The sequence below is a fragment of the Acinetobacter pragensis genome (genome assembly GCF_001605895.1).
Classification (GTDB): Bacteria; Pseudomonadota; Gammaproteobacteria; order Pseudomonadales; family Moraxellaceae; genus Acinetobacter; species Acinetobacter pragensis.
In genome coordinates this window covers 57,672-114,906 of the sequence record NZ_LUAW01000020.1, presented here as the reverse complement: position 1 = coordinate 114,906, position 57,235 = coordinate 57,672, and the positions used below count along the sequence as shown (strand labels likewise).

Annotated in this window: 58 protein-coding genes and 3 tRNA genes (2 of these 61 only partly in view); 31 read left to right on the top strand and 30 right to left on the bottom strand. The window is 44.2% G+C overall.

What is annotated here, in order from left to right:
- Window positions 1-1,904, bottom strand: partial view of an excinuclease ABC subunit UvrB gene (gene uvrB, locus AZH43_RS09030; RefSeq protein ID WP_067668877.1) — the 5' portion only. It extends 118 nt beyond the left edge of the window; only the first 1,904 of its 2,022 coding nucleotides appear in the window; it begins with the start codon at window positions 1,902-1,904; the stop codon falls past the left edge of the window.
- Window positions 1,905-2,328: 424 nt separating this feature from the next.
- Here uvrB and AZH43_RS09025 point away from each other — a divergent pair, with 424 nt between their 5' ends.
- Window positions 2,329-3,108 carry an A1S_2505 family phage non-structural protein gene (locus tag AZH43_RS09025; protein ID WP_067668875.1) on the top strand — a complete coding sequence of 260 codons (780 nt, stop codon included), beginning with the start codon at window positions 2,329-2,331 and terminating at the stop codon, window positions 3,106-3,108.
- A gap of 169 nt (window positions 3,109-3,277) precedes the next feature.
- Window positions 3,278-4,702 carry a sensor domain-containing diguanylate cyclase gene (locus AZH43_RS09020; protein WP_067668873.1) on the top strand — a complete coding sequence of 475 codons (1,425 nt, stop codon included), beginning with the start codon at window positions 3,278-3,280 and terminating at the stop codon, window positions 4,700-4,702.
- 92 nt (window positions 4,703-4,794) lie between these two features.
- On the opposite strand, the gene AZH43_RS09015 is transcribed toward AZH43_RS09020, so the two are convergent.
- On the bottom strand, window positions 4,795-4,974 hold the full coding sequence (locus AZH43_RS09015; RefSeq protein WP_067668871.1) for a hypothetical protein: 180 nt from the start codon (window positions 4,972-4,974) through the stop codon (window positions 4,795-4,797).
- A 314-nt stretch (window positions 4,975-5,288) separates the two neighbouring features.
- Between AZH43_RS09015 and AZH43_RS09010 the strand changes: the two genes are divergently transcribed.
- The 5 genes from AZH43_RS09010 (at window position 5,289) to AZH43_RS08995 (ending at window position 10,397) form a co-directional block, all read left to right on the top strand.
- A complete protein-coding gene (locus AZH43_RS09010; protein ID WP_067668869.1) occupies window positions 5,289-6,377 on the top strand; it encodes an OmpW/AlkL family protein in 1,089 nt (362 codons plus the stop codon).
- A gap of 238 nt (window positions 6,378-6,615) precedes the next feature.
- Entirely contained in the window at window positions 6,616-7,692 is a 1,077-nt protein-coding gene (locus tag AZH43_RS09005) for an OmpW/AlkL family protein (RefSeq protein WP_067668867.1), read from the top strand.
- 155 nt (window positions 7,693-7,847) lie between these two features.
- Window positions 7,848-9,062, top strand: coding sequence for an MFS transporter (locus tag AZH43_RS09000; RefSeq protein WP_067668865.1), 1,215 nt, complete (start codon window positions 7,848-7,850; stop codon window positions 9,060-9,062).
- Window positions 9,055-9,189 carry a hypothetical protein gene (locus tag AZH43_RS19070; RefSeq protein WP_264753350.1) on the top strand — a complete coding sequence of 45 codons (135 nt, stop codon included), beginning with the start codon at window positions 9,055-9,057 and terminating at the stop codon, window positions 9,187-9,189. Before AZH43_RS09000 ends, AZH43_RS19070 begins: the two co-directional genes overlap by 8 nt.
- Window positions 9,190-9,431: 242 nt before the next feature.
- Window positions 9,432-10,397, top strand: coding sequence for a TauD/TfdA dioxygenase family protein (locus AZH43_RS08995; RefSeq protein WP_067668863.1), 966 nt, complete (start codon window positions 9,432-9,434; stop codon window positions 10,395-10,397).
- Between the two features lie 238 nt (window positions 10,398-10,635).
- Here the strand turns inward: AZH43_RS08995 and sthA are convergent, their stop codons facing one another.
- Entirely contained in the window at window positions 10,636-12,051 is a 1,416-nt protein-coding gene (gene sthA / locus AZH43_RS08990) for a Si-specific NAD(P)(+) transhydrogenase (RefSeq protein ID WP_067668861.1), read from the bottom strand.
- Between the two features lie 208 nt (window positions 12,052-12,259).
- Between sthA and lipA the strand changes: the two genes are divergently transcribed.
- The 3 genes from lipA (at window position 12,260) to AZH43_RS08975 (ending at window position 16,946) form a co-directional block, all read left to right on the top strand.
- Window positions 12,260-13,273, top strand: coding sequence for a lipoyl synthase (gene lipA, locus AZH43_RS08985; RefSeq protein WP_067668859.1), 1,014 nt, complete (start codon window positions 12,260-12,262; stop codon window positions 13,271-13,273).
- A 641-nt stretch (window positions 13,274-13,914) separates the two neighbouring features.
- Window positions 13,915-16,428: an acyl-CoA dehydrogenase gene (locus AZH43_RS08980; RefSeq protein WP_067668857.1), complete on the top strand. Its 2,514-nt coding sequence runs from the start codon at window positions 13,915-13,917 to the stop codon at window positions 16,426-16,428.
- A gap of 131 nt (window positions 16,429-16,559) precedes the next feature.
- Complete coding sequence (locus AZH43_RS08975; RefSeq protein ID WP_067668855.1) at window positions 16,560-16,946, top strand: carboxymuconolactone decarboxylase family protein; 387 nt, start codon at window positions 16,560-16,562, stop codon at window positions 16,944-16,946.
- Between the two features lie 61 nt (window positions 16,947-17,007).
- On the opposite strand, the gene AZH43_RS08970 is transcribed toward AZH43_RS08975, so the two are convergent.
- The 9 genes from AZH43_RS08970 to AZH43_RS08930 all read right to left on the bottom strand — a co-directional run bounded on the left by AZH43_RS08970 (window position 17,008) and on the right by AZH43_RS08930 (window position 25,018).
- Window positions 17,008-17,880 (bottom strand): NAD(P)-dependent oxidoreductase, encoded by an 873-nt coding sequence (locus AZH43_RS08970; RefSeq protein ID WP_081406795.1) that lies wholly within the window; start codon window positions 17,878-17,880, stop codon window positions 17,008-17,010.
- Between the two features lie 9 nt (window positions 17,881-17,889).
- Window positions 17,890-19,242, bottom strand: a complete 1,353-nt coding sequence (gene rutG / locus AZH43_RS08965; RefSeq protein WP_067668853.1) for a pyrimidine utilization transport protein G — start codon at window positions 19,240-19,242, stop codon at window positions 17,890-17,892.
- 32 nt (window positions 19,243-19,274) lie between these two features.
- Window positions 19,275-19,811, bottom strand: a complete 537-nt coding sequence (gene rutF, locus AZH43_RS08960) for an NADH-dependent FMN reductase RutF (RefSeq protein WP_227509806.1) — start codon at window positions 19,809-19,811, stop codon at window positions 19,275-19,277.
- Window positions 19,812-19,904: 93 nt separating this feature from the next.
- Window positions 19,905-20,285, bottom strand: coding sequence for a pyrimidine utilization protein C (gene rutC, locus AZH43_RS08955; RefSeq protein ID WP_067668849.1), 381 nt, complete (start codon window positions 20,283-20,285; stop codon window positions 19,905-19,907).
- Window positions 20,286-20,333: 48 nt separating this feature from the next.
- Window positions 20,334-21,089, bottom strand: coding sequence for a pyrimidine utilization protein B (rutB, locus tag AZH43_RS08950; protein ID WP_067668847.1), 756 nt, complete (start codon window positions 21,087-21,089; stop codon window positions 20,334-20,336).
- The gene (gene rutA, locus AZH43_RS08945; protein ID WP_067668845.1) at window positions 21,086-22,201 is read right to left on the bottom strand and encodes a pyrimidine utilization protein A; all 1,116 of its coding nucleotides are present in this window, start codon (window positions 22,199-22,201) and stop codon (window positions 21,086-21,088) included. The genes rutB and rutA overlap by 4 nt, the downstream gene beginning before the upstream one ends.
- A 329-nt stretch (window positions 22,202-22,530) precedes the next feature.
- Window positions 22,531-23,328: a pyrimidine utilization protein D gene (gene rutD, locus AZH43_RS08940; RefSeq protein ID WP_067668843.1), complete on the bottom strand. Its 798-nt coding sequence runs from the start codon at window positions 23,326-23,328 to the stop codon at window positions 22,531-22,533.
- 107 nt (window positions 23,329-23,435) lie between these two features.
- On the bottom strand, window positions 23,436-23,696 hold the full coding sequence (locus AZH43_RS08935; protein ID WP_067668841.1) for a hypothetical protein: 261 nt from the start codon (window positions 23,694-23,696) through the stop codon (window positions 23,436-23,438).
- 137 nt (window positions 23,697-23,833) lie between these two features.
- On the bottom strand, window positions 23,834-25,018 hold the full coding sequence (locus AZH43_RS08930) for a S1C family serine protease (protein ID WP_067668839.1): 1,185 nt from the start codon (window positions 25,016-25,018) through the stop codon (window positions 23,834-23,836).
- A gap of 169 nt (window positions 25,019-25,187) precedes the next feature.
- Between AZH43_RS08930 and AZH43_RS08925 the strand changes: the two genes are divergently transcribed.
- The 5 genes from AZH43_RS08925 (at window position 25,188) to AZH43_RS08905 (ending at window position 27,300) form a co-directional block, all read left to right on the top strand.
- Entirely contained in the window at window positions 25,188-25,946 is a 759-nt protein-coding gene (locus AZH43_RS08925; RefSeq protein ID WP_067668837.1) for a Nif3-like dinuclear metal center hexameric protein, read from the top strand.
- 157 nt (window positions 25,947-26,103) lie between these two features.
- Entirely contained in the window at window positions 26,104-26,730 is a 627-nt protein-coding gene (locus tag AZH43_RS08920) for a superoxide dismutase (protein WP_067669133.1), read from the top strand.
- A gap of 157 nt (window positions 26,731-26,887) precedes the next feature.
- Window positions 26,888-26,963: transfer RNA gene (locus AZH43_RS08915), tRNA-Asn, on the top strand.
- Window positions 26,964-26,968: 5 nt separating this feature from the next.
- A tRNA-Asn gene (locus tag AZH43_RS08910) sits at window positions 26,969-27,044 on the top strand.
- A gap of 180 nt (window positions 27,045-27,224) precedes the next feature.
- Window positions 27,225-27,300: transfer RNA gene (locus AZH43_RS08905), tRNA-Asn, on the top strand.
- A gap of 517 nt (window positions 27,301-27,817) precedes the next feature.
- Here AZH43_RS08905 and AZH43_RS08895 read toward each other — a convergent pair.
- From AZH43_RS08895 to AZH43_RS08840, 12 genes are all read right to left on the bottom strand, one after another.
- Window positions 27,818-28,654, bottom strand: coding sequence for a DUF4198 domain-containing protein (locus tag AZH43_RS08895; protein ID WP_227509799.1), 837 nt, complete (start codon window positions 28,652-28,654; stop codon window positions 27,818-27,820).
- A gap of 138 nt (window positions 28,655-28,792) precedes the next feature.
- The gene (gene miaE, locus AZH43_RS08890) at window positions 28,793-29,446 is read right to left on the bottom strand and encodes a tRNA-(ms[2]io[6]A)-hydroxylase (RefSeq protein WP_067668831.1); all 654 of its coding nucleotides are present in this window, start codon (window positions 29,444-29,446) and stop codon (window positions 28,793-28,795) included.
- An 18-nt stretch (window positions 29,447-29,464) separates the two neighbouring features.
- Window positions 29,465-30,190, bottom strand: a complete 726-nt coding sequence (gene pdxJ / locus AZH43_RS08885; protein ID WP_067668829.1) for a pyridoxine 5'-phosphate synthase — start codon at window positions 30,188-30,190, stop codon at window positions 29,465-29,467.
- 17 nt (window positions 30,191-30,207) lie between these two features.
- Window positions 30,208-30,918, bottom strand: coding sequence for a DNA repair protein RecO (gene recO / locus AZH43_RS08880; protein WP_193786451.1), 711 nt, complete (start codon window positions 30,916-30,918; stop codon window positions 30,208-30,210).
- Between the two features lie 8 nt (window positions 30,919-30,926).
- Window positions 30,927-31,118 (bottom strand): NF038104 family lipoprotein, encoded by a 192-nt coding sequence (locus AZH43_RS08875; protein ID WP_067669131.1) that lies wholly within the window; start codon window positions 31,116-31,118, stop codon window positions 30,927-30,929.
- Between the two features lie 36 nt (window positions 31,119-31,154).
- On the bottom strand, window positions 31,155-32,183 hold the full coding sequence (gene era, locus AZH43_RS08870; protein ID WP_067668826.1) for a GTPase Era: 1,029 nt from the start codon (window positions 32,181-32,183) through the stop codon (window positions 31,155-31,157).
- Window positions 32,183-32,881, bottom strand: a complete 699-nt coding sequence (gene rnc, locus AZH43_RS08865) for a ribonuclease III (RefSeq protein ID WP_067668824.1) — start codon at window positions 32,879-32,881, stop codon at window positions 32,183-32,185. The genes era and rnc overlap by 1 nt, the downstream gene beginning before the upstream one ends.
- Complete coding sequence (locus tag AZH43_RS08860; RefSeq protein WP_067668822.1) at window positions 32,853-33,224, bottom strand: DUF4845 domain-containing protein; 372 nt, start codon at window positions 33,222-33,224, stop codon at window positions 32,853-32,855. The genes rnc and AZH43_RS08860 overlap by 29 nt, the downstream gene beginning before the upstream one ends.
- Before the next feature lie 22 nt (window positions 33,225-33,246).
- Window positions 33,247-34,074, bottom strand: a complete 828-nt coding sequence (lepB, locus tag AZH43_RS08855; protein WP_067668820.1) for a signal peptidase I — start codon at window positions 34,072-34,074, stop codon at window positions 33,247-33,249.
- A gap of 21 nt (window positions 34,075-34,095) precedes the next feature.
- A complete protein-coding gene (gene lepA, locus AZH43_RS08850) occupies window positions 34,096-35,913 on the bottom strand; it encodes a translation elongation factor 4 (protein WP_067668818.1) in 1,818 nt (605 codons plus the stop codon).
- Window positions 35,914-36,083: 170 nt separating this feature from the next.
- Window positions 36,084-36,545: an acyl-CoA thioesterase gene (locus tag AZH43_RS08845; protein ID WP_067668816.1), complete on the bottom strand. Its 462-nt coding sequence runs from the start codon at window positions 36,543-36,545 to the stop codon at window positions 36,084-36,086.
- 121 nt (window positions 36,546-36,666) lie between these two features.
- Window positions 36,667-38,052 (bottom strand): Do family serine endopeptidase, encoded by a 1,386-nt coding sequence (locus tag AZH43_RS08840; RefSeq protein WP_067668815.1) that lies wholly within the window; start codon window positions 38,050-38,052, stop codon window positions 36,667-36,669.
- Between the two features lie 228 nt (window positions 38,053-38,280).
- Between AZH43_RS08840 and nadB the strand changes: the two genes are divergently transcribed.
- Complete coding sequence (gene nadB, locus AZH43_RS08835; RefSeq protein WP_067668813.1) at window positions 38,281-39,915, top strand: L-aspartate oxidase; 1,635 nt, start codon at window positions 38,281-38,283, stop codon at window positions 39,913-39,915.
- A 169-nt stretch (window positions 39,916-40,084) separates the two neighbouring features.
- On the opposite strand, the gene AZH43_RS08830 is transcribed toward nadB, so the two are convergent.
- The 4 genes from AZH43_RS08830 to pabC all read right to left on the bottom strand — a co-directional run bounded on the left by AZH43_RS08830 (window position 40,085) and on the right by pabC (window position 43,064).
- On the bottom strand, window positions 40,085-40,510 hold the full coding sequence (locus AZH43_RS08830; protein ID WP_067668811.1) for a PaaI family thioesterase: 426 nt from the start codon (window positions 40,508-40,510) through the stop codon (window positions 40,085-40,087).
- A gap of 72 nt (window positions 40,511-40,582) precedes the next feature.
- A complete protein-coding gene (gene tmk, locus AZH43_RS08825) occupies window positions 40,583-41,188 on the bottom strand; it encodes a dTMP kinase (protein ID WP_067668809.1) in 606 nt (201 codons plus the stop codon).
- 9 nt (window positions 41,189-41,197) lie between these two features.
- The gene (gene mltG, locus AZH43_RS08820) at window positions 41,198-42,247 is read right to left on the bottom strand and encodes an endolytic transglycosylase MltG (RefSeq protein WP_067668807.1); all 1,050 of its coding nucleotides are present in this window, start codon (window positions 42,245-42,247) and stop codon (window positions 41,198-41,200) included.
- Between the two features lie 4 nt (window positions 42,248-42,251).
- Complete coding sequence (gene pabC / locus AZH43_RS08815) at window positions 42,252-43,064, bottom strand: aminodeoxychorismate lyase (protein WP_067668805.1); 813 nt, start codon at window positions 43,062-43,064, stop codon at window positions 42,252-42,254.
- 181 nt (window positions 43,065-43,245) lie between these two features.
- On the opposite strand from pabC, the gene AZH43_RS08810 reads away from it, so the two are divergent.
- From AZH43_RS08810 to AZH43_RS08775, 8 genes are all read left to right on the top strand, one after another.
- The gene (locus AZH43_RS08810; protein WP_067668803.1) at window positions 43,246-44,247 is read left to right on the top strand and encodes a sulfate ABC transporter substrate-binding protein; all 1,002 of its coding nucleotides are present in this window, start codon (window positions 43,246-43,248) and stop codon (window positions 44,245-44,247) included.
- Between the two features lie 186 nt (window positions 44,248-44,433).
- Entirely contained in the window at window positions 44,434-45,447 is a 1,014-nt protein-coding gene (locus tag AZH43_RS08805; protein ID WP_067668801.1) for a sulfate ABC transporter substrate-binding protein, read from the top strand.
- Window positions 45,448-45,477: 30 nt separating this feature from the next.
- Window positions 45,478-46,083: an RBBP9/YdeN family alpha/beta hydrolase gene (locus AZH43_RS08800; protein WP_067668799.1), complete on the top strand. Its 606-nt coding sequence runs from the start codon at window positions 45,478-45,480 to the stop codon at window positions 46,081-46,083.
- A gap of 86 nt (window positions 46,084-46,169) precedes the next feature.
- Window positions 46,170-47,003, top strand: a complete 834-nt coding sequence (gene cysT, locus AZH43_RS08795; RefSeq protein ID WP_067668797.1) for a sulfate ABC transporter permease subunit CysT — start codon at window positions 46,170-46,172, stop codon at window positions 47,001-47,003.
- Window positions 47,000-47,887: a sulfate ABC transporter permease subunit CysW gene (gene cysW, locus AZH43_RS08790; RefSeq protein ID WP_067668795.1), complete on the top strand. Its 888-nt coding sequence runs from the start codon at window positions 47,000-47,002 to the stop codon at window positions 47,885-47,887. Before cysT ends, cysW begins: the two co-directional genes overlap by 4 nt.
- Before the next feature lie 11 nt (window positions 47,888-47,898).
- Window positions 47,899-48,960 carry a sulfate/molybdate ABC transporter ATP-binding protein gene (locus AZH43_RS08785; protein WP_067668793.1) on the top strand — a complete coding sequence of 354 codons (1,062 nt, stop codon included), beginning with the start codon at window positions 47,899-47,901 and terminating at the stop codon, window positions 48,958-48,960.
- Window positions 48,961-49,010: 50 nt separating this feature from the next.
- Window positions 49,011-49,934: a CysB family HTH-type transcriptional regulator gene (locus AZH43_RS08780; protein ID WP_067668791.1), complete on the top strand. Its 924-nt coding sequence runs from the start codon at window positions 49,011-49,013 to the stop codon at window positions 49,932-49,934.
- A 112-nt stretch (window positions 49,935-50,046) separates the two neighbouring features.
- On the top strand, window positions 50,047-51,240 hold the full coding sequence (locus tag AZH43_RS08775) for an OmpP1/FadL family transporter (protein WP_067668789.1): 1,194 nt from the start codon (window positions 50,047-50,049) through the stop codon (window positions 51,238-51,240).
- 67 nt (window positions 51,241-51,307) lie between these two features.
- Here the strand turns inward: AZH43_RS08775 and carO are convergent, their stop codons facing one another.
- A complete protein-coding gene (gene carO, locus AZH43_RS08770) occupies window positions 51,308-52,033 on the bottom strand; it encodes an ornithine uptake porin CarO (RefSeq protein WP_067668788.1) in 726 nt (241 codons plus the stop codon).
- A 314-nt stretch (window positions 52,034-52,347) separates the two neighbouring features.
- Here carO and dapD point away from each other — a divergent pair, with 314 nt between their 5' ends.
- The 6 genes from dapD (at window position 52,348) to AZH43_RS08740 (ending at window position 56,342) form a co-directional block, all read left to right on the top strand.
- Window positions 52,348-53,169: a 2,3,4,5-tetrahydropyridine-2,6-dicarboxylate N-succinyltransferase gene (dapD, locus tag AZH43_RS08765; RefSeq protein ID WP_067668785.1), complete on the top strand. Its 822-nt coding sequence runs from the start codon at window positions 52,348-52,350 to the stop codon at window positions 53,167-53,169.
- A gap of 100 nt (window positions 53,170-53,269) precedes the next feature.
- Window positions 53,270-53,980, top strand: a complete 711-nt coding sequence (gene queE / locus AZH43_RS08760) for a 7-carboxy-7-deazaguanine synthase QueE (protein ID WP_067668783.1) — start codon at window positions 53,270-53,272, stop codon at window positions 53,978-53,980.
- Window positions 53,981-54,021: 41 nt separating this feature from the next.
- A complete protein-coding gene (gene queC, locus AZH43_RS08755; protein ID WP_067668781.1) occupies window positions 54,022-54,693 on the top strand; it encodes a 7-cyano-7-deazaguanine synthase QueC in 672 nt (223 codons plus the stop codon).
- Window positions 54,694-54,706: 13 nt separating this feature from the next.
- Window positions 54,707-55,117, top strand: coding sequence for a hypothetical protein (locus AZH43_RS08750; RefSeq protein ID WP_067668779.1), 411 nt, complete (start codon window positions 54,707-54,709; stop codon window positions 55,115-55,117).
- A 63-nt stretch (window positions 55,118-55,180) separates the two neighbouring features.
- On the top strand, window positions 55,181-55,876 hold the full coding sequence (locus AZH43_RS08745) for a Dph6-related ATP pyrophosphatase (protein ID WP_067668777.1): 696 nt from the start codon (window positions 55,181-55,183) through the stop codon (window positions 55,874-55,876).
- A 10-nt stretch (window positions 55,877-55,886) separates the two neighbouring features.
- Window positions 55,887-56,342: a peroxiredoxin gene (locus AZH43_RS08740; RefSeq protein ID WP_067668775.1), complete on the top strand. Its 456-nt coding sequence runs from the start codon at window positions 55,887-55,889 to the stop codon at window positions 56,340-56,342.
- Window positions 56,343-56,476: 134 nt separating this feature from the next.
- Here the strand turns inward: AZH43_RS08740 and AZH43_RS08735 are convergent, their stop codons facing one another.
- On the bottom strand, window positions 56,477-57,079 hold the full coding sequence (locus tag AZH43_RS08735; RefSeq protein WP_067669129.1) for a LysE/ArgO family amino acid transporter: 603 nt from the start codon (window positions 57,077-57,079) through the stop codon (window positions 56,477-56,479).
- A 116-nt stretch (window positions 57,080-57,195) separates the two neighbouring features.
- On the opposite strand from AZH43_RS08735, the gene AZH43_RS08730 reads away from it, so the two are divergent.
- Window positions 57,196-57,235, top strand: partial view of a LysR family transcriptional regulator ArgP gene (locus AZH43_RS08730; RefSeq protein ID WP_067668773.1) — the start only. It continues 857 nt past the right edge of the window; the window shows 40 of its 897 coding nt (coding positions 1-40); its start codon is at window positions 57,196-57,198; its stop codon lies off the right edge, out of view.

Genomic DNA, 57,235 nt, shown 5'->3' with positions numbered 1-57,235 from the left:
GCAAAGAGTTTCGGATCAGATATTAAATGCTGCTCATCGGCACTCAGCGCCTTTGCCTGATTTGAAATGCTGATATCAATTTCATCATCATTCAATACTTCACCATCGTCTAAGTCTTTCGCAACTTGGCGTACGGCGCTGCGCGGCACAATGCCATGCTCTTCATTAAAGGCTATCTGCAGCGCACGTCGGCGGTCTGTCTCATCTATCGCCTTTTGCATGGAATCGGTAATACGGTCTGCATATAAAATGGCTTTACCGTTTAAATTACGCGCCGCACGGCCAATGGTTTGAATCAATGAACGTTCAGAACGCAAAAAGCCTTCCTTATCTGCATCGAGAATTGCGACCAGCGAGACTTCTGGCATGTCCAAGCCTTCACGCAGCAGGTTAATCCCGATTAAGGCATCATGGATGCCTGAGCGCAGCTCATGAATAATCTTTGTCCGCTCAACGGTATCAATGTCGGAATGCAAATAGGCGACTTTGATGCCATATTCTTTTAAATAGGATGTTAAATCTTCCGCCATTCGCTTCGTTAGCGTCGTCACCAGCACCCGTTCATTCAATTCTTTACGATTGTTGATTTCTGACAGCACATCATCGACCTGAGTCAAGACTGGGCGAATTTCAATTTGAGGGTCGACCAGACCCGTTGGCCGTACCACCTGCTCCACAATCTGTTCAGATTTTTCCAGCTCATAGCGCGCCGGCGTCGCACTGACATAGATGGTGGACGGTACAATACGCTCCCATTCTTCAAACTTCATTGGACGGTTATCCAAGGCACTTGGCAGGCGGAAACCATAATTGACCAAGTTTTCTTTACGCGAACGGTCACCTTTATACATGGCGCCAATTTGCGGTACGGTCACATGCGACTCATCAATAATGAGCAAGGCATCATCCGGCACATAATCAAACAAGGTGGGCGGCGCTTCGCCTGCAGGCCGTCCAGATAAATGCCGTGAGTAGTTTTCAATCCCGTTGGTATAGCCCAGCTGCTGCATCATTTCTAAATCATAGCGGGTCCGCTGTTCTATGCGCTGCGCTTCCAGCAGCTTATCTTCCGCTCTAAAAAAGCCCAGACGTTCCGTTAATTCTTCCCGAATCGTATCAATGGCGCGGCGTAAATTATCTTTGGGCGTTACATAATGGCTTTTCGGATAGATCGTCACCCGAGGAACTTTACGGATCATTTTTCCAGTCAGCGGGTCAAACCAGCGGATGGAATCCACTTCATCATCAAACAGCTCTATGCGGATGGCATACTGATCGGATTCAGCAGGGAAAATATCAAAAATTTCACCGCGGATTCGGTACGTGCCGCGCAAGAACTCAAGCTCATTGCGGGTATATTGCATCTCAACCAAACGGCGGATAATTTCATCCCGGTTCACCCGGTCGCCCTGCACAATATGCAGGAGCATACTCATATAGGCATTCGGGTCACCCAAACCATAAATTGCGGAAACAGAGGCAACAATAATCGCGTCACGGCGCTCTAAAAGCGAACGGGTGGCAGACAGGCGCATCTGATCAATATGATCATTAATGGATGAGTCTTTTTCAATAAAAGTATCTGAAGACGGCACATAGGCTTCGGGCTGATAATAGTCATAATAGCTGACGAAGTATTCCACTGCATTGTTCGGGAAAAAGGCTTTAAATTCGCCATACAGCTGTGCCGCCAAGGTTTTATTATGCGCCATAATAATGGTCGGGCGCTGCGTCTGTGCAATGACATTGGCCATTGTATAGGTCTTGCCTGAGCCAGTAACCCCGAGCAGCAGCTGATCGTGATAGCCGTTCTCGATGCCGCGCACCAATTTTTCAATGGCTTGCGGCTGGTCACCTGCTGGCTCAAAGTTGGTCACTAACTCAAATGGCTGACTATCACTCATAATTTTCGGCTGCTTCACGCTATAAATTCAACTTTCAATTATGAGGGCAAATTTAACCGATACAATGCCTAATCTATATTTGTTTCAAGGATTTTATGGCGCATGTCCTTTTACTTATGCAAGCTGCCTGCTCAGTGCTTTTACATATTTTTGCGCAGCAGCTTTTTAATAGCAATGTGCCACGTTTCCTGCACTATTAAAAAGCTGCTATCTAAAAAATTTAATAGCGGCTTCACGTAAATGTTCAGATTTGGCTGAATATAAGCAGCGTTATAGGCATCCTCACATATTCAAAACAGTTATCATTTTTTTTTGCAGGCGCTTTTCAATATTTTTTAAATAATCAAAATAACTGTGTTCTTGACTTGACCAAATGCTAAAGCAATTGCACCATGAAATAATACCTTAGCTCAAGTGAGTTGCCATGACCTACCATTATCATGACGAAAGCATCGTTAAAAGCTTACCTGAAGATACAATTTTTGTATTTGGCAGCAACATGGCGGGCACGCATGCCGGCGGCGCGGCAAAAACAGCTCTTCTGCACTTCGGCGCCCTGAAAGGCGTTGGCCGCGGCTGGTCAGGTCAAAGTTTTGCCATTCCCACCATGAATGAACATTTGCAGCAAATGCCTCTGTCGCAAATTCAGCACTATATTGATGACTTTAAAATTTATACAAAAAATCATCCTAAATCTAAATATTTTATTACCTCTGTGGGCTGCGGTGTTGCCGGCTATAAAATTGAAGAAATTGCTCCAATGTTTAAGGGTATTTCACATAATGTTATTTTTCCAGCGTCCTTCCGCCCTTTTGTAGAAAAAGCTCTGCCGAAGCTGACGCAGCATTTTTTACAGACCATTTTCTCGGACAGTGTAATTTTCGCCTCTGATTCTGAAGAAACAATTGATGCATTGGAATTAACCGAGAATGAAAAAAGCGCTGCAAAAATTATTCTGAATACACAAATCTACCCGACTGACAGCAATGGCCGCGACCGTACTTTTGAAATACAGGATATTATGCATGTCCTGCAAGGCAAAGTATTTGAGTTCCAGCATTCAGCAGAAGATGCCCTGATGTTTGGCGGCGCCATTCTTGCGCTGCTGGAACTTTACAGCATCAATGAAAAAGACTTTGCAGATGTTTGGCTGGGCAAACGGGAAATCAGCCCGCCCAAAGCGGCAAGCAAATCCAAAAAGTAAAAATTGCATAACCGTCATTCATCCTATAAAAAACCCACCTAAAAGGTGGGTTTTTTATACATATTTATTCGCTTTTTAAAAAAAATTCAGCTATTTTTGAGATATATATCACATTAAATAAACAATATCTTGATTTTACCATTAAGAAAAAAATAGACCGAGCTTAGACATGTTATTGAATGATAGCCCTATATTTCATATATCCCCTATACCGTTATGGCTCGAAGACTTTAGCGAAATAAAAAAACAGCTAGATCAATGGCGCGAGCAAGGCGTTCAAGACTTACGCCAATATCTTATAAATGATGCTCAAAAAGTAGAAGAAAGCGCCAGTAAAATTAAAATTCTGCAAGTCAATGCCCGCGCGCTGGAGCTTTACGAAGCGGAACATTTAGCGCATTTGTGTGAAAATTTAGCTCAAATTTTCCAGCAGGATATGCTGCAGACCCATATTGAAGAATTGGTGCAATTGTGGGAGGGTAAAACCCATTTCATCAATACCTCAGTCAATTACACCATTTCCGGCAAGCGTTTAGATATTCAGCTGCGCTGTACCATTTTGCCTGAACATGAACATGACTGGTCCAAAGTCCTCATCAGCACCGAAAATATCACTCCCTATCAAAATGCCCGCCGGCAGGAAGAAAAAAACCGCCAAATTGCCGAAGCACGCTTCAACTATTCACCAACCTCACTGTGGGTCGAAGACTTCAGTATAGTCAAAGCCAAACTGGACCATTTACGCTCCATCGGCATTGAAGATTTTACAACCTTTTTAGATGTACACCCCGATTTCGTGCAGCAATGCATCAAAGAAATTATTGTCGTCGATGTCAATCAAGCCACTTTAGATTTATTCGGCGCCTCCGATAAAGACACTTTGCTGAAAAATATTCATAAGATATTCAGCCATGAGATGAACCAAACTTTCCGCAATCAGCTGCAGGACTTATGGGACGGTAAAATTCAGCATCAGCACGAAGCGGTCAACTATGCGCTGGACGGCAGCATCCGCCATGTTATTTTACAATTTACAGTATTCCCCGGTTATGAAAATACATGGAGTACGGTACAGGTTGCCCTCGTCGATATCACGGCGCGTAAAAAAGCCGAAAACTATTTAGAATATTTAGGCAAGCACGATGTCTTGACCAAACTGTACAACCGCACCTTCTATACCGAAGAAATCAACCGCTTAGAACGCAGCCTGCAGCGCCCTATCTCCTGTATTTTTATTGACTTAAATGGCTTAAAAGAAATTAATGATAATTATGGCCACGATGCGGGAGATGAACAGCTGCGACGGATCGGCAATGTATTGAGCCAGCTGATTCAAAATACCCAATATTCCGCTTCGCGCATTGGCGGTGACGAATTTGTTGTACTGCTTCCGAATGCAGATGAAGCTTCGTTGCAAAACAGCCTCAAAAGCTTGCATGAGCTGATGCATATCAACAACCAGTATCATTCACTGCATCCCATCAGCCTGTCTATTGGCTATGCCAGCACCTTGCCGAATGAACGCATAGAAGACTTATTGAAACGTGCAGATGGCTATATGTATACGCAGAAGAAAAAACATTACGGACATTAATGCTGTATTGCAGGTTTTGGTATGGAATGAATTCCGCTGAAGAGATGACGCTATCTTGAATAAAAAAACCTGCACAATTGCAGGTTTTTTTATTAACGCTTGCCCATAGAACGGCGGGTTCCGCGTGGCGGCATCCAAGTTCGGTCAGCATAGCTTTCAGGCTTAGGGCGGACTTGATTGTGCACAGCGTCTTGCTGATCAGAATCCGTAGCCGCCATAGGAAACGGAAGTTTCACTACAGCCTTCTTTTTGGGAGTATTTTGGGTGCTCATTTGATTCACTCAATAAATTCTGCGTCTATTGTACAAAAAAATCGAGGGTTTTGGGAAATGTTTACAACAGCAGCTGGAATCTGCTCCAGCATAGGCCTATCAGATTCAGCAGCAAGAACTGTCCCTGCCTTGCATATTCCGCTGCTGAGACCAATGTAGACTGATCAGTTTTGTACTTTTATCCGTCCATAAAAAAAAGATATATTTTTATTTAAATACAGACGTATAAAAAAATTAAATCATTTTAATCTCTTAAAGCAATCTTAATTGCGCTTTATAAAAAACCAGTAAAATAAAAACATGGAGTTAACCCAATGCGTCATAACGCTTTTTTATGTGCAGCCGCAAGTATCGCCTCTCTATCAGGTACAGTACAAGCTGCTGATTTTTCCAAATATTTCAGCATGGAAGCCCAGGGCTTTAAACGTTTTTCAGTTTCAGCAGGCGCTTTGCATGTTATGCCTCAAGGCAAGGCCCAGCCGTTTACTGTACAAACGGCAGTTCCGAATGGCACTGTGGCAAAAAACGGCGCGATCAAAGTCGATACTGTACTCAATAATCTTAATGAAAATGTTGATCAGTCAGGCTTGGCCACTGCCCTAAAAGGTTTAGGCTATTTAACTGGAGGCGCTTTGCCTGCCGGTTTAAGCGGCAGTTCCAAAATTAATGGACTGGAAAGCTGGGAAAATGCAAGCACTGGGCTTGAAGCCGATGATGTCACTACTCTTGGCCTGATGACCAACTACTTTTTCACTGACCATGTTTCTCTAGAAATGAAAGCCGGCATTCCGCCTAAAGTTGACTTGCAGGGCAAAGGACAGATTTATGCGCCGTTCTCTGCAATTACAACGCCAGAGCTTCTAGGTTTGCCCTTAAAGTTTATGAATATTGATCTTCAAAACAATATTTTTATTACAGACTTGGGCGCGCATGGTGCAGCGGCATCGGCCCGCGCTTGGACACCTGCTTTTGAATTGCAGTACCACTTTGGCAAAACCGGCGTCAATAAATTCCGCCCCTATGTCGGCGCAGGCATGATGTATGCCTATTTTAATGAGCTGGAAATGAATCCGCGCACCGAACAAGATTTGATTGCAGCCGGACATATGATTGCCAATATTAAACAAGGCCAAGCAGGCGCCTCGCTTGAAGGCAAAACAAGCAGCGCTAATCCTCAGGTCGATTTAGAAGCGACAGATGCTTTTGCGCCTATCATTACCGCAGGCTTTACTTACGACTTTAATGAAAAATGGTTTGCCGCAGCTTCTGTCAGCTACGCACAGCTAAAAAATGAAACGACCATAACCGTCACTGATGCAAAATTAGGCGAGCTAATCCGCTCTAAAGCTGACATTGAAATCAATCCATTGATGCTTTACGCAGGTGTGGGAATCCGTTTCTAATTTAAAATAAATTGACGAAAAGCAGGCACTTAATGCCTGCTTCTTTTATAACTTTTTATAATTATTTTTTACATAATAACTAAAATAAAGTCATTATTCTTAAACAAAGCGCATTACTTTTAACATGAAACCTACCTGTTTATCCGGTTTCAATAACATTCATTACAGTTTTTCATTCGCATAATTGGCGTTCTAAAAAAAATTCCAATTTAGCTGTTTTGGACATGGAGTCCTTTGAATGAAAAAAACTTTACTGTGCATGGCGACGTCCATGCTTGCCATACCCATGATCAGCCATGCTGACTCACCCTATTTCAGCCTGCATGATGGAGATGGCTTTAAACGCTTCTCTGTTTCTGTCGGCGCATTGCATGTCATGCCGCAAGGCAAAGCGCAGCCGTTTAAAGTGAACACCTCCGTCGCAAATGGTGAAAAGGCGACAGTTGGGGATATTTCTATTGATTCCGTAAAAGCAAATCTAGATCCTGATATGAACCCTAATATTTCAACGTGGTTTGTTGACGTTTTAGATAAGTTAGGCTCTGACACATTGCCTGGAGATTTAAGCGGCACAGCTGAAATTAATGGACTGGAAAGCTGGGACAATCAAGGAACTGGCTTAGAAGCCGATGATGTCACGACTTTCGGCATCATGACCAACTACTTTTTCACAGACAATGTTTCCATTGAAATGAAAGCAGGTATCCCGCCCAAAGTGGACTTGATGGGCAAAGGCAAAATTTATGCCCCGTTCGCTGCCATTGCAACACCGGAACTGGGAATCATCGATTTACCGCAAATTGCGATGAAAAACAGCCTGCTGATTACTGATTTAGAAGCCTATGGCCCCGCTGCTTCTGCCCGCGCATGGACACCCGCAGCAGAACTCCAATACCATTTTGGCAAAACCGGCGTCAATAAATTCCGTCCTTATGTCGGTTTTGGCGTGATGTATGCCTATTTCAATGAATTGGAAATCAACCCGCGCACTGAGCAGGATTTAATTGCTGCCGGCCATATGATTGCCAATATCAAGGACGGTAAAGCAGGCGCAGCACTTGATGGAAAAGCAAGCAGCGCCAATCCAAAAGTAGACGTAGGAGCATCTGATGCTTTTGCGCCGATTGCAACGCTCGGCTTTACCTATGACTTTAACGACAAATGGTTTGCAGTCGGTTCAGTCTCTTATGCGCACTTAAAAAGCGACACCACAATTACCGTCAATGATGATACTCATGGTGAGCTGATCCGCTCTAAAGCAGATATTGAAATCAATCCAATTCTGGCCTATGCAGGTGTTGGCATGCGTTTCTAAATTATTGTGCTGACTATTCAAAAAGACGGTTATGCCGTCTTTTTTCATATCCGCGCATACATAACAAAATTTTATTGCTGGGCGAAAATTAATTAATCGTTTTCACGTAATGAATCGAATAACATAAGCGCAATGCATTATGTACAGAAAGCCAAATGACCGACACTCGATTTTCAAAGCCTCTCATTTATATGCTGATGGGCAGTGCCATTATTTTGGCGCTGTCGCTGGGTATCAGGCATGCATTTGGTTTGTATTTGGTACCCATGAGTGATGAATTTGGCTGGGGCCATAATGTATTCAGTCTGGCTATTGCGATGCAAAACCTAATTTGGGGCGCTGTACAGCCCATTACAGGCGCATTTGCTGACAAATACGGCAGTAAAATTGTGGTGGCAATCGGTGGGTTGCTTTATGCCCTAGGGCTATTGCTCATGGCCTTCAGCTCTACTGGGCTGCTTTTAAATTTAAGCGCCGGTTTAGTTCTAGGCCTTGCCCTTTCCGCAACGTCATTTCCTGTTTTACTGTCTGCTGTAGGGCGCGCAGCGCATCCGGAGAAGCGCAGTTTGGCTATGGGCATCGCCAGTGCCGCAGGCTCTTTCGGTCAATTTATTATGCTGCCCTCCACGTTGCTTCTGCTGCAGAATATAGGATGGTCAGCCGCTTTAATTGTGAGCGCTATCTTAGCAGCTTTAATCATCCCTTTGGCATGGATGCTGAAAGCGCCGATGTACAGCGCTCCCAATGCGCAATCCTCAGAAAGTAAGCCAGTTTTAGGCTTTAAAGATATTTTAATCATTGCTAAAAACCATAAACCGTTCTGGTTCTTGGCCTTAGGTTTCCTTGTTTGCGGTTTCCAAGTGGTGTTTATCGGCATTCATTTGCCCGGCTATTTAATTGATCATGGCTTTACTGCAACGACCGGTACAATATTTCTGGCACTCGTTGGATTATTCAATATTTTCGGTACATACGGCGCTGGCTGGCTGGGCGGAAAATTCTCCAAGCCGCATTTGCTCATGTGGCTTTATGGATTGCGCGGCATCGCTATCATCGCGTTCTTAATGCTGCCGCTGAGCACATGGACAATCTATGCGTTTGGTATCATTATGGGGTTATTGTGGCTATCTACCGTACCGTTGACCAACGGTATTGTGGCCAATATGTTTGGAGTGAAATACTTATCCATGCTCAGCGGGATCGTATTTTTCACCCACCAAGTCGGCTCATTCTTTGGCGGCTGGCTGGGCGGTGTTAACCATGATCTGGCTGGCAACTATAATATGGTTTGGGCTTTCTCCATTGTTCTAAGCGTATTGGGCGTACTGGTGCATTTCTTTGTAACTGAGGAGCATGTTATTCATGACTGATTCAATGCTGGGATTAAAGCTCGCCATTCTTGCCATAGCTGTCGCTTTTTTAGCGCTGGCCATTACACTTTGGATCAAAACCCCGCAACTTTTTGAATATTTCAATCAAGCATTCTGCGCGCATTAAAATACATCTAGCCCCCCGTGCAATCATGTTCAGCACACCCGAATATCGATGGAGAATGTCAAAAAGTTGACATTCTCCATCAGTTTTTCTGCTGAGATTTTCAAGATTAACTAAAAGTTAAAAAATCAGACATTTAATTTATTTTCTTCAATTTTTTATAAGTTTAGCACTTCTTATGATTTCTCTTGCGGCCTGTTATTTCTTAAATTTCAGTTGATGAAAAATACAAAAGAGAAATAACGATGACGGTTTTAACCCAGCTTTCACAAGCTATACATGACGCACCGCGCTGGCATCAAGAAGACCAGTTTCAGAATCCTGAAGAAATTAAAATTGTTCCATTAAGCGGTGAAGCGCTTGGGGCTGCAGTTTTTGGCTTGGATGCAAAAAAAGCGCAATCGGGTGAAACAGTCTTGCGTTTAAAACAAGCGCTGGCTGAACATTTAATTTTAATTTTCAAGCAGCAAAGTTTAGATGATTTTCAATATTTGGCATTTGCCAGCTATTTTGGCTCTATTTTCCGTCCAAGTTCAGACAATCCAGTCTTGGCCACTCAGTCAGATACGGGTACACCGCCGGATGTTGTTCCTGTTTCAAATGCGGTCGGCAAAGGTGATTATACAGGCTATGGCGAGCTCTCGCCGCACGCTGACCATCAATGGACACCTCAGCCTTCTTTTGGCTCTTTACTCTACGCTATTGAACTGCCGAAAGACGGCGGGCAAACTTCTTGGTACAACACCATTAAAGCCTATGATGCTTTAGACAATGAAACCAAACAGCATTTGGACACGCTGCAGCTGATTACCTACAACCCATTTGTACGCTTCCAAAGCAATAAAGGCGCCCCCAAAGACGGCAGCTACGGTGCATTTCCCAAATACCGCTTTAAAGACCAGCCCATTCTTGGACATGCCTATCCTCATCCACTGGTCCGCACTCATCCTGAAAGCGGCCGCAAAGCGCTTTGGCTGAACACGCATAGTGAAGTGGAACTGGTGAATTATAATGACCAAGCTGGCAGTGAATTAATTGCCCAACTGCGTGAGCACATCTTAAAGCCTGAATTCCGCTACGAACATCAATGGGAACAAGGCGATATTGTTTTTTGGGACAATCAAGCGACTTTGCATTCACGCCGGCCCTTTCCAAGCGACCAGCGCCGTCTATTGAAGCGCATCAGTTTGGCAGGCGGCAGGCCTTTTTAAAGCCGTATTATAAAAAACAGTGCAAGAAATAAATTCACAGCCCGGTTGCTGTTTTTGAGCAGCGAAGCTGTAACACCAATTGCAGCCTATGGCCTATTTGGCATGAATATGGCGCAAGAAATTAAACCGGCTGTACTTAGCTTTCAGCATGAACAATGTAATTAAATATTTGACAGCCAATTAATAAAAAACCCGCAAGCTCTCACTTGCGGGTTTTTTGCTTAAGCCTACTAGATGCTTAGAACAAACGGTTCATGCCATTCAGCGTCGCCACACGGTACGCTTCAGCCATCGTCGGATAGTTGAACGTGGTTTCCACAAAATACTTAATGGTATTGTTCGGGCTGTTCATTACCGCTTGACCAATATGGATAATTTCCGCAGCGTTGTTGCCGAAGCAATGCACGCCTAGAACTTCCAATGTGTCGCGATGGAACAGAATTTTCAATTCACCGACCGTATCACCGGTAATTTGCGCACGCGCCAAGTGGCGGAATGAGGCTTGTCCAACTTCATAAGGAATTTTTTCCTCAGTCAATTGCTGCTCATTTTTACCGATCGACGAAATTTCCGGAATGGTATAAATACCTGTAGGAATATCGGTTACTGGCGCTACATCTTTTTCACCGCTCATATTGGCGCCGGCACAGCGCCCTTGGTCATAAGCGGCTGATGCCAATGACGGCCAGCCAATAACGTCGCCAGCTGCAAAGATGTTTTCGACTTCAGTCTCGTATTTTTCATTGACCGTCAATTGGCCGCGGCTATTCGGCTTAAGACCAATATTTTCAAGACCCAAACCATCGGTGTTGCCCGAACGGCCGTTACACCACAAAATAGCATCCGCTTTGATTTTTTTACCGCTTTGCAAATGCATCACGACATGATCATCAAACGTTTCCAAATGATCAATCTGTTCATTATGGCGGATCAGCACCCCTTGTTCACGCAAATGATAAGACAGCGCATCTGAAATTTCATCATCCAAATAGCTGAGCAGTTTGTGCTGGGTATTAATTAAATCGACTTTATGGTCTAGACCGATAAAGATAGAGGCATATTCACAGCCAATTACGCCTGCGCCATAAATAATGATCTTTTTAATAGAAAAATCTAAATCCAGAATTTTGTCCGAATCAAATACACGCGGATGATTGAAATCTAAAATATCCGGACGGTAAGGACGTGAACCAGTCGCAATCACCAGCTGCTGGAAAACAATGGTTTCTGTAATACCGTCTGGGCTAAACACCAAAATTGTATTTTTGTCCTGCACATACGCGCGGCCATGAAACACATCAATCTTGTTGCGGTCGTAAAACCGTGAATGCGTATCTACCTGCAGCTGAATCACTTTATGTGCATTACGAAGCACTTGCTTCATGGTGAACTGCTTCCAGTCCCCCACTTTTTGGAACATTGGGTCACGCTGATAGCGGATAATGCTAGAGACTGTCTGACGCAATGCTTTACTTGGAATTGTACCCACATGAGTACAGTTGCCGCCAAGCTGCTCTCGCATATCAACAATAGCAACACGCTTGCCGGATTTAGCAAGTTTCATTGCTGCGCCTTCGCCCGCAGGGCCTGAACCGAGAACTACCGCATCGTATTTCACGAAATTCCCACTAATGACCTCTTTCTTACGTGGCATTCAACGCTCCTTCAAAATAACTTATTACTTATCTTCCGCATATTATGACGCAATTAATGGCATTTTGCTGTATTTAGCTTACATATATTAAATGATGACTACATTTAGTAAATGAATAGTATTTTTGCCCCATCATTTTGCATTTCCGTTATAATAAAACTGTTATTTTTTAGAATATCTCCCCGTCAAAACAGTGGAAAAGTTGAATATGTCTGAAAACCGTAAACCAGAACAGGGTGTCAAACTTCGCGGCGCAGAAAAAGTTGCCCGTATTCCTGTAAAAGTTATTCCTACGGTTGAAGCCCCTCGCAAGCCAGATTGGATTCGCGTAAAAATGGCGGCCCCGGATGAAGTGCAGCGGATTAAAACAACTTTGCGCGCGCAAAAATTGCATACGGTCTGTGAAGAAGCCGCGTGCCCAAATTTACCTGAATGTTTTGGCGGCGGTACCGCCACATTTATGATTATGGGCGATATCTGCACCCGCCGCTGCCCATTCTGTGACGTTGCCCATGGCCGCCCAAATGCGCTGGATGCAGATGAACCGCGCCATATGGCTGAAACCATTGCCAACCTTGGCCTGAAATATGCCGTCATTACTTCAGTAGATCGTGACGACTTAATCGATGGCGGCGCGCAGCATTTTGTCGACTGCATTAAAGAAGCGCGTGATTTAAGCCCGAAAACTTTACTTGAAATTTTGGTGCCTGACTTCCGCGGCCGCATGGATGTTGCATTGCGCATCATGACGGAATGCCCGCCCGATGTGTTTAACCACAATATTGAAACTGTGCCTCGCCTGTATAAAGCGATGCGTCCAGGTTCTGACTATCAGCACTCTTTAAATCTGCTTAAAATGTTTAAAGAATACTGTCCAGATGTTCCGACCAAATGCGGCCTGATGGTCGGTATTGGTGAAACTGAAGAAGAAGTCATTGCCTTGCTGGATGACCTTAAAGCGCACGACGTTGACTATGTAACTATTGGTCAGTATCTTCAGCCATCTAAAGAGCATGCGCCGATTGACCGCTTTGTAACACCTGAAGAATTTGAGCGTTACACTGCACACGGTCAGAAACTGGGCTTTAGAAATATTTGGGCGGCGCCAATGGTGCGTTCAAGCTACTTTGCAGACCGTCAATACTACGGCGAGCCAGTACCTGCTGTACGCCATAAAACCGATCCAGCTAAAAAAATTGCGGTGCAAACCATTGAAGCATAACTGCCAATTAAATTTAAAATAGACAGTTAAAGCCCTCAGTTGTTGAGGGCTTTTTACTTTTCACATAGCGCTTCATCAGTTTTTAACACACTGCTTTTCAGCAAAGATTAGGAACTTATCTTTCTAAATGCATTGATGCCGCAAAGGCACGCCCTCTCCTCAGTGTTCAATCTATGAAGCCAGCTATCAACCCGCTCCTCAGATCATGAAATGCATAAGCTGTGCATAATTTATCGGTTCCTTCAGCATTATCAATAGCCATGATTACGATCAAAGCATGAAGAAAATGAATCAAAATAAAAAAGCATGCATGCTGTTCTCAGCTAAATAAATCGGTCATCAAAATACGCTGAGTTGAGCTGCTGTTCACCCAGTGCAAATTACGTTATGTGACATTTCTTTGCGTGAATAAGATTGCTTTAAGTTTATTTTTCAACCAATCTGTAGTTAACCATATTATTTGCTCTTTCATTGTGTTAGAGCGATTTCACAATAACATGCATCAGTTGAAGCGCGCCGGATGCAATTTAACGGTATATAAAACCTCCAACCATGAAGCTGAAAATTTGATGTCTTATACCGCTATCTTGCAGTAATCAGGTGCTCGCCCAGCTATGCTCTTGCCACTGGAGCCAATAATAATGCTATTTCTTCTCAGTGCCGTTCTATTGATTTTTGCCCTTTGGGCGGTCTTTTTCTTTGAATTGTCACGAATGGCCGGTGCAATCGCATTGATTATTGCATCTGTTGCGGCTGCATTTATCAGTCCATGGTCACTTCTTTTAGGAATACCGATAGGCTTGCTTAGCCTGATTGTACTGATTGAACCGCTGCGCATGAATATTATAACAAAACCTGCTTATAAGGCATTAGCGAATGCCATGCCAAGCATGAGCAGCACCGAACGTGAAGCGCTGGACGCAGGCACCAGCTGGTGGGAAAAAGAATTGTTTATGGGGGCCCCGGATTGGAAGAAATTTGATGCCTATCCCTATCCGCAGCTCAGTACGGAGGAACAGGCTTTTTTAGACAATGAAGTAGAACAGCTCTGCACCATGCTGAATGAATGGGATATTCATCATAAATATAAAGATTTGCCGCCGGAAGCATGGCAATTCATCAAAGACAATGGTTTTCTGGGCCTTGTCATTCCCAAAGAATATGGCGGCCGCGCGTTCAGCTCATTTGCGCAAAGCCGTGTTATGAGTAAAATTGCATCCAGATCATTAACGGCAGCTGTCAGTTGCATGGTGCCTAACTCTTTAGGACCCGGAGAGCTGCTTTTACATTATGGTACAGATGCGCAGAAAGACCGCTATTTGCCGGGCCTCGCCAAAGGCACCGAAATACCGTGCTTTGGCCTGACCAACCCCGAAGCGGGTTCCGATGCAGGCGCTATTCCAGATACTGGCGTGGTTTGTTATGGCACATTTGAAGGCCAGCAGGTTTTAGGCCTGAATATGAACTTTTCTAAGCGCTGGATTACCCTTGCCCCAATTGCTACGGTCATTGGTCTGGCTTTTAAACTCTATGACCCTGAAGGCCTGCTGGGGGATAAAAATAAAACCGAATACGGCATTACCTGCGCACTGCTGCCCGCCAGCCATGACGGTGTTGTGACTGGCCCTCGGCACAATCCGGGGTCCCCGTTCATGAATGGTACAGTGGAAGGCCAAAATGTCTTTATTCCGCTGGACTGGATTATTGGCGGTATTGAAAATGCAGGCAAAGGCTGGCGCATGCTGATGGAATGTCTGGCGGTCGGCCGCGGTATTTCACTGCCCGCCCTCTCTACGGCTGCAGGTGAAATGACGTATTTAAATGTGGGTGCATTTGCCAAAGTCCGCCAACAATTCAAAATCTCTGTCGGCAATTTTGAAGGCGTACAGGAAGCATCCAGCGATATCGCCAGCAATGCCTATATGCTTGAAGCTTTTCGCTATTTGGTTACCTGCGGTTTGAATCAGGGCGGTAAACCCTCCGTCATGACAGCAATGGCCAAATACTATGCTACAGAAACTATGCGCAAAGTGGTCAATCATGGCATGGACATTGTCGGCGGCCGCGCTGTACAGCATGGGCCGCGGAATTTCTTAGCGCTGAATTATCAGGCTATTCCAGTGTCTATTACTGTTGAAGGCGCCAACATTCTCAGCCGCTCGCTGATGATTTTCGGTCAAGGCTCTATGCGCTGCCATCCCTATTTATTTGAAGAACTGCAATTGCTGCAGGCAGAGGATAAAAATTCAGCGCTTCAATCGTTTAATGACATGCTGTTCAAGCATTTAGGCTACACCTTTAACCGTACAGCCCGCGCCTTGGCTTATGCGTTTACGGGAGGTTCATCTAATTCCCCAGAAGATGCAGATGAATTCAGCCGTCCTTATTATCGAAAAATCAACCGTTTCAGTGCTGACTTTGCTGTTACAGCAGATATGTGCCTAGGGTTGCTGGCAGGCGATATTAAGCGTAAAGAAATGCTGTCTGGCCGCCTTGCGGATATTCACTCACATTTGTTCATTGCCACGGCCATTCTTAAATATTATGCACACGGTCAAAGAACACCCGCAGAACAAATGCATGCCCAGCTCGCCTTGGATAAATCACTCTGTAAAGTGCAGGACGCTTTTTACGGGCTATTTGAAAACTTTCCAATTCGGCTGGCGTCATGCCTTGTTAAGCTGATTTGCTTTCCATTTGGGCGGGCAGCCATTCAGCCTTCTGACAAACTGAAACGTGAAGCCGCTGAATATATGATGCAGGATAATGCTTTCCGGCAAGAACTGAAAAAGCATGTGTATTACAGCACAGCAGCGGATGAGGTTTCAGGCCGCATGGAAAATGCATTCCTGCAGCTGCTGAAAATTGAACCGCTGTGGGACAAATTTAAAAAAGCGGAATCTAAAGGCCAGTTTAAAGGCCTGACCTTTGAAGCGCATATTGCAGATGCGCTCGCCCAAAGCTTCATAAGTGAAGACGAAGCGCGGCAGCTGACTGAATACAATATACAGCGCTATGACAGCATGTTGACCGACATATTTGATATGCAGCTGCTTCACGAACTGCCTGTGCCAAATCCGCATAAGCCTGCTGATGCACAGCCTGAGAAACAGCAGCACACCGACGATGCGCCAGAAGCATTTCTGCGCTATTAACCGGTTCAACATGCAAAATCAGCAGTATTTTCGGCTGCTGATTTTGCTTTTGTACGACCATCAGCCAATGGATTCTATACTCAAGACGTATAGGCTATAACCTAAAATTAGGTCATCAAAGAGTATGCCGCATGTCACAGCAAGATTATGAAAATGGCTTAAAAGTCCGTACTGAAGTTATGGGCGAGAGCTTTGTCAAACGCGCACAGGACAATACCGTGCCATTTACCCAGCCTTTACAGGACTGGATCAATGAGCATGCCTGGGGCTCGACTTGGCAGCGTGAAGGTGTGCTTCCACGCAAATACCGCTCATTGATTACCATTGCATTTCTAACTGCTCAGAAAAGTCCAACTGAACTTAAAGGCCATGTGCGCGGCGCGCTGAACAACGGCGCAACAGTTGAAGAAATTCAGGAAGTGCTGCTGCATAGCCTGCCATACTGCGGTGCACCAGCAACACAAGAAGCTTTCCGCGCAGCTTTAGAAGTCATCAATGACTATCAAAAAACCGAATAAATGGCTTTTCTGCGCATAAAGTAAAAAACCGCATTTTTGCGGTTTTTTACTTGCAACAATCTTAAGACAATTCAATTTGGTTGATTTGTTCCAAACTTTGTACCGCTGCGGAAAAGTCCAGCTGCTGAGCCAGCTGTTTCTCAATCAAGTTAAATTGCGACTGCACCAAATGCATTGCAGGCAGCTGTAAATTTTCTTCTGCAATCAAATTGACTGCAATGCCAATATCTTTTTGCAATAAATCCAAAGCAAAGGTTTTGTCAAAACGTCGGTTCAGCACCCGCTGCGCCATAATGTTTTCCGACATGCTGCTTTTACCGCTGGAGTGATTAATGCAATTCAGCGCCGAACTCAAATCTACATGTTTTGACTTCAATAAAGTCAAGCCTTCTGCCAGCGCCCATAAATGCGCAGCCATCAAGGTATTATTTACGGCTTTGACAGCAAAGCCCGCACCGCTTTCCCCTACATGTTCAATCAACCCTGAAAAAGCGTCAATAACCGGTTGCGCTCGGGCAAAGGCCTCCGCATCTCCACCGATCATGACGGTTAATGTCCCCCGTTCAGCGCCAATCGTTTGCCCAGAAACTGGCGCATCCAGATAAACTGCGCCCAAAGCATTTAATTGCTGGCTTAGACGCTGCGCTGATTCAGGCACACCGCTGGTGCAGTCAATCCAAATACTCCCGGCTTTAGGCGGATGCGCCGCGATCAGCTGTTCAACATCAGCACTGGTTGGCAGGCAAGAAAAAATGAAATCGGCTTGTACCACTTCTTCAATTGAGACCGCCTGTGTTCCAAAAGCCTTCGCATGCGCTGCAGCCTTGTCAAAATTTCGGTTCCACACTAGGACATCTAAACCAGTTTTCGGCAAATGGGATGCCATATGCCAGCCCATTGCTCCAAGTCCAATAAATGCTGCACGTTGATTCAAAATAATCTCCTAGTGTTGTACGGCAGAAGGTGCAGATGCGGATTCATCTTCTACAGCATCAACTTTTGCTTCACCGCGGTTTAAAAATAAATTCAGGAAAATCGCGGCCAACGTAGCGGTGCCAATCCCGCCCAAATCAAAACTGCCGATATGCAAGCTCAGGTTTCCTGCGCCCATAATCAGGCTGACTGCAGCAATTAATAGCGTGCTGTTTTTTGTAAAATCGACTTTATGATCAATCCAGATTTTAGCGCCGGCAATGGTAATTAAACCGAACACAACAATTGAAGCGCCGCCTAACAGTGCAACTGGAATGGTGCTGATCACCGCGCCGAACTTTGGCGATAAGCCCAGAAGAATGGCAAAGATGCCGGCAATCACAAAAATAGTGGTTGAATAGACTTTGGTCACCGCCATCACGCCGATATTTTCCGCATAAGTCGTCATGCCAGTCCCGCCTACAGAGGCTGACATGGTGGTACAAAGACCATCCGCCAAAAAGGCGCGGCCCATATACGGGTCTAAATTTTTACCGGTCATGGCAGACACGGCTTTAAAGTGGCCCAAGTTTTCTGCAACCAAAATCAGCGCAACGGGGGCAATCAACAGCATGGCATTCGCTTCAAACACAGGCGCATGGAATGTTGGCAAGCCAAACCAAGCGGCATTGCTGATCACGCTGAAATCAATCGGTGTGCCCAACCCCATAACATTGGTCAATAAGAAATACACAAAATATGCAGTAATTAAGCCGATCAGCAGCAATAAGCGGCGCACCATCCCTCGAGTAAATACCGCGACGGTGCAAATGCACAGTATGGTCACAACAGCCATCCATGTATCAAATGAACTGGCAGATACGCTTTTAATTGTGACTGGCGCTAAGTTCAGGCCAATAATCATTACAATTGCACCTGTGACAATCGGCGGCATGAGCTTCTCAATCCAGGCTGTGCCCGTTTTCATCACCACTAACCCGATACCTGCATAAATCAGGCCGCAGGCAATTGTACCGCCTAGCGCCAATGCGATATTGGGGTTTGACCCCGCCCCGCTGTACCCTGTGGCTGCAGCCACTGCGCCAATAAATGCAAAGCTTGAACCCAGATAGCTCGGCATGCGGCCGCCGGTCATTAAAAAGAATAAGACGGTGCCGATCCCAGTAATGAAAATGGTTAAGTTCGGGTCAAATCCCATCAATAAAGGTGCAAGCACTGTCGCGCCAAACATAGCGAATGCATGCTGCAATCCAAGCACTATGCTTTTTGCAGGAGGTAAGTACTCGTCCGTTTGTACCGGTGTTGTATCGAGATTGCCTTGATAAGGCTTAAATTTTGGAAACCACGTTTCTTTTGCATTCATAGGGTTCCCCCTCCTTCAGATGGGACTGAATCTCAGTTCATAGGTTGCGGTTCACAATAGCTTTTGTTGAAATACATCAGAGCGTTTAAGCCATCCTGACGCTGCATGGCTTTCACCTCGCAAATCAGTACATCATGGCTGCCCACAGACATGGTTTGCACCACTTCGCAGTCAAAGGAAACCAACGCATCTTCTAAAACAGGCGCTTGCGTCACTAAAGCATTCCAAACACCATGCGAAAAGCGTTCCTGCATTGGAGTTTTTCCGCCAAATAAATTGGAAAGATGGCTTTGCTGTGCATTCAAAGTATTTACACACAGTACTTTGTTGGCCTTAAAGGTTTCAAATACAGACGCTGAGCGGTTTAAGCACACCAGCAAAGTTGGCGGCGTGTCCGTTACACTGCACACAGCAGAAGCGGTAAACCCGGCTTGGCCTGCATCCCCCTGAGTGGTGATCACATTCACCGCTGCACCCAAATTGGACATCCCTTGGCGGAACAGCTGCTGATCAACCTCAAAGCAGGCATGCGTCATGGGCTTGTGCAAGTGTTCTTCACTGTTCATCATTTCAGTGGTCATTAATTTGCTGTTCATGCCAATCTCCCGGACTGAAATCTGCCCTGCAGCCTTTCAGTCCTTTGTTATTGTTAAAGCCTATATTTACACATGCGCGATAGAAGCAATTTCAACCAGAGCGTCTGGCTTCACCAAACCTGTCTGTACGCAGTAGCGGGCCGGCTTGTTCTCAGGAAAGTACTCGGCATAGACCGCATTGATCGCTGCATAATCGGCCCAGTCTTTGACAAATACATGATTAAACGTCACGTCATCCATGGTGCCGCCAGCAGCTTTCAGCACTTTTTTAATGGTTTCTAAAATATGGCGGGCTTGTGCGGCTGCATCGCCGACATGCACCACGTTATTGTTTTCATCAAATGCAAGCGTGCCTGATACGTAGACAATGTTGTCCGCTTTAGTAGCAGGAACAAATGGTGCAAGCGGCGCGCCTGTTCCTTCTGGGACAATAATTTCTTTAGGCATAACAATCTCCAAATGCTTTCTATATTTGCTGAATATCTTAAATACGGATTAGGCGGATTTTTCGAGCTGCACTTGCGGCTGAAAAGTTTCAACGAAATTTTTTGTGTCTGACACCCATCCAAAGAACGTCTTAATATTGAATAGGCTTGCTGCATGCGCTTCGGCTGGGCCGGCTTGATAGCAGGCATCATCCAATGCAACACCAAAATATTCGAGAAAGAAGCCATCCCTTAAAGTGGATTCAACGCACACGTTTGTAGCAATGCCGACAAAAACTAAATTTCGAATACCGCGGCACCGCAGCATGCTGTCCAAGGCCGTATTAAAGAAACCGCTGTAACGTGGCTTTTCAATCACCAAGTCTTGAGGCAAAGGCTTCAGTTCATCAATCAGCTCAAAATCCCAATGCCCTTTCGCCAATAAAGTGCCTTGCAGTTCAGGATTTTTACGCATGGTTTTCAGCGCATTCGATTTATGAAAATTCGGCGAATCAATCCCCCCTGCTTCACGGTATTGATCATCCCAGCCATTTTTAAAATAGATGACTTGAATGCCGGCTTCGTGAGCAGCAGCGACTGCTTTTTGAATATTTTCAACAACAGGTTTAGTTTTCGAAACATCAAAACCCGCCAAGTCCAAATAGCCGCCCATAGAGGTATAGGCATTTTGCATATCAATCACGATTAATGCCGTTTGCTCTGGGGCAAGCATTAATGCTTCTGGCGCTGCAGCCAGCACTTTTCCTGTACCTGTTTTGGCGGTGAAACCGCTGCAGACGACCGTTTCAGTATTCAATGGGTTCATGCTGATTTCTCCAAAAGTGTGATTGCAGATTCATCTTCTTCAATGACAACACCTTGGCGGCTTTTCATCAGCGGTTGAATTTTTTGACCGAAATCTTCAACACCTTGAATAAAATCATCAAACGTTAATAAAATGCCGCCCGTTCCTTCGATGCTGTCCAGTTCATCCAGCATTTTTGCGACATTTTCAAATGAACCCACCAAGGTGCCCATATTGATATTGACAGGTGAAACGCTTGAGGCCATTTGACGGATATTGGTATCACTGCCAGAAGAAGTATCTTTCCCGCCTTGATTTTTCAGCCAGTTGATTGCCTCCATATCCGCGCCATCGTTATAGCTTTGCCATTTGGCAAAAGCGGCTTCGTCGGTTTCAGCAGCAATCACCATAAACAGGACAAAGGTTTGCACATCTCTGCCTGTAACATCTGTATGCGCTTTCAAGCGGTCATTGATTTCTGCAAATGCCGTCGGGGTATTCAAGCCTTTGCCAAAGACAAAGTTGTAATCCGCATATTTTGCTGAAAAAGCCAAACCTGAATCTGATTGCCCTGCACAAATGATTTTCATGTCTGCTTGCGGCGTTGGACTGACTCGGCAATCTTCCATTTGGAAGTGCTCGCCTTTAAAATTTGATTTGCCTGTAGCCCACAAATCACGCAGCACATGCACATATTCAGACAAATATTCATAGCGCTTGCCAAAGTATTCATCACCTGGCCACATCCCCATTTGCGTGTATTCAGGCGCCTGCCAGCCAGTGACAACGTTTAAGCCAAAACGGCCATTTGAGATTGAATCAATCGTAGCCGCCATGCGCGCCACAATCGCAGGAGGCATCACCAGCGTCGCGGCAGTCGCATAAATTTGGATCTTGCTGGTCACAGCCGCCAAGCCAGCCATTAAGGTGAACGTTTCTAAGTTATGATCCCAAAATTCCGTTTTACCGCCAAAACCGCGCAGTTTGATCATGGAAAGCGCAAAGTCAAAACCATAATGTTCAGCACGCTGCACAATGTGTTTATTCATCTCAAAACTTGGTTTGTACTGCGGTGCATTTTCAGAAAGTAACCAGCCATTATTGCCAATTGGACAGAAGATACCGATTTTCATATTAACCACCTCATTTTTACCAATCTGTAAAAAAATAAAACTTAGATTAAAAAATTACTTATGTTTGATATTTAGCAAATGCTGTGCCAATATTTTTATAATGTTATATATCAATATTTTAAAGTTTAACTATTTTACTATTTAGTAAAATATTCAAAAAAATGAATGCCCGGTTTTAGGATGTTTTGTTTTAAAAGAGTGCAATTTACGAACTAAGATATGGCTAGGCAATTAAAAAAACTCATCAGTAGCCAATTGAATATTTTTTACTTCCTGTTAAAAAGCCCGATATTTCTACCGGGCTTTTCTCTAAAAATAATTTACCAATCCTAATGCAAGAGAAATTCCAGCAGCGCATTATTAATGCTTTCTGTTTCGGTCACCGTCGAAGCGTGCGCGCCTGTGGGGAAAATATTCATTTTTCCCTGTCCCAATACTTGCTGTAAATCTGCTGATTTCTTGACTGGCACCAAAAAGTCATCCTGATTTGCAATCAGCTGTACCGGTGTCTGCAGCAAAGCGCTAGCATGCTGTTCATCTACAGTAAATTGCTGTAAGGCTTGCAACCGCATTAATACATTATGGGCGGGCGGAAAATTCTGCAGCTGCATATTTTCAGCGTGTTCAAGTGTTTTACTTTGCTCTGAAATCCATTGCGGCGGATAAAGAAACAGCGCTTGCGCGCGCACATAGGCATCTGAACCGCTGTGTTTGAGTAAGCTGATGCGCGCCTGAAAGCATTTACGGGTATGCGGATCCAATTGATCCCAAGCATTGATGCAGCTGAGGCTGGTCATTTGAATTGCCTCTTGGTTTTCTGTCAAAAGCCTAGCCAGCTCAAGACCAATATGACCGCCCAAAGCATGACCGACAAAGCGGAAATGCTGAATTCCAGCCTCCTTTACAATATTCAGAACCTGCTGCGCCATATGACGCATGCTGTAATCCGATGGCAAATTTTCAGCCCCGGCATGGCAGCCTTCCTGATCATACGTCAATACATGAAAATGCCGCTGCAATGCTTCCAGCTGGGGCTGCCAAAAGATGCCATGCCCGCCTAAACCGGATGAAAGAATAAGGTATTCTGCTGGTTTGTTCGCTGAACAATGATGAATTCGATAGTGCATGAAAGACCTGGCTGCTTGATAGTTATTTTACCATTCAGCAAAAACTGTGCCGTATCTCGCCAATACTTTCATCAAAATCCAATGCTGTGCGTTAAACAGTCAAAGCTTCAAATCCAATAGACATTTACACTGTAGAAAAATTCATTGACCTCAAAACGCACTTGATAGCCCAGCTCTGTCAATTCCGCTGACAGGCCGCGGATATCCGCCAAAGGCAAATGCTTGGGCAGCACGGTAAATACCGCCGTATTCCCCTGCTGCGCATTGCTTTCAATCATTTGCGCCAAACGGGTTTTATACAGATCAATATTTAAATTGGCATTTTCGGACAGCTCTTTAGCTACGGCTGCCGTAATAAAACTTGTCATTGTTATACTCATTATTTTATAAGTGCTGATTCATTAAAATAATCCAGCTGGAACAAAATTCTATTGAAATTTTGCAGCTGATTATTTGTACACCCATAAAAAATCCCTCACGAAGAGGGATTTGAATACGAGTAAATCTATCGAGGCAACGGAATATATTGCGCCTCGGCATTTTGCTCTGGAGTTTTCCGCTCGGTAATAGTCACATTTACAGTCATAGGTTTTTGATTACGCTCAATAGAAAGCTGAACAGTACTGTTGGGCGGCTGTAAAGCGACGTAATTGATCAAGTGTGAAGCTGAAGTGATGGCTTCATTATTGACCTTCAAAATTTTATCGCCGCGTTTGATGCCGGCTTTACCAGCAGGACCCAATGGCAGCACATCAGCCACAATTACGCCCTGCTCTTTAGGCTCAAACACATTGTCCTGATTCACCGCCTGCACGCTAATACCCAAATAGCCGCGGACGACCCGGCCATCTTTCAGGATCGCATTCAGCACTTGCTGGCAAATTTTTGCAGGAATGGCAAAGCCAATGCCCAGTGAACCGCCGGATTGCGAGAAGATTGCTGTATTCACACCGATTAAATTGCCGGCAACATCAATTAAAGCGCCGCCTGAATTGCCCGGGTTAATTGCAGCATCAGTCTGAATAAAGTCTTCATAGGTGTTAATGCCTAAGTCAGAACGGCCTGTTGCAGAAATAATCCCCTGCGTTACAGTCTGCCCCACGCCAAATGGGTTGCCGATAGCCAAAACAACATCTCCCACCTCATTGCCGCTGAGTTTGAACGGCAGAACAGGAAGCTGATTCATTTCAATTTTAATCACAGCTAAATCTGTATCTGGGTCTGTACCCACCACTTTTGCAGATGCGCGTCTTCCATCATGCAAACCGACAATGATTTGATCTGCCTGAGCAATCACGTGATTATTGGTTAGAATATAGCCATCAGGACTGACAATGACGCCTGACCCCAAGCTGTTTTCATTTGGATCCTGCTTCAACTGATCTGGCAGCTGATTACCGAAAAATTCACGGAATGCCGGATCATTTAATAAAGGATGGTCTAATTGTTTAACTTTTTGCGTTGTAAAAATATTGACCACAGCAGGCGCTGCGACTTTAACTGCTGCATTGTAAGAAACTACACCGCCTGTACGGGATGTATTAACTAAAGGTTCAACTTTTTCTGCAGGTAATTTCACCCCATCAGGTGTCATAGGCGCTTTGGGTTTCTGCAGCTGCTGCCAGCCCAAAAAACCCAAAATTACGATAATCAGCAGCACCCAAGGTAACCAAGTAAAGCTCCGGCGCACAGTTATATCCTCTAAAATTTTTAATTGTTGATGGTTCAGTTATTTAACTCATATTGTAATGTAAATTTTCAAACTGGCTTCAAAAAAATCACATAGTTTTGTGCTGCTTTAGTTACAATTAAATGCATGTTTAAATAGTAAAAATTGATATGACAATGGCGGAAGGCAGATGGCTCAATTAAATGACATTATTCAGTGGTGCAATCAGACTTTAAAGTCTGATGAATTTAAAGACTATGCGCCAAATGGCCTGCAAATTGAAGGCAAAACTGAAGTCAAAAAAATTCTGTGCGCAGTTACCGCCTCACAAGATGCAATTGAAGCCACGATAGCGCAGCATGCAGATCTGCTGCTGGTGCATCATGGCTTTTTTTGGAAAGGCGAAGCATATCCAATCACCGGAATGCGGGGCAAGCGCATTAAGAGCCTGATTAAACATGATATTTCCTTAGTTGGCTACCACTTGCCTTTAGACAGCCATCCGACTCTTGGCAATAATGCTGCGATTGCCGATATTTTAGAACTCAAGAATATTGAAGCGCTTGATCCAAGCGAACGCAACCCAATTGGTAACATTGGCTATTTAACAGAAGCGATGTCACCAGAAGCATTTAAAACTTTGCTTACTGAGCGTCTAGGCTTTCATGCAATTCACTTGCCTGCAAACAAAACCAGCATTCAAAAAATTGGCTTCTGCACGGGTGGTGCGCAAGATTACATTTCCAAAGCCTTTGAGCAAGGCTGTGATGCCTATATTTCAGGTGAAGTCAGCGAACGCACCTTCTATGAAGCCAAAGAACTCAATGTTCATTATTATGCCTGCGGCCACCATGCAACCGAGCGTTATGGTGTTCAACGCTTGGCAAAAGCTATTTCAGAACAGTTCAATATTGAGTATAGTTATTTCGAATTAAACAATCCGATTTAATTTAGTAAAAGCCTGCTTTTGGCATTTTCCTTTATACGTATAAATTCGAGCTTTATTCTGTATTCTTATTTATAAGCAATGCGCAATTTTGCCCAAGAATCTATTACAATAAAGCCACTTAATGTCAAAACCCAGCAAAATGCAAGGAATTGAAAACATGACAACGATTACTTTACCAGCTTTACCTTATGGTTACGAAGATCTTGCTCCGCACATCAGCAAAGAAACTTTAGAATACCATCACGACAAACACCACAACACTTATGTGGTTAACCTGAACAACCTGATCAAAGGCACAGATCTTGAAGGTAAAACTTTAGAAGAAATCATTAAAGCTGTTGCTGGCGATGCTTCTAAAGCAGGCGTATTCAACAACGCTGCGCAAGTTTGGAACCACACTTTCTACTGGAACTGTATGGCTAAAAACGGCGGCGGTAAAGCGACTGGCGCTTTGGCTGCTAAAATTGACGAAGCTTTCGGTTCTTACGAAAAATTCGCTGAAGAGTTTGCTGCTGCGGCAACAACTCAATTCGGTTCAGGCTGGGCATGGTTAGTTGCTGACGAAGTAAACGGCAACCTGTCTATTCTAAAAACTGCAAATGCTGATACTCCGCTTGCTCATGGCAAAGTTGCAGTATTAACAATTGACGTTTGGGAACACGCTTACTACATCGATTTCCGCAATGCACGTCCTAAGTACATCTCTACTTTCTTAGAAAGCCTTGTAAACTGGGATTACGCAAATGCTAAATATGCAGGTCAAGCTGCTGGCGTTGAAAAATAAGATTTAAAATAATCTTATTTTTTGCATAAAAAATCACCCTTTAAGGGTGATTTTTTTATTCATCAGATACAAACGAATATTTATAAAGCAAACAATTCATTTCTTTACAGTATTTAGTTGACGGCTTTAGTTTTCATCCCTAAAATGCGCATCAGATTCTCCAATAGCTCAGTCGGTAGAGCGACGGACTGTTAATCCGCAGGTCCCTGGTTCGAGCCCAGGTTGGAGAGCCATCTATTCTTCCATAGCTCAGTCGGTAGAGCGACGGACTGTTAATCCGCAGGTCCCTGGTTCGAGCCCAGGTGGAAGAGCCAAGATTCTAAAAATCCCCATACATGCACATGATATGGGGATTTTTTTCACCAGAAATTCTCAAACCTAGCCCACATCATCAATTCAACTAACCCTTTGATTAGTTTTAATTCACTCAGTACAATTTTATAGACTTTAGGCTTGACCATTCCCCTTTCACTGCCTAAAATCCTTGACTAGATTCTCCAATAGCTCAGTCGGTAGAGCGACGGACTGTTAATCCGCAGGTCCCTGGTTCGAGCCCAGGTTGGAGAGCCAAATTCTAAAAGCCCACGCATTATGACTTGGGCTTTTTTATGCATAAAAATAATTATAAGGTACTAACTGAATAATAATTCTAGAAAATTAGAAATGTATATTCCACCGCTTAAAGCAAAATCAAAAGACTTCTACGGCTCAAATCCATTGCCTATTCTGGCTGCAATCATGACTCTGCATGACCGAAGTCTTGAAAATATCCGTGTGCGGTTCTTAGCTATTTCAGCACTTGTTTTTTATTGCCTTTACACCATGACTTTGAATATTCATTACATGATTATCAGCTGTTTAATCATGCCGATTGCGCGCGTTTTATATATTTTCTCAAACAGTTATTTCCAGTTTATCTATTTAGGCAGATTTCTCCTTGCAATATTATGGCGGAATCAATAAAGACATTCTAATAAAAAGGCATGCCGCTCATTATTAACTTCGCCTTATTTTCAAACTAAACAGCCGGCAGCCATGAATAGACAAAACTAGGGAATGCTGAAAGCAGCATCCCCAATATTTCTGCTTAGTCTGCAGTCACATTAAAACTCAATGTATATTTGTAGCGCTTCAATTCATTGCCTTTATGATCAAATGGCTGCTGATAATCTATGTTTAGCAAATACTGCCCTTTCTCAGGCAACACAAAATTTAGCATTCCCTGCGCATCTGTTTTAATACTCTGCAATATTTTGCCTTCGCGGCTAAAATTTGTTGTTTGCATTAAAATTTCGGCATTCAAATGATCAACTCCTTGGCCTTCATCCAAAATTTTAAACTGAATTGGCTGATTTACTCGAATAGCATTTGGATGCGTTAAAAACTGTACATCAAACCCGCCATGCAATTGTTCAACAGCTGCATTGCTTATTATTCTGCGCGATATAAAAGTTTCAATAATTTCGTGTGTTTGAACAATTTTAATTTTTGCATTTTTAGCCAATTGCGAACGGTAAACCACGTTCGGATTGTTTGGCTTATCCGCTGCAGACTGCCCGCCAATTAGAGCTTTCCACTCTTTATTTACCTGCGCAAAACTGCTTATGCTGCCCGTCTTTTCACCGCGAAATCGGTAAGTTCCATCAGTTTTATTTTCCAAACTATAACTGCTCAAAGTTTGCGTTCTCGCCCAATCAGCTTCCGTTAACTCAAGCTTTGCGCCAGCTGGCGAATACACATCGAACTTAAAATTTTTAATCGCGATTTCCGAAACAAAAGGATTATCATAAAATCCGGAAATAATAGCCGTATGATTATTAAAAGTTTGATAACTCAATGGCGCAACAAAAGGATAATGGGCCTGTGCGGTTCCTGCCGCCATCAATACACCGCCAGCCAAACCAAGGGCTTGAATAAGTCTCATCATGAACTGCTATTGAAAAGTTACCTTAGTGTAGGATCAGCGCAAGAAAATGTAAATAATTCCTATTTACATTTAATCAATAAGCATAAAAAAATCCCTCACGCATGAAGGATTTCGTCTATTTCATTTATGAACCGCTTAGGCTGCTTTAATAGGCACGCCGCTATGGAAACGGAATAACTCATCTGGAGTTAAAATCAGCTCTTTTTCTACTTCACGGATATGCTCAATGCGCATTTGAATATCTTCGCTAGGATTCTTGAGTTTAGATGCAGTTGCAACATTCATCGCCAAAGCCAAATAATCCTCATAGTGCCGTGATTCCGACTTCAGCAAGTAACGGTAATAACGGCCTAACTCCTCGTCCACCCGCGGTGCGAGCGCATAAAAACGCTCACAGGAGCGCGCCTCAACAAAAGCGCCGATAACCAGAATATCAATCAACGCTTCCGGTTCGTATGTGCGTACTTCTTTACGCAATCCGCCGGCATATCGGCCTGCACTGATTGCAGTCCACGCTTGCCCGCGCTTTGCCATAAACTCAAGCACTTGCTCATAATGCAGCATTTCTTCACGCACCAGCTGTGCAAGCTTCACTTGCAAATCAGAAAAGAAACTGTAGCGGAACATCAGATTCATGGCGGTACTGGCCGCCTTCTTCTCACAGTTCGCATGATCCTGCATCAGAATGTCTAAATTCTCTACCGCTTCATCCAGCCATGCTTGAGGAGTTTCACAGCCCAAGAAACCAATCACTGGCTTCATTAACTCATCGTAATTGATATTTGACATATTTCTAAACTAATAAAATTAACGTGCAGCTTGAATTGCCGCTTTCATTTGCTGTACTGCTTGCTCAAGCCCAACAAACACAGCTTCAGCAATAATGGAATGACCAATGTTTAATTCATGAATTTGCGGAATCCGCGCAATTGGGGCGACATTTTCAAGGTTTAAACCGTGTCCCGCATTAACAATTAAGCCTTTTGATGCCGCATATTCAGCACCCTGAATAATACGTTCTAATTCATACTGCTGCTCTTCAGGAGTTTCTGCATCGGCATAGGCCCCAGTATGCAATTCAATCGTCGGCGCACCGCAAGCCACCGCCGCATCAATCTGCGCAATATCAGCATCAATGAACAAAGAGACTTCACAGCCGATAGCTGCCAATGCCTGTGTTGCATTTTTAACGTCTTCAAAATGCCCAAGCACATCTAAGCCGCCTTCAGTAGTGACTTCCTGACGTTTTTCCGGAACAAAACACACATGATGCGGCTGAATTTCTTTGGCGAAAGCCACCATTTCCGGCGTTACCGCCATCTCTAAATTCATATGCGTCTTTAATACGGGACGCATGCGGCGCACATCATCATCCTGAATATGGCGGCGGTCTTCACGCAAATGCAAAGTAATGCCTTCTGCACCTGCCTCTTCGCAAATCTGCGCAGCCTTTACAGGATCAGGGTAAGCGGTGCCACGAGCTTGCCGCAAAGTCGCCACATGGTCAATATTTACACCTAATGATGCAGCCATAATATTTTCCTAAATTGCTATGATGTTTGTGAATTCTGTATCCATAGCTGACGGCTTTTCAATGGCCGGTCACCCAGCAATGAACTGATCATCTGCCGGTAAAGCTTGGACAATAATTGTAACTGTTCTGAATTAAAATCCCTACCTTTTTCATAGCTGCACATCGATAGGATTTGCTGACCGCTTAACGCAGCGCGGGAGACCTGTACAGTAGGCATAAAGCCATCATTCAATTGAAAAATGTATTGCTGCAGCGCAGTAATTTCCTGCTGATTGGCATCGCTGGAAAAATCTAAGGAATAGCCCAGCTCTTCCAGCAGTTCATGTTCAAATCTGCGTAAAATTTGCTTTAAAAATAAATTGGGATTTTCCTGCTGCGCTAAATGCTGCAGCTGCGCTAAAGTTTCAGCATATTGCAGATAAGTCTGCGGCATTTCCACTTCTAAAGGACATAATCGCAATAGAACTTCATTTAAATAAAACCCTGAAAAAAAAGCATCGCCAAAAAAGAAAATCGGCTGATTGACAATTTCAAGTTTAGTAAAATTTTTTAAATCTGATTTGCCAGAAGCCTGCAGGCAGATTGGCTGATATTGCGGTGGCGGAGTTTGCCGAAGAATGCCGTCAACGCGCCCATGCTCCTGTGTAAACAGATGCACGATATGGCTTCGTTCCCGATATTTTCTATGATGGATCAGATAACCATGCAATATTTCATTACGCATGATCGGATGAATTAATCCTTATCTTTTTTATTATGATCGTCTTCATCATCCCCATCAGGAATGACTGCACCCACAACAGCTGCAGTGCCTTTAACCACACCTTTTGTTGTTTTATAGGCAATTTTAACAGGAACGGTAACAATCTTATGAATGCAGCCTTGCAGAAACAACACGCACACAGCTATAGCCAACACTTTCATCATTACCATTCCCTCTTCGTTCTACCTTAATTACAGCAATTAAATATCGCTATAACCCAAGCTCTTCAATGCACGCTCGTCATCAGACCAGCCGCCTTTAACTTTCACCCAAAGCGTCAGCATGATTTTCTGCTCGAACATCTTTTCCATATCGACACGCGCATCCATACCGATTTTTTTCAGTTTCGCGCCCTTTTCACCAATTACAATCGCTTTTTGACCGGGACGGTCGACAAAAATTGTAGCATCAATATAGGTGCATGCCGGTTTTGGGCGGCCTGTTTTTTCATTAATTGTCGCTTCTTCTGTTTTAAACGATTCAATTTGAACCGTTAAATCATAAGGCAGCTCTTCGCCCAATTGGCGCATGATTTTTTCACGAATCACTTCAGACGCCAAGAAACGCTCTGAACGGTCTGTCAACTGTTCCAATGAATATAGCGGCGGCTGGAAAGGCAAGTAATTTTCAATCGTATTGCGCAAATGATCCAGGTTTGCACCGCGAAGCGCTGAAACCGGTACAATTTCAGCAAAATTCATGAGTTTTGCGCGCTCTTGAATCAATGGCAGCGCATGGTTTTTATTTTCAAGCGTATCAATTTTATTGATCACAAGAATAACCGGCATTTCCGCATTCTTCAGTTTTTCCAAAACCAATTCATCGTTTTGTGTCCACTTATCTGCATCAAGAACAAACAGAACAAGGTTCACGTCACGCAGCGCTGAATGCGCGGCGCGGTTCATCATTTTATTGATGGCGCGCACTTCTTTTTTATGCATCCCCGGGGTATCGACAAATACCGCTTGAGATTTTTCACGCGAATCAATGCCCACAATTTTATGGCGTGTGGTTTGCGGCTTACGTGAAGTAATGGACAGTTTCTGGCCCAAAATATGGTTCATTAACGTTGACTTGCCAACGTTTGGACGGCCCACAATAGCAACAAAACCGCTCTTATAGTCAGAAGGAATAGTCGTACCTTGTGAACTGAAGAATTGATTAATTAAATCATTGCCGCTGTCTTGCGGCTCGTGATCAGCATCGATGTGATCGGAATGAGTAGTCATTAAGACTTTTTCTCCAAAATTTCTAAAATATCTGCCGCTACAGCCTGTTCAGCAAAACGGCGGCTTGATCCTTCACCATATTTTACAGGCAGGCCATCAACAATGCATTCCACCTTGAAATGCTGATTTGGCGCATCGCCTTGAATATCTACAACATCGTAAGCCGGTAAAGGTTTTTTACGCGCTTGCAAATACTCCTGTAATCGTGACTTCGGATCTTTCAGCTGATCAGTTGGCTCAATATGATCCAAATATGGCACATACCATTTCAGAACAATAGGTTCCAGAATTTTCAAATCCTGACAATCTACATATATAGCGCCAATAATCGACTCTACGGTATCAGCAAGTATAGACTCGCGATGATGACCGCCAGATTTCAATTCACCTGTGCTTAAAATTAAATTTTGGCTTAATTTTAAGTCATTGGCAATTTTACCTAAGGCTTCCTGACGCACCAGCGTAGCACGCATGCGGGTCAATCTGCCTTCATTCTCATGCGGATAAGCATGATAGAGATAATTGGCAATAATCATCCCTAACAATGAATCGCCCAGATATTCCAGGCGCTCATAGTTGGTTTTATGGCTCACCGATCGGTGGGTCAAGGCCAGCTGCAGCAATTCAGGGTGTTTAAACTGATAACCGATACGGCTGGCTAAACGTGCATCATTTAGCTTGGACTGAGCTTTGATCAAAACTTTTCTCGAACTTCAACACAATATCTATATTCAATAAGAAAGGCTTTCTTATTTCATAATCTTTTTTCACTTGCAGACCATCAACATTAGTAGCTTGCGCAACATCCTTGAATTTCAAATCACGGATATTATTCATCTGTAAGCGCTTATCTACTTCTTCTGCAAATTTAGCTGGACTTAAATTTTTTGGACCATCTTTTAATTGCGTTTCAATCTGTTTATCAATTAAACGATCGTCCAAATACGGTCCCCAAACCGCGATTGCAATTTTAGCCATAAAAGCCAAACCAATAATTGCAATCAGAATTGCAATATACGATGCCCCTTGCTGGTGTCGCATTTTTTATTTTCCTAATCATGCATTAATCAATTTTGCCGTTACGGCTAAATGACGGCAATTTAAAACCAGGCTCTTTATGCATCCATTTATAGAAAGCACGGCCCGTTAAGTTCTCTTCCGGCACAAATCCCCAGAAACGGCTGTCAGCACTCTGATCGCGATTATCCCCCATCGCGAAGTATTGACCTTCTGGAACTTTCACTTCCCAATATAAACCATTTTCATTTGAATATTTACCATTATCTAAATAATTGATAAATGGCGCTTGACGGGCAATATTCACGCCCTCAAGTTCACGCATGGTAAAGGTGTGCGCACCCAATGTCTCTTTATGGTAAATAGACGTTGGCGTATCCTGCACATCTTTTGCACGGCTGAATTCTACAGGAACTTTAGGCACTTTTTGGCCATTAATTGTCAATTGGCCATGATCATAGACAATGTGATCACCCGGTAAGCCGACTACACGCTTGATATAGCTGATGCTGGGCTGAGGCGGATAACGAAATACAATTACATCACCGCGCTCAGGCTCACCGATACTGATGATTTTTTTATTCACGATTGGCAGACGGACGCCATAATCAAATTTATTCACCAGAATAAAATCACCAGTTTCTAAAGTTGGCACCATAGAATCTGAAGGAATATTAAATGGTTCATATAAAAAAGAACGCAATACTAAAACGACTGCCAAGACAGGCCAGAAATCATACGCCCAAGTAATAATGACATTTTCATTGCCCTTGCCTTTAGTTTGCCGCTGTTTCCAGACAAGCTTATCCAGCAGCCACACCAAAAAGAAAATCAGCGTAACAGGTACAAGGATTAAATTAAAATCAAAATCCATGAGCGTAATGACCTCTAGTTATTATCTATCTACTTTCAAAACAGCAAGGAACGCTTCTTGCGGGATTTCAACACTGCCCACTTGCTTCATGCGTTTCTTGCCTTCTTTTTGCTTAGACAAAAGTTTCTTCTTACGTGAAACGTCGCCGCCATAACATTTTGCCAATACGTTTTTACGCATTGCCTTAACTGTTGAACGGGCAATAATCTGCGCGCCAATCGCGGCCTGAATGGCAACATCAAACATTTGACGCGGAATCAAGTCTTTCATTTTCTCGACCAGCGCGATTCCGCGGTGGCGCGCATCATTGCGGTGGCAAATCATGGCTAAAGCATCAACTTTGTCCCCATTAATTAGCACATCGACCTTAACCAAAGATGAAGATTCAAAACGGACGAAGTTATAATCCAGTGATGCAAAGCCGCGTGAGCATGATTTCAGCTTATCAAAGAAATCCATCACGACTTCCGCCATCGGGATCTCAAAAGTAATTGCCACTTGATTACCCAAGAACTTCATGTCTTTCTGCACGCCGCGACGCTCAACACATAACGTCATTACATTACCCAGATACTCTTGCGGTACCAGAATATTGCATTCTGCAATCGGTTCACGTAAATCTTCGACTGTTGAGCCATCCGGCATTTTAGATGGGCTGTCGATGTATTTGGTGTCACCATTTTTCATCACAGCTTCATAGATCACAGTTGGCGCAGAGCTGATCAGGTCTAAATCATACTCACGCTCTAAACGTTCCTGCACGATCTCCATATGGAGCATGCCCAAGAAACCGCAGCGGAAGCCGAAGCCTAACGCATCTGAGCTTTCCGGTTCAAAGAACAAAGCAGAGTCATTGATTTGAAGTTTATGCAGCGCTTCACGGAAGGGTTCAAAATCGCTCGCATCAATCGGGAATAAACCTGCATAGACTTGCGGTTTTACCTTTTTAAAGCCTGGCAAAGTTGCAACTTCCGGCGTCGTCGCAAGTGTAATGGTATCGCCCACTGGCGCGCCAAAAATATCTTTAATGCCGGCAATGACAAAACCGACTTCACCGGCTTCCAATATGCCAGTTTCTGTGTGCTTCGGATTAAAGATACCCACAGAAGTAATGATGTGTGTTTGACCAGTCGATTTGACCAGCATCTTATCGCCTTTGCGCACGCGGCCATGCTTAATGCGCACCAAAGATACAACACCCAAGTAATTATCAAACCAAGAGTCAATAATTAAGGCTTGCAATGGTGCTTCACGGTCACCCTGCGGCGCTGGAATCACATCAACTAATGTTTCTAAAACTGACTCTACACCTAAACCTGTTTTTGCAGAACAGGTTGGCGCATGCGTGGCTTCAATCCCAATAATTTCTTCAATTTCATGAATAACGCGCTCAGGTTCAGCCTGAGGCAAATCAATTTTATTCAGAACAGGAAGAACTTCTAAATTCTGTTCAATTGCGGTATAGCAGTTCGCAACTGATTGCGCCTCTACGCCTTGCGCAGCGTCAACCACCAGCAATGCGCCTTCACAAGCCGCTAAAGAACGAGATACTTCATAAGAAAAGTCTACGTGCCCCGGGGTATCAATGAAGTTCAGCTGGTATTCTTGACCATTGGGATGCGTATAGTACAAGGTAACAGAAGCTGCTTTAATCGTAATGCCGCGCTCCCGCTCCAGTTCCATTGAATCTAGAACTTGAGCCTGCATTTCACGGTCCTGCAAGCCGCCGCACATTTGAATAAAGCGGTCGGCAAGTGTCGATTTACCATGATCGATATGCGCAATAATCGAAAAATTACGAATGTTTTTTATATCAACAGATTTTTTAGCTTGCGCCATGGGCTACCTTGGAAAAAAACGCGCTGTGCATGCAATATATAATGCACAGCAAAACTGATTAGAAATTGCGGAGGATTATAGCAGATGGATATTTTAATGTATCCAAAATAATAAACTCCTTTTAGCAATTACACGCCTGCATTCATGGCGCTGCGGCTGAATCCGTTAAATTATTCATCGGCACTGGCATCATAGATGCCGAAATCTGCCGGATTTTCGGAATCCGCCAGCGGCTGGTAAGCCTGTGTGAATGTAGGTGACATGCGTTTTGGGCGGCCTGTCGCAATTTCTATGCACGCCCATTGCGTATTGCCTGTAAACAAGACCGCTTTATCTTTGGGGCGGTAAAATGCATATTGGCGGAAGGAATACAGGGCATTAATGTCATTCAGCCAAGTCCGAAGAATAATTTCATCGCCTTCCATCGCCGCTTTCCGGTATTGCACATGATGCTCCACCGCAACCATGGCGTGCTTCAGTTCCAAATATTCCTTTAAACCCAGCCCCAGCGCTTCTATATGCGCTGTAGCAACATCCTGCATCCAGCTGACATACACCACATTATTCACATGGCCCAAAGCATCAATATGTTCTGGCTGTACGGTAATTTTCAAATCAAATATGCTGCTCATTTTCCCTTCTTAACTGGCAAATCTGCAGCCCACAGTCTACGGGAATTCTGCACGCAGTAAATTGCAAAAAATAAAAACCGCCTATAAAGGCGGTGTTCATTTGACCTAAAGCTGAATTTAATTATTCAATGCGCATTCCAACAATTGCCCGCTGGCCCTCGCGGATAATGGTGACACGGGCGACCGTATTCTTTTTCAAGTCTGAAACCGCTGCAATAAAGTCACTGGTATTATTAATGGCCTTATTGTTAATTTGGATTACTGCATCGCCGGACATTAAGCGGGCTTGAGCGGCGATGCCGCCACGGCGCACATCCTGAATCAATACTCCGCCTTTGGTATCCAGCTGTTTAATTTCACTTGCATTTAAATCACGAATACTGACACCCAATATTGGCCCTTTGCTTTGCTGCTGCGCTGCATCTGATTTTGCAGGGGTATCATCCGGCGCTGTCGCAAGCGTTGCAGAAATATTGCGGCGGCTGTCATCACGCAGCACTTCCAATTGAATGCTTTGATTTGGCACAGCGCGGTTTAAATAGTTCAGAAGTTCAGATGTACGTGAAATCGGCGTACCATTGAATTTCAAAATCACATCGCCCGCTTTAAAACCCGCTTTGGCAGCAGGCGAGTTAGGCGCAACCTGAGTAATGAGTGAACCTTCCGGTTTCGCCAATTTATAAGATTCCGCCAAGTTTCGGTCAATATCCTGCAGGCTGACACCTAAATAGGCGCGAGTGACTTTGCCATGTTTTTTCAGCTGATCCGCAACATCCATGGCAACATCAATAGGAATAGAGAACGACAAGCCCATGTAACCGCCTGTACCGCTGAAAATCCGCGAATTGACCCCCACCACTTCACCGCGCTGATTAAATAGCGGGCCACCAGAGTTTCCAGGGTTCAACGCGACATCTGTTTGGATAAACGGCACCGATGTTTCACCCATCATATTGCGCATTTTCGCGCTGACAATACCCGCAGATGCAGAGTAATCAAATCCAAATGGCGAACCGATGGCCAATACAGGCTCACCCACTTTCAGCTGACCCACATTGCCTGTACGCAGTTCAGGAAAACCTGAGCCTGCCACTTTCAATAACGCTACGTCTGTGCGCTCATCACTGCCGACAACGGTTGCATCAATTTCACGGCGGTCATTCAAAACAATAGTAACTTTCGAGGCATCTTCAACCACATGATGATTCGTCAGCAAATAGCCATCTTTACTGATAAAAAATGCGCTGCCGTATGCAGTTTTTTCCTGCGGCATTTGCTGCTGCGGAATAATGACCTGATTGCCGAAAAAGCGTTTTAAAATTTCAGGAACCTGCTGCTGCAAAAGCTCTTCTTGGCTCAGCTTTTTGACCACATTGACGCTCACGACAGCTGGACTCACCTGTTCAACCAGATTGGAAAAATCCACGGGAGCCGCCGCATGCGCCTGAACAGCAGCAACAGTGAAGACTGCAGCATATAATCCTTTTTGCATATTTTGATTTTTCATCTTAAGCATTCACTCAAATTATTGATGTTTTGAAATATGATTGGTTTTACCATAAAGCATGTAACTGCATCGTTACAATATGTTTGAATATATTCTAATAAACAGTGGCTTAATCATTCCTTAAAATTTACAGCATTATTAATATTATTCATTAAGCCAAAGCGTTTTTGCTCTTGCCTTTTGATCAAAAAAGCGTTGTGATTACCGAACTTTTTTTCAAATTAGCTGATGGAAATGCCTAATTTAGAAACAACTCATCATTTTGATGTCATCATTGTAGGAAGCGGCGGCGCTGGACTAAGCCTAGCCCTGTCCCTGCCGGATCATTTCAATATTGCTGTTTTAGCAAAATCGACCCTTACCGATGCAAGCACTTATTTTGCGCAAGGCGGTGTTGCTGCGGTTTTAGACAAAACGGATTCGATTGAACAGCACATTGATGACACAATGATTGCCGGCGCACATTTGTGTGAGCGGGATGCAGTGAAGCAAACAGTTGAAGGCGGCAAACCTTCCGTCGATTTCCTGCTGGAACATGGCGTGCAATTTACTTTGGATGAGCAGGAACAGCTCCATCTCACGCGTGAAGGCGGACATTCTCAGCGCCGCATTATTCACGCCGCCGATGCAACTGGGCGCGCAATTTCCACCACACTGGTTCAGCGCGCTCAAGAAAAATCCAACATCAGCATTTTTGAAAACTATATTGCAATTGATCTGATTACTTCGCAAAAGCTTCACCATCATGGCGAAAACCGCGCATTAGGCCTCTATGCGCTGGATGAAAAAACAGAAAAAGTGCATACCTTCCTCGCGCCTTTTACTGCTTTGGCCTGCGGCGGCGCAATGAAAGCCTACCTATACACGTCCAATCCGGATATTGCTACGGGCGACGGCATTGCTATGGCTTACCGTGCAGGCTGCCGTGTTGCGAATATGGAATTCAACCAATTTCATCCAACTTGCCTTTATCACCCTCAAGCGCGTTCTTTCTTAATTACGGAAGCAATGCGCGGTGAAGGCGCATATTTACGCTTGCCGGATGGTGAACGGTTTATGCTGCGGTTTGACGAACGTGCTGAACTTGCGCCACGCGATATTGTCGCACGCGCTATTGACTATGAAATCAAACGTCTGGGCATCCGCCATGTATGGCTGGATATCACCCATCAGCCTGCTGAATTTGTGAAAGAGCATTTCCCGACGCTGTATGAACGCTTACTTGAATTGGGTATCGACATTACCCAAGAAATGATTCCGGTTGTTCCAGCGGCGCATTACACCTGCGGCGGTGTGGTTGTTGATGAAAATAGCGAAACAGATATTTCAGGCTTGTATGCCATTGGTGAAACTTCTTATACAGGTTTGCACGGCGCAAACCGCATGGCAAGCAACTCGCTTTTAGAATGCTTCGTGTACGGCATGGCAGCGGCCAAGCATATTGAAGCTGGCCTGCAGGCAGAATATGCATCGCCTAAAGTGCCTGTGTGGGATGATTCTCAAGTCACCAACCCTGATGAAGATGTGGTGATTTTGCAAAACTGGGATGAGCTGCGCCAAACCATGTGGAACTATGTCGGTATTGTCCGCACCACGAAACGCCTGCAGCGCGCTTTACACCGTATTGAAATGCTCAAGCGCGAAATCACCGAATATTATCAGGACTATCAAGTCAGTAAAAACTTGATTGAACTTCGCAACTTGGTTCTAGTGTCTGAAATGATTGTGCGCTGCGCGATGGAACGTAAAGAATCCCGCGGCTTGCATTACACCTTGGACTATCCAGAATTAAGCCCAGAATTACGCAAAACAGTACTCACGCCGCCGAACTTTCAAGTACAGACGCCATTAGTGAATACTTAATATCAATCGTTTGATTTTCCATCATCAATCCATTAATTGGCTTATTTTAAGAGACATTGCTATAAGGCAATGTTTCTTTTTTAATTATCCAGATGATGTATGCAGTCAAAGATATATTTTCTTTAATGCTTTTTTGTCGCTTAAAGCACTATTTCACGGCATCAGCTGTTCATTTTTGATTTTTCGGTGGAATAGAATAAGTTCCTGTCACATGCGCTACAGGTTCATCCATTTGATCGACCGAATAAATCCAAACCTCTGCAACAATCAACGCCTTGCCGACTTTGATCAGCTTGCAAATGCCTCTTAGGTTTTGATCAGCTGAGGGTTTGCGCAGGAAATTGATATTCATATTGGTGGTGACGGCTAAGCCCACTATGCCTATTTCCCCCAAAATAGCGGCATACATGGCAAAGTCAGCCAGTGTCATGATTGTTGGCCCTGAAATTGTATTGCCTGGGCGCAAATCATTTACCCCGACACGCCAGACCAAAGAAGCTCCCTTTTCAGTTACCTCTTCTATTTCACAATTCGCTAGACTCGGTGCAAAATCGCGCTTTAAAAAATCAATAATGTCCTGTTTGCTGCTTCTCATAAAAAAAGATCATCCATAACTTTTGCTATGCATGATCTTGTAAATGAGTTGCGCAAAGAAAGCTATGGCATTTTAGACAGAGTCCAAATACTGCAGCGCTTGCGTCAAGACCTGCTCCGGCGCTTGTGATGCATCTAAACGCTTCATGCGTTCAGGATGTCGCTCTGAGAGTGTTTGGTAGCCCATACGGACTTTCTCAAAGAAAGTGACTTTCTCTTGTTCAAAACGGTCCAATGCGCCGCGTGCGCGGGCACGGTTCATGCCTAATTCAATCGGGGCATCAAGCCAAAAAGTAAAATCCGGCATCCGGCTGACAAAGCTATCATTCAGCACTTGCAGTTTGGCTTCACTTAAGCCCCGGCCTGCACATTGATAGGCAAAGCTGGCATCAGTGAAACGGTCACACAATACAATTTGACCGGCTTGCAGCGCAGGCAGAATCACTTGTTCTAAATGCTGCGCACGGGCTGCATACATTAGCAGCAGCTCAGTATCATTGCTCATTTGCTCTTCATGATTCACAGACAGCAGCAATGAACGGATCTGCTCTGCCATCGGCGTTCCGCCTGGTTCGCGCGTCAGCACCACTTCGCGCCCCTGCGCGGTCAGATGATCATAAATTTTACGGATGAGCGTGGTTTTGCCAACCCCTTCAGTGCCTTCAAAACTGATAAACATGCTCACTCCTTAATTTTTTGAACGTATAACCGCCAAGTATTCTTGCACAGCACGGTTATGCTCCTGCAGATTGGCAGTAAATTTATGGCCGCCATTGCCTGTCGCCACAAAATAAATGTTATTTGAGCTATCCGGATGCATTGCAGCTTCAATGGCTTTTTTACTTGGCAAAGCAATTGGAGTCGGCGGCAGGCCACTCATGGTATATGTGTTGTATGGTGTGGGCGTGCGTAAATCCTGACGGGTAATATTGCCAGTATATTTACTCCCCATGCCGTAAATGACCGTCGGATCAGTCTGCAAACGCATGCCTTGCTGCAGGCGGCGCACAAACACACCAGATACTTGCTCTAATTCACTGTCTAGGCTGGTTTCTTTTTCCACAATCGACGCCATGATCAGCGCTTCGTATTTATCCTGATATGGTAAACCTTGTGCACGTTTTTCCCATGCCTGATCCAGCGCTTTCATTTGCCGGATATACAAATCTTTTAAAATTTTCTTATCCGATTCGCCTTTCGCAAAGAAATAGGTATCCGGCGCAAATAAGCCTTCAGGATGGCTGTAAGGAATCTCTAAGGCTTTTAAAATTTGTTCATAAGGCAAATTGCTGATGTCATGCGTGACCAGCGGATCACGTTTCAACGCATCAATCAGCTGTTTAAACGTGGTGCCTTCAATCACCAGAATACGGTTCATTTGCGCATTGTCAATATTCGAAATCATCACCATGACTTCACGGATACTCATGCCTTGGCGCACTTCATATACACCCGCTTTCAAGGTGTCATGAATCATCAGCTTTTGATACAGCTTCAGCACCACCGGAAAATTGACTTTATCCTCTTTGGCTAAACGGTCAATAAAGCCTGAATATGTGTCGCCTTCACCAATCGCCAGCATTTGCTTCTTGCCTTCAACCGGATAATCTTTAAATAGGCTGGACCATAAAACAACGCAGATAATGATGGCGAAAGACAGCACCGTCAGCCATACAGCTTTCGGCGGTTTTTGCGGCTGAGACTTTTTCTTTTTAGATTTAGACTTGACTGATGACATAATTTTAGCGGATTTGATTAAGTTTTAAGGTTTTAAACAGTTCGGTACAGGCCTGCACATTAAGTGCAGCACCATTGAGGCTGGATGCAATTTTCATTGGATTCAGTGCATTGCAGAAAAATACACTTTGCAAAGCAGGGATTTCATCCAGATCAACATTTCGCTGCACACATTGGACTCCATGCGATTGCATCCGCGAAAGAATCTCAGCGCGCATTACGCCATGCACGCCATTATAGCGAAGTTCAGGCGTAATCCATGTATCGTTTATTCGAATAAAACAATTACTGCTCACACCTTCAACAATTAGCCCCTGCACATCCATAACCAGCGCTTCCGCCCATCCCTTTTGATCGGCCTCATGCTTCAGCATCACCTGCTCTATACGGTTCAGAGACTTTAAGCCTGCCAAATTCGGCATAGTTAAGCCGATTGCCTGCTCCAATATGCCGCTGTCTGCAATACTGTATTTAAAGTCAGCAACAGCTTGAGGGTAGTAAAAGACCCACACATCTGCGGGATGATCCGGAAGGCTGTAGCCGCGCTGGCCGTCTCCCCGGCTCAGAATAATTTTTACTGTGCCTGAAGCTGCGGCCTCGAATTGGTGGATTTCACCAAGTGTTTGCGCAATGAGTTTTAAATCCGCCTGCAAATACAAGCGCTCATTGGCATTATTCAAACGTGCAAGATGCAAATCATGCAGCTCAATCCTGCCATTGCGCAGACGCGCTGTTGTAAAGCATCCGTCTCCATAATGAAATGCCCGGTCAGTCAATGAAACTTCTGCAATTCGCTGACCATTTTTAAAACATAGCATAGCGGGCGTCCTGTAAATGATGGCCTAGTTTAAGAAGAGTTGGCTGCAATTCCCAGTCTTTTCTGACATAGCTTTTTTATTCATATCAAATTCGTTTCTTATTATTTTTTATACATAAAACTTGCAGATATTCTTCGCTTTGTTAGTAAACACGAATAAATCAAAGTTAAAGGATATTAAAATGCGTTCATTAAAAATCGGGGTACTGGCCGCGCTTATTTCAGCGACATCATTCAGCGCACTGGCTAAAGATTTCTTAAATGTTTCATACGATCCAACACGCGAATTGTATGACAACTTCAATAAAGAATTCAGCGCGTACTGGAAAAAAAGCACGGGACAAGACATCAATTTCAAACAATCGCACGGCGGCTCCGGCAAGCAAGCCCGCTCAGTCATTGATGGCCTTGGCGCCGATGTAGTGACTTTAGCCTTGGCGGCAGATATTGATGAGATTGCTGAAAGAGGCCTGTTGCCTAAAGACTGGCAAAAGAAATTTCCTCAGAACTCAACACCTTACACATCAACCATTGTATTTTTGGTGCGTAAAGGAAATCCGAAAGGCATTAAGGATTGGGGCGATTTAGTAAAACCGGGTGTAGAAATCATTACGCCAAACCCGAAAACATCGGGCGGCGCACGCTGGAACTATTTAGCCGCATGGGCTTGGGCAAAACACCAAGCTGGCGGCAACGATGCAAAAGCGCAAGAATTTGTCCGTCAAATTTATAAACAGACCAAAGTGCTGGATTCTGGCGCACGCGGCGCAACAACGACGTTTGCTGAACGCGGCATAGGCGATGTCTTGCTGGCGTGGGAAAATGAAGCATTTTTGGCCGTGCGCGAACAGCCGGGAAAATTTGAAATTATCACTCCGTCTTTATCTATTCTGGCTGAACCGCCTGTCGCAGTTGTCGAAAAAAATGCCAAAAAGAACGGCAATGAAAATATCGCAAAGGCCTATTTGAATTATTTATATTCTCCAGCAGGTCAAACTGTCGCAGCCAACAACTTCTACCGTCCGCGCAATGCAGCAGTTGCCGCAAAATACAAATCCGTATTCAAACCGCTTAAATTAATTACCATTGATAAAGAATTCGGCGGCTGGACAAAAGTACAGAGCAAGCACTTTGACAATAACGGCGTGTTTGACCAAATCGTGAAAGCCAACAGCGCGAAATAAACACAACTATAGAACAAAATTGAATCGATATATCGGCTATAGCGCTATAGCCGATACATCAAGTGCTCATCAGAATCAACTTATCTCTTTTATTCATATAAAATTCGTTTTTAATTATTTTTTATGCATAAAGAATGGCGTTATTCTGCACTCATGTTACAAAACATTTAGAATTTTGAGGTCCTTATGAGCATTTCAGCAAAGTTGAAACTTGGAGTTTTGGCCGCAGTTGTATCCACTATTTCTTTAGGCGCTGCAGCCAAAGATTTCCTGAACGTATCATACGATCCAACCCGTGAACTGTATGAAAATGTGAATAAGGATTTCAGTAAATACTGGGAAAGCCGTACAGGACAAAAAATCAATTTTAAACAGTCACATGGCGGTTCCGGCAAGCAAGCCCGCTCAGTCATTGATGGCTTGGATGCAGATGTGGTTACGCTGGCTTTAGCCGCGGACATTGATGTAATTGCTGAAAAAGCGAAACTGCTTCCTGCGGACTGGCAAAAGAAACTGCCGAATAACTCTACGCCATATACCTCAACAATTGTGTTTTTAGTACGCAAAGGCAACCCGAAGCACATTAAAGATTGGGGCGATTTAGTAAAACCCGGTGTCGGCATCATCACCCCAAATCCTAAAACTTCAGGCGGCGCGCGCTGGAACTACTTAGCCGCATGGGCTTGGGCTAAACACCAAGCGGGCGGCAATGATGCGAAAGCGCAAGAGTTTGTGCGCAAAATCTATAAAAACACCAAAGTGCTGGACTCTGGCGCACGCGGCGCAACGACCACTTTTGCTGAACGCGGCATAGGCGATGTCTTGCTGGCTTGGGAAAATGAAGCGTATCTCGCCATTCGTGAGCAGCCGGGCAAGTTTGAAATTGTAACCCCGTCTCTGTCTATTTTGGCTGAACCGCCTGTCGCCATTGTGGAAAAAAATGCAGAGAAGAAAGGCAATCTTTACTTAGCCAAAGGCTATTTAAACTTCCTGTATTCTCCACGCGGCCAGCAGATAGCAGCGCAAAACTTCTACCGTCCGCGCGATGCCAAAACATTGGCGCAATATGGAAAAACCTTCAAACCATTGAAACTGGTAACGATAGATCAAGAATTTGGCGGCTGGAACAAAGTACAAAAAGCGCACTTTGAAAATGGCGGTATCTTTGACCAAATTGTAAAGTCTAACAGCGCGAAGTAATTTCCGCTTGACTGAATCAGGAGTATTGACATGACGCATACCGTAATCGTTCCAGGTGTGGGCGGCAGTGAACAGCATCACTGGCAGTCTTGGCTGCAGCGCCAGCTCATGTCCTGCTCCCGCGTTCAGCAAGAAGACTGGAACCATCCTGTACTGAACCATTGGATTTCGCAGTTTGTCAAAACTGTAGCCCCTATTCAGGATGATATCCAAATTGTGGCGCACAGCTTTGGCTGCTTAACCGCGGTTGCAGCGCTGGCGGAGCATCCGGAGCTCAACAGCAGAATCAAAAAATTGATTTTGGTTGCTCCGGCAAACCCTGCCCGTTTTGGGGACGCGGGCTTTGCCCGCGACAGTCAAAATGACTATGCCGCCTATTTCCATCAGCTTAAAATTCATGTGCCTGCCACAATGATCATCAGTGAAAATGATCCTTGGCTGGCCTTTGATGACGCGCAGCTTTTGGCGAAGTCATGGAAACTCAAACCGATCAACGCAGGTTCAGCAGGTCATATTAATGTGGCATCAGGGCATGGCCCTTTTCCTGAGATTTTCAATTATTTGATTTCAGAAAAAACTATGCCGCATATCAACATTCCTGATGAGTACAAGTATTTATTTAAATTTGCAATTTAATCACTGCAACTTATGCTTGAACCGAATTTTACATTTTGTTTTTTATTGACTGATTTCAGTCAATTTTCTCTTTTTGAGGAGTAGTCATGTCGCAGCGGTCCCGAGTGCTGCCAGGATTTGGTCTGTCTTTAGGCTTTACCCTTGCGTATTTGTCATTAATCGTGCTGATTCCTTTATCTGCGGTTTTTATTAAATCGCTGGGTATAGGCTGGGATGGTTTATGGGAAATTTTAAGTTCTGAGCGAATTTTAAAATCCCTTCAATTAAGCTTCAGCACAGCAATTATTGCCGCGCTGGTCAATGTCGTTTTTGGCCTGTTGCTGGCATGGTGCCTTGTGCGCTATACCTTTCCTGGCAAACGAATAATTGATGCCTTGGTCGATTTGCCTTTTGCCCTGCCAACAGCTGTTGCCGGCATTGCATTGACATCCCTGTATGCGCCTACAGGCTGGATTGGTCAGTATTTAGAACCCATCGGCATTAAAGTCGCATATACCCCTATCGGGATTACATTGGCGCTGATCTTTATTGGCATTCCGTTTGTGGTGCGTACGGTACAGCCCGTACTAAGCGACTTAGAAACCGAACTGGAAGAAGCCGCTTCTGCTTTAGGCGCGAACCGCTTTCAAATTGTCACTAAAGTCATTCTGCCGATTTTATTTCCAGCATTAATTACCGGCTTTGCATTGGCATTTGCACGCGGCGTCGGCGAATATGGCTCGGTCATTTTTATTGCCGGCAACCAGCCCTTTAAAACTGAAATTGCACCTTTGATGATTATTTCTCGTTTAGAAGAATATGACTATGCGGGCGCAACCACTATTGCTGTGGTCATGCTGGTGATTTCATTTGCTATTCTGTTTGCCATTAACTTAGTGCAAGCATGGGCAAGCCGACGCACAGGGAGAACCGCGCGATGAACGTAAACAGCAACGAATTAGCGAAAAAGCTGCAGTCACGTGACGCAACCCGTGAACCTGCTGCCGTGCGCATTGCATTAATTACCATTGCATTGATTTTTTTCGTCAGTTGCTTAATGCTGCCTTTAGTGCTGGTGTTTGTAGAAGCCTTTAAACAAGGTGTAGGCGTCTATTTTCAAGCCTTGGTGCATCCGGACACACTCTCTGCTGTCAAATTGACCTTATTGACAGCCGTCATTGCTGTGCCGCTGAATGTAGTTTTTGGCGTAGCGGCGGCTTGGACTGTTGCGAAGTTCAACTTCCGCGGCAAATCAATTTTAACGACAATTATTGATATGCCGTTTTCAGTCTCGCCAGTCATTGCCGGCCTAATGCTTGTGCTGATTTTTGGCACACAAGGCTGGATGGGCAATTGGCTGATGGATCATGATATTAAAATCCTTTATGCAGTCCCTGCAATTGTGCTGGCGACAATCTTTATTACTGTACCTTTTGTTGCCCGCGAGCTGATCCCTTTAATGGAGGCGCAAGGTACGGAAGAGGAAGAAGCGGCAATTGTCCTCGGCGCCAATGGCTGGCAGACCTTTTGGAAAGTCACCCTGCCAAATATCAAATGGGGCTTAATTTACGGCGTAATTCTGTGTAATGCGCGCGCAATGGGTGAATTCGGTGCGGTTTCTGTGGTTTCTGGCCACATCCGCGGTGAAACCAATACCCTGCCGCTGCACGTCGAAATTCTCTATAACGAATATACTTTCAGCGCCGCCTTTGCTGTTTCATCCCTCTTGGCATTGCTGGCAATTGTCACCCTGATTTTAAAATCGTGGGTTGAAATCCGCCAAGAGAAACAGGACAAGCGCAATGAAGATTCAACAGCTTCTTAAGGAATGACCTCATGAGTATTCAAGTAAAAAATATTGAAAAACACTTTGGTGCATTCCATGCGCTGAAAAATATCTCTTTAGATTTTCCAGATGGCCAATTGGTGGCTTTGCTTGGGCCATCCGGCTGCGGTAAAACAACTTTGCTGCGCATTATTGCCGGCTTAGAATCGGCAGATGGCGGTAAGGTTATTCTGGAAGGCGAAGACGCAACCAATGTTCATGTCCGTGAACGCGAAGTAGGCTTTGTATTTCAGCACTATGCTCTTTTCCGCCACATGACGGTATATGACAACATTGCGTTTGGCCTGCGCGTCCGCCCGCGCGCTACACGCCCGAATGAATCTGAAATCAAAAAGCGCGTAACCCGCCTGCTGGATTTAGTGCAGCTTGGCTTTTTGGCAGACCGCTTCCCTGCGCAGCTGTCTGGCGGCCAGCGCCAGCGTATTGCGCTTGCCCGTGCACTGGCTGTTGAGCCGCGCGTGCTGCTGCTGGATGAGCCATTCGGCGCATTAGATGCCAAAGTGCGTAAAGAACTGCGCCGCTGGCTGCGCACCTTGCATGATGAACTGCACATCACCTCCATTTTTGTCACGCATGATCAGGAAGAAGCGCTGGAAGTGGCTGACCAAATTATTGTCATGAATAAAGGCAATGTGGAACAAATCGGTTCACCGCGTGAAGTCTATGAGAAACCGGCAACACCGTTTGTATTTGATTTCTTAGGTCAAGCTAACCGTTTTGAGGGCCAAAACAGCAACGGCATTATTCAAATTGGCGAAGACCGCATTCAATTGCCGCAGGCGCCAAATGCGCCGCAAGGCCCTGTGATTGCTTTTGCCCGGCCAAATGAACTTCGCATTCATGCGCAGCCGCAGGACAATGCCATTCAAGCCACCTTCCTGCGTGAAATTTGGATTGCAGGTAAAGTATTGGCAGAACTGCATGACCGTCAAGGCAATCTGATTGAAATATCACTGACACCCGATGAAGCAAAACTGCACCAATTCCGCCCGAATCAAACGGTATGGCTCAGTGCATCTGCTTTACATTTATTTGAAAACCAAGTCGCTTAAGGCTTTATGATGGGGCATTGCGCCCCATCAATTTTGAGGTATGCAGGAATATGAATTTCCAACAATTAAGAATTATTAGAGAAACCGTTAGACAGAACTTTAATTTGACAGAGGCTTCTGCTGCGCTGTACACCTCTCAATCCGGGGTCAGCAAGCATATTAAAGATTTAGAAGACGAATTAGGCGTGCAGCTGTTTATCCGTAAAGGTAAACGCTTACTCGGCTTAACTGAGCCGGGGCAATCGCTGCTCGGCATTGTAGAGCGCATGCTGGTCGACGCAGAAAATATTAAGCGCTTGGCCGACGATTTTAACAAAGTGGATGAAGGCACCCTGACAATTGCGACTACACATACCCAAGCGCGTTATGTTTTGCCGCCAATCGTCAATAAATTCAAAAAAGAATTTCCTAAAGTCCATCTGATTCTGCAGCAGGCCAGTCCAGTAGAAATTACAGAAATGCTGCTTCAAGGCGAAGCCGATATTGGCATTGCAACAGAATCTTTAACCACAGAAGACAACCTTGCCAGCGTACCGTTTTATAATTGGCAGCACAGCATTCTGACTCCGCAGAATCACCCGCTGGCCAGCAATAACAACATCACGATTGAAGATTTATCGCACTACCCCATCATTACCTATCATGGCGGTTTCACAGGCCGTTCAAAAATTGATACGGCATTTGAAGAGGCTGGATTTGATGTGGATATTGTGATGTCTGCACTGGATGCCGATGTCATTAAAACGTATGTTGAACTCAACATGGGGGTCGGCATTGTCAATAATGTCGCTTACGATGCAGAACGCGATTACCGTCTAAAACAAATTCCAACTGATATTTTTGGCGTGAATACGACATGGATTGCAGTTCGAAAAGGTCATCTTCTGCGCGGCTATGGCTATGAATTTATCTCTTTGTGCTCACCCGATGCAGATATTAAAGCGCTGAAAAAAGTCGCTTATCCCGACGACTGACATAAAAAAGAAATAAAAAGGAGACATAAGTCTCCTTTATTTCTCTTACTTTGATTTAAATACTTGCATAATAGGCCATACAAAAGAAAAACTATTTCAGGCCCAAACACCCATGAAATCGGCAAGCCTCATTGCAATAATTCCATTATGCCTTTCCCTGCCTGGCCATGCCGCAGCTTTAGAACGGTCAGGTCAAAATATTCAATCTTTTTTTGAAACCGGCAATTATACCGAATTCAGTTTGGGGCAAATCCAAGGCAATGTTAGCGGTGAAAATGCAAATCGGGAGCAATTGTCTGAATCTCTGGGAATCACTGATTTTTCAACAGGAAATTTAGTTGAAGATTCTGTCTTTATTCAAGCCGCTCTCAAACTGCAGCTGCACCCTAAATTTTCTGCGGGATTGATTTTTGATCAGCCTTTTGGAATTAAAGTAAACTATGATTATCGGCCAAAATCCATTCTCGGCTATGAACAGCTGGAAGCCGTCGATATTCACCTAAAAACTCAAAACATCACAGCTTTAGCTGGTTTTCAGCCCAACAGCCGGTGGAATATTTACGCAGGCTTAGCACAGCAGAGTTTTGAAGGAGACTTAAGCCTTTTCGGACAAAGCTATTATTTTTTTAATGGCTATCAAGTGCAGTTAAAAAAAGACTACGCGCTCGGATGGCTTGCAGGCCTCAGCTACCAAATTCCGGAAATGGCTTTGCGCACCAGCCTCACCTACCGTTCCAAAATCAAGCATAAAGTGCAAGCGCTGGAAAATACGCCAGATAATGGCTATTTTGAAAATTCTACAAAAATAGAAACACCCCAATCTGTCACGTTTGATTTTATGAGTCCAGTGAGTGCATCCAACCTGATTTTTGGCACAATCCGCTGGGTGAATTGGAAAGATTTTAAAATTCAGCCCGATGGCTTTTCTCAGGTTATTGACCCTTATATTTATTTAGTCCCAGCCTTAGCAGAGTTTAATCTTGTAGATTATAAAGCCGATCAATGGTCAGCCAAACTAGGCATAGCACATCAGGTTAATGAACAGTGGTACGCCAGCTTAGAAACTGCATGGGATTCCGGCAGCCAAAATCCCTCTTCAACAGTCAATCCCGCAGATGGCTATAACAGTATTGGCCCCGGATTCAGACACAATTTTTCATCTAAAACATACCTTTCTGGCGGTATTTATTATTTCCGGTTCCGTCCGTCTAAGCCTGATAAAAACAGTATTACAGTCACCTCGTTATCCACCTTAGAAAACAAAGAGGCTTGGGTTTATGGGCTTAAAATCGGCCATTCATTTTGAGTTTTAAATTCCAATGCATCAAATAAAAAACGGGCCGAAGCCCGTTTTTCTTAATATGTAGAATCAATTACCAGTGGTAGCTTACGCCGACTTTACCTACTGGCATCCATTGATATTTATCATCTTCACGGATTTTTTGCTCTTCTGCACGTAAATCTGCAGTTGCATTGCCGTTCAAGCCAATAAACTTACCGTCTTTATCCAATTGCACATCTGGGTTTCCAGTGTAGTAAGCGCCAATCTCACCAAACACACCCCAGTTTTTGTTGATTTTTGGTGCCCAGCCTAAACCTAAATATGGTGCGATATCATTTTTATACGATAATTGCCCGTTGATAGAACCATCGTATAGGTACTTATTGCCATTCAATGTAACTTCACCATCGCTTGAACGCTGAGTTAAGTCATAGTCATTGTCAATGTAAGCAACACCGGCTGCAACATAAACGCCTTGAGCCCAACGGTTAGTGCTTGCCCCCCATGGACGAAGTTCAGCATTTAAATAGACATTGTTGTTTTCCATATCAACATCGTATTTAGTTCCGTCAATCGATAAATCATCATTCCATGAAATATCACCGCCATTATAGCCAAGTGCAAGGCCAACATAAGGGTTTGCAGTCCAAAGCAACGCGCCGCCATAACCTGTAGTACCGACCTCAAGGCGGGCACCAGACGGAATCAATTGGTTTTGATCAAATGCATAGCCATCATGTACAACTGATGTATCTGCCATTGCTGTGCCAGCTGTTGCCAGTAAAGACACGGCTAAAACTGTACGTAGAGCTTTCATTGTGTTTTCTCCTCAAATACAAACTTTTAAAAATTATTGGTTCATTTGCATGGTTCGCTGCGTATGAGAGGAATATAAAGCACTTGCCGATCACGTTTTATTCAAAATTTGCTTAGTTTTTGTTATTTTTTGATACAAATTGAGCTTTCATGTTGATTGCTAAAAAAAATCAGCCCTATTTTTGAACTCGACTCATCAATTCAGCTTATTTTCTCTTACTTTAATAATAAATTCCGATCTATTGTTTATTTTCCATCTATTTTGAACCCAATTTAGTGTAAAATCTTGGAAAATTTTTTTCTGGATGGAAGAACATGTCTCAGCTTTCAACAATCATTGAACAAGCCTTTGAAGACCGTGCGAATTTCACAGCAGCGGACTGCTCAGCTGAAATCCGTCAAGCAGTTGAAGAAGTTATTGCTGGCCTTGATAATGGCTCATTGCGCGTTGCTGAAAAAATTGATGGTGAATGGATTGTTCACCAATGGGTTAAGAAAGCAGTTTTGTTGTCATTCAAGTTAAACGACAACAAGCCAATGGAAGCTGGCGATCTTCGTTTTTATGACAAAGTGGATACTAAATTTGCTGATTGGACTGAAGAACAGTTTAAAGCTGCTGGCGTACGTGTAGTGCCGCCTGCTGTTGCGCGCAAAGGTTCTTTCCAGGCGAAAAACGTTGTACTGATGCCTTCTTATGTGAACATCGGCGCTTATGTTGATGAAGGCACAATGGTTGACACATGGGCAACTGTTGGTTCATGCGCTCAAATCGGTAAAAACGTTCACCTTTCTGGCGGCGTAGGTATTGGCGGTGTTCTTGAGCCGCTTCAAGCCAACCCAACCATTATTGAAGACAACTGCTTCATCGGCGCGCGTTCTGAAATTGTTGAAGGCGTGATTGTTGAAGAAGGCTCTGTGATTTCTATGGGCGTGTTCATCGGTCAATCAACTAAAATTTATGACCGCGCAACTGGTGAAGTTCATTATGGCCGCGTACCAGCAGGCTCTGTGGTTGTTTCAGGCAGCCTGCCTTCTAAATGCGGTACTTACAGCCTGTATGCTGCAATCATCGTGAAAAAAGTTGATGCTAAAACACGCGCTAAAACCAGCTTGAACGATTTGCTGCGCGAAGACTAATTTTGCATTAGCTGACTGCGGAACTATAATTGTTCCTCATCTCTACGATTAGAAATGATCGTAGAGATTTTTTGTTTTTTTATATCTGGTTAATTTTGTTATGAGTACCCTTCGTTCTGCTGCTATTCCTGTTTCTGATCCGTCTGCGGGTTTACGTATCACGGAGATTTTTTATTCATTGCAAGGTGAAGCCAATACTGCGGGCTTACCGACAGTTTTCATCCGCTTAACCGGATGCCCGCTGCGCTGCACTTATTGCGATACCACTTATTCTTTTGAAGGCGGTGAACGCAAGTCATTAGACGACATTATTCAAACCACGCTCGATTTTAAAACCCCCTATATTTGTGTAACTGGCGGTGAGCCGCTGGCACAGCCGAACGCATTGCCGCTGATGCAGCGCTTGGCGGATTTAGGCTGTGAAGTATCACTGGAGACCAGCGGCGCTTTGGATGTCTCTAAAGTTGACCCGCGGGTTTCAAAAGTTTTGGATTTAAAAACACCTGCTTCTGGCGAATCTGCACGGAATTTGCTTTCAAATATTGATTATTTAACTGAGCATGATCAAATTAAGTTTGTGATTTGCGACCGTGAAGACTACGAATGGTCTAAACAGCAAGTTCAACAGCTTGAGTTGAATAAAAAAGCCGGCACTATTTGGTTTTCTCCTGCATTTGCAGTCGAAAAAGGCGTTGTGCGCCTGCCTCAGCTTGCGCGTGATCTTGCGCAATGGATCTTAGAAGACCGTCTCCCCGTCCGTTTCCAGCTGCAGCTGCATAAACTGCTTTGGAACGATGAAACCGGCCGCTAAGTGATATAGATTTTTAAGTAATATAGATTTTGGAGAAAGACATGCGTCCTCGCGCGATTGTACTGTTATCTGGCGGTTTAGACTCAACTACCTGCCTCGCTTGGGCTCAATCACAGTATGAATGCATTGCGCTCAGCTTTATGTATGGCCAGCGTTCTACAACTGAGCTGGATGCAGCCCGTGAATTAACAGCGAAAGCTGGTGTTGAGCACCGTGTTATCAACATTGATTTAGGCAACCTTGGCGGTTCTGCATTAACAGATCACACAATTGATGTTCCTGATCATGAACAGGAAGGTATTCCTGTAACTTATGTTCCAGCGCGTAACACAATTTTCTTATCTTATGCACTGGCTGCAGCCGAAGTTTTTGGCGCGGAAGCCATTGTCATCGGCATCAATGCTGTTGATTATTCAGGTTATCCAGACTGCCGTCCTGAATTTATTGAAGCCTTTGCCAACATGGCGCGCCTTGCAACAAAAGTGGGCGTTGAAGGAAAACCCCTTAAGTTTGAAACACCTCTGTTACATTTATCCAAAGCAAATATCATTCGCTTAGGTATAGAACATGGCGTAGACTACAGTCAAACGGTGTCTTGCTATCAAGCAGATGACCAAGGTCGTGCTTGCGGTAAATGCGACAGCTGCCGTCTGCGTAAACAAGGTTTTGCAGATGCTGGCGTTGAAGATCCGACACGTTACATACCGAAATAACAAGGTAGGGTTTATGAATATTTTAAAATCAAACATTATTCTTTCTGCGGCAGTTTCTGCGGCAGCGTTATTTGCTTCTGCTGCGCATGCAGACAATGACAAGCTTCAGCAAGCTTATAAGAGCACTAACGTAAAATCTGCGTTAATTAATGTTTGTAAAGAAGAGACTGGCAAAGGCAAAAAATTATCTGTTGCTGAAGTCAGCAAATACTGTACCTGTGCAGTTGAAGCAGACGGCCGTTTAACCAACGCGCAAAAATGGGAAATCCAAAGTACCATTAACCAAAAGAAAAGCCCTGCAACTTTAGCTTTTGTTCAAAAGCAAAATAAAGACCTGCAAGCTTGTTTTGGCCCGCAGTTAACTGGCAAATTAAAAAGCTTAACTGAAGAAGCAATGAAATCTGCTCAAGCGCCGAACAAATAATTTCTAATGCCGAAAAAGCCTGCATGATGCAGGCTTTTTTATGGATTAAATTTAAGGAATGCTATGTCAAAATCGTGGCGGATGCCCCTGAAAGGCCAAAAGTTCATTGCGTCATACAGCGGCGGCAAAGACAGCACATTAGCCCTGCATGCCGCACTGCAAAATGGTGAAGCGCTCGGGCTGATCATTATGCTGGAAGAGCAAGGCTTGCGCTCCCGCTCTCATGCCATGCCCTTAGATATTATCTATGCGCAGGCTCAATCTATTGGCCTGCCTATTCTAACGGCATGCGCCAACTGGCAAGATTATGAAGCGGAATTTTTAAAACTGCTTGGCAAAGCGCAAGATATGGGCGCCCAAACCTTAGTGACGGGAGATTTAGACCTGCCTGAACATGGGTGCTGGCATGAAAAAGTCGCCCTGCAGGCTGGGCTGGAACTGCATATGCCGCTTTGGCAACGGCCGCATTTAGAGGTTGTACAGGAATTTATCCAGCTTGGATTCCGAACCATAGTGACAACCGTCAATTTAACTCTTGGAATGACAGCAGAGGATTTGGGGCAAACTCTAAGCTTAGACTATATCCATGCATTGCAGCGCAGAGGCATTGATCCTTGCGGTGAAGGCGGTGAATTTCATACCACCGTACTGGATGGCCCTCTATTTAAAAACCCGGTCGCTGTACGCCAAGGGGAAATTCTGTATCATGATGATTATGCATTCTTAACCCTTGAATTAGAATCTCAGTCAATATTTTGAAGGAATCTGTATGTCAGACATTACTTTACCAAATCAGGCATTCCCTGCCACAACCGGCGAAATCAATCTTGCAGAATTGCCGGCAGAATGGCTGATTGTATATTTTTACCCGAAAGACTCGACACCGGGCTGCACCACGCAAGCCATTGGCTTTTCATGCTTAAAAGATCAGTTTGACAGCTTGAATACAACGGTTATCGGCATTTCACGTGACTCTGTAAAAGCGCATCAGAACTTTACAGAAAAGCAAAATCTGAGCATTAACTTAATCAGCGATAAAGAAGAAATACTCTGCAATCATTTTGATGTGATTAAAGAAAAGAACATGTATGGCAAAAAAGTAATGGGCATTGAGCGTTCTACTTTTATTTTCCATAACGGCAAATTGGTGAAGGAATACCGTAAAGTCAAAGCGGCTGGACATGCTGAACAAGTGCTGGAAGATATCAAAGCGCTGCAGGCTTAAACACTGAAATTTTAACAGCCGCCATTGGCAGATATTGCAAGCAATCACTATAAAAGCCTAATCCTGATTAGGCTTTTATTTCATCAGCATGATTAAACCTACAAAAATAAAAGGTCGGAAGCTGCCTGCAGCCCTTAAAAATCAAATACTAAAGATATGGCGATTGCCCACATAATGACAGCAATTATGCCATCCAGAAACTGCCAAGCCTTCGGATTTTCAAATACAGGAATCAGTACTCTTGCCCCATAGCCCAGCGTAAAGAAAAACAGCCAAGATGCAGATACTGCGCCAGCAGCAAAAAGGGCTTTATCCGTAAACTGGGTAGAAATTGATCCCAGCAGAATTACTGTATCCAAATATACATGCGGATTGAGCCAAGTTAAGGCCATGCACATCAACAGAATTTGCATCAAACGGCTTTCACTGTTTGCGCTCAGCTGCATGGTAGACTCCGCTTTCAATGCCTGCAGCGCATGCTGCAGGCCATACCAAAATAAAAACAGCGCCCCGCCCCATTGAGCAAATTGAATGATTTGCGGATAATGCTGCAATACTGCCGAAAAGCCCGACACCCCCATTAAAATAAGCAAAGAATCCGAAAGCGCGCAGGCAAAGCACACCCAAAATACGTGCTGCTTTTTCAGCCCTTGCTTCAAAACAAAGGCATTTTGCGCGCCAATGGCAATAATCAAGCTCAAGCCAACGGCCAGCCCCTGCAAATATGTATTCAGCATCATGCAATCGCATCAAGAAAAATTTGATGCATTATCTATTTTTTCATATCAAATTAAGTATTATTTAGTAAATATAAGCGTACCTAAATTTTACTAAGTTAATCATGAGATGAATAATGCTTAACCACAAACAGTGTGACGCATTTTTAGCCGTTG

What these genes read in the sequence shown, in the direction of transcription:
- rutG (WP_067668853.1), bottom strand. Translation starts at nt 19,242, where the DNA reads ATGAATGCAAAAGAAACGTGGTTTCCAAAATTTAAGCCTTATCAAGGC.
- AZH43_RS08780 (WP_067668791.1), top strand. Translation starts at nt 49,011, where the DNA reads ATGAATTTCCAACAATTAAGAATTATTAGAGAAACCGTTAGACAGAAC.
- AZH43_RS09015 (WP_067668871.1), bottom strand. Translation starts at nt 4,974, where the DNA reads ATGAGCACCCAAAATACTCCCAAAAAGAAGGCTGTAGTGAAACTTCCG.
- AZH43_RS08920 (WP_067669133.1), top strand. Translation starts at nt 26,104, where the DNA reads ATGACAACGATTACTTTACCAGCTTTACCTTATGGTTACGAAGATCTT.
- rutA (WP_067668845.1), bottom strand. Translation starts at nt 22,201, where the DNA reads ATGAAAATCGGTATCTTCTGTCCAATTGGCAATAATGGCTGGTTACTT.
- lepA (WP_067668818.1), bottom strand. Translation starts at nt 35,913, where the DNA reads ATGGCGCAAGCTAAAAAATCTGTTGATATAAAAAACATTCGTAATTTT.
- AZH43_RS08810 (WP_067668803.1), top strand. Translation starts at nt 43,246, where the DNA reads ATGCGTTCATTAAAAATCGGGGTACTGGCCGCGCTTATTTCAGCGACA.
- AZH43_RS08735 (WP_067669129.1), bottom strand. Translation starts at nt 57,079, where the DNA reads ATGCTGAATACATATTTGCAGGGGCTGGCCGTTGGCTTGAGCTTGATT.
- AZH43_RS09000 (WP_067668865.1), top strand. Translation starts at nt 7,848, where the DNA reads ATGACCGACACTCGATTTTCAAAGCCTCTCATTTATATGCTGATGGGC.
- AZH43_RS08830 (WP_067668811.1), bottom strand. Translation starts at nt 40,510, where the DNA reads ATGAGAAGCAGCAAACAGGACATTATTGATTTTTTAAAGCGCGATTTT.
- AZH43_RS08860 (WP_067668822.1), bottom strand. Translation starts at nt 33,224, where the DNA reads ATGCGACACCAGCAAGGGGCATCGTATATTGCAATTCTGATTGCAATT.
- AZH43_RS08785 (WP_067668793.1), top strand. Translation starts at nt 47,899, where the DNA reads ATGAGTATTCAAGTAAAAAATATTGAAAAACACTTTGGTGCATTCCAT.
- rutB (WP_067668847.1), bottom strand. Translation starts at nt 21,089, where the DNA reads ATGAACCCATTGAATACTGAAACGGTCGTCTGCAGCGGTTTCACCGCC.
- AZH43_RS08925 (WP_067668837.1), top strand. Translation starts at nt 25,188, where the DNA reads ATGGCTCAATTAAATGACATTATTCAGTGGTGCAATCAGACTTTAAAG.
- AZH43_RS08840 (WP_067668815.1), bottom strand. Translation starts at nt 38,052, where the DNA reads ATGAAAAATCAAAATATGCAAAAAGGATTATATGCTGCAGTCTTCACT.
- rutC (WP_067668849.1), bottom strand. Translation starts at nt 20,285, where the DNA reads ATGCCTAAAGAAATTATTGTCCCAGAAGGAACAGGCGCGCCGCTTGCA.
- rutF (WP_227509806.1), bottom strand. Translation starts at nt 19,811, where the DNA reads ATGATGAACAGTGAAGAACACTTGCACAAGCCCATGACGCATGCCTGC.
- AZH43_RS08875 (WP_067669131.1), bottom strand. Translation starts at nt 31,118, where the DNA reads ATGATGAAAGTGTTGGCTATAGCTGTGTGCGTGTTGTTTCTGCAAGGC.
- AZH43_RS09020 (WP_067668873.1), top strand. Translation starts at nt 3,278, where the DNA reads ATGTTATTGAATGATAGCCCTATATTTCATATATCCCCTATACCGTTA.
- pdxJ (WP_067668829.1), bottom strand. Translation starts at nt 30,190, where the DNA reads ATGGCTGCATCATTAGGTGTAAATATTGACCATGTGGCGACTTTGCGG.
- AZH43_RS08975 (WP_067668855.1), top strand. Translation starts at nt 16,560, where the DNA reads ATGTCACAGCAAGATTATGAAAATGGCTTAAAAGTCCGTACTGAAGTT.
- lipA (WP_067668859.1), top strand. Translation starts at nt 12,260, where the DNA reads ATGTCTGAAAACCGTAAACCAGAACAGGGTGTCAAACTTCGCGGCGCA.
- AZH43_RS08775 (WP_067668789.1), top strand. Translation starts at nt 50,047, where the DNA reads ATGAAATCGGCAAGCCTCATTGCAATAATTCCATTATGCCTTTCCCTG.
- carO (WP_067668788.1), bottom strand. Translation starts at nt 52,033, where the DNA reads ATGAAAGCTCTACGTACAGTTTTAGCCGTGTCTTTACTGGCAACAGCT.
- dapD (WP_067668785.1), top strand. Translation starts at nt 52,348, where the DNA reads ATGTCTCAGCTTTCAACAATCATTGAACAAGCCTTTGAAGACCGTGCG.
- pabC (WP_067668805.1), bottom strand. Translation starts at nt 43,064, where the DNA reads ATGCTATGTTTTAAAAATGGTCAGCGAATTGCAGAAGTTTCATTGACT.
- AZH43_RS08995 (WP_067668863.1), top strand. Translation starts at nt 9,432, where the DNA reads ATGACGGTTTTAACCCAGCTTTCACAAGCTATACATGACGCACCGCGC.
- AZH43_RS19070 (WP_264753350.1), top strand. Translation starts at nt 9,055, where the DNA reads ATGACTGATTCAATGCTGGGATTAAAGCTCGCCATTCTTGCCATAGCT.
- AZH43_RS08740 (WP_067668775.1), top strand. Translation starts at nt 55,887, where the DNA reads ATGTCAGACATTACTTTACCAAATCAGGCATTCCCTGCCACAACCGGC.
- queE (WP_067668783.1), top strand. Translation starts at nt 53,270, where the DNA reads ATGAGTACCCTTCGTTCTGCTGCTATTCCTGTTTCTGATCCGTCTGCG.
- cysT (WP_067668797.1), top strand. Translation starts at nt 46,170, where the DNA reads ATGTCGCAGCGGTCCCGAGTGCTGCCAGGATTTGGTCTGTCTTTAGGC.
- AZH43_RS08805 (WP_067668801.1), top strand. Translation starts at nt 44,434, where the DNA reads ATGAGCATTTCAGCAAAGTTGAAACTTGGAGTTTTGGCCGCAGTTGTA.
- AZH43_RS09025 (WP_067668875.1), top strand. Translation starts at nt 2,329, where the DNA reads ATGACCTACCATTATCATGACGAAAGCATCGTTAAAAGCTTACCTGAA.
- tmk (WP_067668809.1), bottom strand. Translation starts at nt 41,188, where the DNA reads ATGTTTATCAGTTTTGAAGGCACTGAAGGGGTTGGCAAAACCACGCTC.
- AZH43_RS08980 (WP_067668857.1), top strand. Translation starts at nt 13,915, where the DNA reads ATGCTATTTCTTCTCAGTGCCGTTCTATTGATTTTTGCCCTTTGGGCG.
- AZH43_RS09010 (WP_067668869.1), top strand. Translation starts at nt 5,289, where the DNA reads ATGCGTCATAACGCTTTTTTATGTGCAGCCGCAAGTATCGCCTCTCTA.
- sthA (WP_067668861.1), bottom strand. Translation starts at nt 12,051, where the DNA reads ATGCCACGTAAGAAAGAGGTCATTAGTGGGAATTTCGTGAAATACGAT.
- AZH43_RS09005 (WP_067668867.1), top strand. Translation starts at nt 6,616, where the DNA reads ATGAAAAAAACTTTACTGTGCATGGCGACGTCCATGCTTGCCATACCC.
- mltG (WP_067668807.1), bottom strand. Translation starts at nt 42,247, where the DNA reads ATGTCATCAGTCAAGTCTAAATCTAAAAAGAAAAAGTCTCAGCCGCAA.
- lepB (WP_067668820.1), bottom strand. Translation starts at nt 34,074, where the DNA reads ATGGATTTTGATTTTAATTTAATCCTTGTACCTGTTACGCTGATTTTC.
- rutD (WP_067668843.1), bottom strand. Translation starts at nt 23,328, where the DNA reads ATGCACTATCGAATTCATCATTGTTCAGCGAACAAACCAGCAGAATAC.
- AZH43_RS08895 (WP_227509799.1), bottom strand. Translation starts at nt 28,654, where the DNA reads ATGAGACTTATTCAAGCCCTTGGTTTGGCTGGCGGTGTATTGATGGCG.
- AZH43_RS08845 (WP_067668816.1), bottom strand. Translation starts at nt 36,545, where the DNA reads ATGAGCAGCATATTTGATTTGAAAATTACCGTACAGCCAGAACATATT.
- nadB (WP_067668813.1), top strand. Translation starts at nt 38,281, where the DNA reads ATGGAAATGCCTAATTTAGAAACAACTCATCATTTTGATGTCATCATT.
- AZH43_RS08800 (WP_067668799.1), top strand. Translation starts at nt 45,478, where the DNA reads ATGACGCATACCGTAATCGTTCCAGGTGTGGGCGGCAGTGAACAGCAT.
- AZH43_RS08750 (WP_067668779.1), top strand. Translation starts at nt 54,707, where the DNA reads ATGAATATTTTAAAATCAAACATTATTCTTTCTGCGGCAGTTTCTGCG.
- miaE (WP_067668831.1), bottom strand. Translation starts at nt 29,446, where the DNA reads ATGTCAAATATCAATTACGATGAGTTAATGAAGCCAGTGATTGGTTTC.
- AZH43_RS08745 (WP_067668777.1), top strand. Translation starts at nt 55,181, where the DNA reads ATGTCAAAATCGTGGCGGATGCCCCTGAAAGGCCAAAAGTTCATTGCG.
- cysW (WP_067668795.1), top strand. Translation starts at nt 47,000, where the DNA reads ATGAACGTAAACAGCAACGAATTAGCGAAAAAGCTGCAGTCACGTGAC.
- AZH43_RS08935 (WP_067668841.1), bottom strand. Translation starts at nt 23,696, where the DNA reads ATGACAAGTTTTATTACGGCAGCCGTAGCTAAAGAGCTGTCCGAAAAT.
- queC (WP_067668781.1), top strand. Translation starts at nt 54,022, where the DNA reads ATGCGTCCTCGCGCGATTGTACTGTTATCTGGCGGTTTAGACTCAACT.
- era (WP_067668826.1), bottom strand. Translation starts at nt 32,183, where the DNA reads ATGACTACTCATTCCGATCACATCGATGCTGATCACGAGCCGCAAGAC.